We start from the raw sequence: 57,536 nt of genomic DNA on the forward strand, positions 1-57,536 counted from the left end.
GAAGTGAAACGCCGTAGCGCCGATGGTAGTGTGGGGTCTCCCCATGTGAGAGTAGGGAACTGCCAGGCATCAAACAAACAAAGAAACCTCATGCGCAAGCATGGGGTTTTTTTGTTGTCTGCGGTTTAAGGAAAAGCGGCCGGACGCCGCCCGGATCGGGCGATTCGTGCCGCTATCTCTGCTTATTCAGGCGCGAATGGCCCGCAGGACGCCCGCCATCAACGGCCAGGCATCAACTAAACAAAGAAACCTCATGCGCAGGCATGGGGTTTTTTGTTGTCTGCGGTTCAGGAAAAGCGGCCGGATGCCGCCCGGATCGGGCGCTGCGCACCGCGATCCCTGACCCTTCAGCCGCTAAAACGCCGAAAATCCCTCTCTCTTCCGCCCCTGCAGCGGTGAAACGTAGCGTCAAAATGCTGCTCTATCCCACCACATAGCACCCGCTTTTGCCGACTCGTGCGGCGCAGCGCTATATTCATGATGCTTCCTGCCGATTAATCGCTGTATTCTGTCCCGTGCGTGGTTGAAACTTTCTCACCTTCCGCTTGCAGACTCGACATTTTGCTTATTCCTGGTTATTGTTAGCTGTCTGGATGTCTAAACGTTTATACGTATGCTATGAGGTAATAAAGTTATGCCTATTCGGGTGCAGGACGAGCTACCGGCCGTCAATTTCTTGCGTAGTGAGAACGTCTTTGTGATGACCGCAACGCGCGCAACGACCCAGGAAATTCGCCCGCTGAAGGTGCTTATTCTCAACCTGATGCCGAAGAAAATCGAGACCGAAAACCAGTTCCTGCGGCTGCTATCAAACTCTCCGCTCCAGCTTGATATCCAGCTGCTGCGCATCGACGCGCGTGAATCTCGCAACACGCCAACCGAGCATCTGAACAACTTCTACTGCAATTTTGAGGACATCTGCGACCAGAACTTTGATGGCCTGATCGTCACCGGCGCGCCGCTGGGGCTGGTCGAATTCAACGACGTGGCCTACTGGCCGCAGATCAAGCAGGTGCTGGAGTGGGCAAAGGATCACGTCACTTCCACGCTTTTTGTCTGTTGGGCCGTACAGGCCGCGCTCAATATCCTTTATGGCATCCCCAAGCAAACCCGCACTGAAAAAATCTCCGGCGTCTTTGAACACCATATTTTGCATCCGCATGCGCTGCTGACCCGAGGTTTCGACGATACCTTCCTCGCGCCGCACTCGCGCTACGCCGATTTTCCGGCCGCACTGATCCGCGACTATACCGATTTAGAGATCCTGGCAGAAACCGAAGAGGGCGATGCCTATCTGTTTGCCAGCAAAGATAAGCGCATTGCCTTCGTCACCGGACATCCGGAATACGATGCCAATACCCTGGCGGGGGAGTTTTTCCGCGATGTGGAAGCGGGGCTCAGCCCGGAAGTACCGACCAATTATTTCCCGCATGATGACCCACAAAACACACCGCGGGCCAGCTGGAGAAGTCACGGAAACCTGCTGTTTGCCAACTGGCTGAACTACTATGTCTACCAAATCACGCCATACGATCTGCGGCATATGAATCCGACTCTGGATTAATCCTCCAGCCAACGCGATCCTAAAGCGTTTCAGCATTTTGCCTCTGGCACCTTCGGGTGCCTTTTTTGTTTCCGAAATTCAATTCATGTGCGAAATAAACTTTAATTTTAATGTTATCAATATGTTGAATTGATATTAAAATTAAAATGGAAATTGTTTTTGATTTTGGAAAAATAATGCGTAGTCTTAATTGTGTTGAGCGAAAACCAGACAACGATCTTTCACTCGCGCCAACTGGATCAACCAAGAGGAGCTGCACAATGACGCAACAGGCGACAATCACTGACGAACTGGCCTTCGGCCAGCCCTATGGCGAGCAGGAAAAGCAGGTCTTAACGCCCGAGGCGGTGGAGTTCCTGGCGGAACTGGTGAGCCGCTTTACGCCTGAGCGCAATAAACTGCTGGCGGCCCGTATCCAGCAGCAGCAGGATATCGACGACGGGAAGCTACCTGACTTCATTTCGGAAACGGCTTCCATTCGTAATAGTGACTGGACGATTCGCGGTATTCCGGCCGATTTACAGGATCGCCGGGTGGAGATCACCGGCCCCGTTGAACGCAAGATGGTGATTAACGCCCTGAATGCCAACGTGAAAGTATTTATGGCTGACTTTGAGGATTCGCTGGCGCCTGACTGGAACAAAGTTATCGACGGTCAGATTAACCTGCGTGATGCGGTCAACGGCACCATCAGCTATACCAACGAAGCGGGGAAAATCTACCAGCTGAAGCCCGATCCTGCGGTGCTGGTTTGTCGGGTGCGTGGCCTGCATCTGCCGGAAAAACACGTGACCTGGCGCGGGGAGTCGATTCCCGGCAGCCTGTTCGATTTCGCGCTCTACTTCTTCCATAACCACCAGGCCCTGCTGGCGAAAGGAAGCGGCCCCTATTTCTATCTGCCGAAGACCCAGGCCTGGCAGGAAGCGGCCTGGTGGAGCGAAGTCTTCAGCTACACCGAAGATCGCTTTGAACTGCCGCGCGGCACCATCAAGGCGACGCTGCTGATTGAAACGCTGCCGGCGGTGTTCCAGATGGATGAGATTCTCCACGCGCTGCGTGACCATATCGTTGGCCTGAACTGCGGACGTTGGGACTACATTTTCAGCTATATCAAAACGTTAAAAAACCATGCTGACCGTGTTTTACCCGATCGCCAGGTGGTGACGATGGACAAGCCGTTCCTCAACGCCTATTCACGCCTGCTGATTAAAACCTGCCACAAGCGCGGCGCGTTTGCGATGGGCGGCATGGCGGCCTTTATTCCCAGCAAAGACGCTGAACGCAACCGCCAGGTACTCGGCAAAGTTACCGCCGACAAAGAGCTGGAAGCTAAAAACGGCCATGATGGTACCTGGATTGCCCACCCGGGCCTTGCGGATACGGCGATGGAGGTTTTCAACCGCGTGCTGGGCGAAAGGACCAATCAGCTGGGCGTCAGCCGGGACCAGGATGCGCCGATTACCGCCGAACAGCTGCTGGCCCCCTGCGACGGGGAGCGTACCGAAGCCGGGATGCGCGCCAACATTCGCGTGGCGGTGCAGTACATCGAAGCCTGGATCTCCGGCAACGGCTGCGTACCGATTTATGGCCTGATGGAAGATGCGGCGACGGCCGAAATCTCGCGCACCTCTATCTGGCAATGGATCCACCATCAGAAGACGCTGAGCGACGGGACGCCGGTGACCAAAGCGCTGTTCCGCCAGTGGCTTGGCGAAGAGCTGATGGTTATTCAGGAGGAGCTGGGCGAGCACCGTTACAGCAGCGGCCGCTTTGACGATGCCGCGCGGCTGATGGAACAAATCACCACCTCAGACGAACTGATTGATTTCTTAACGTTGCCTGGCTACCGCCTGTTGGCGTAATTCACCCACTCGTGACCCTATGGAGCATCTGCACATGAAAACTCGTACCCAGCAAATCGAAGAATTAAACAAAGAGTGGACACAGCCGCGTTGGGAAGGCATCACCCGCCCGTATAGCGCAGAAGAAGTGGTGAAATTACGCGGTTCGGTCAACCCGGAATGTACCCTGGCGCAGCTTGGCGCGGCCAAAATGTGGCGGCTGCTGCACGGCGGCTCGAAAAAGGGCTATATCAACAGCCTTGGTGCGCTGACCGGCGGGCAGGCGCTGCAGCAGGCGAAGGCGGGGATCGAGGCGATTTATCTCTCCGGCTGGCAGGTCGCGGCGGATGCCAACCTGGCTTCCAGCATGTATCCGGATCAATCGCTGTACCCGGCGAACTCGGTGCCGGCGGTGGTCGATCGGATCAACAACACCTTCCGTCGCGCCGATCAGATCCAGTGGTCTACCGGTATTGAATCCGACGATCCGCGCTATACCGACTATTTCCTGCCGATCGTGGCGGATGCTGAAGCCGGCTTCGGCGGCGTGCTGAATGCGTTTGAGCTGATGAAATCGATGATTGAGGCCGGTGCAGCGGCGGTTCACTTTGAAGATCAGCTCGCATCGGTGAAAAAATGCGGCCATATGGGCGGCAAGGTGCTGGTTCCGACGCAGGAGGCTATCCAGAAACTGGTGGCCGCTCGCCTGGCGGCCGACGTCATGGGCGTACCGACGCTGGTCATCGCCCGTACTGACGCCGATGCTGCGGATCTGATCACCTCTGACTGCGATCCGTACGATCGTGAGTTTATTACTGGCGATCGCACCAATGAAGGTTTTTTCCGCACCCATGCCGGCATTGAGCAGGCGATTAGCCGCGGCCTGGCCTATGCGCCGTACGCTGACCTCGTGTGGTGCGAAACGTCTAAGCCGGATCTTGAGCAGGCTAAGCGCTTTGCGGATGCTATTCACGCCCGCTTCCCGGGCAAGCTGCTGGCCTACAACTGCTCGCCGTCGTTTAACTGGAAGAAAAACCTCGATGACGCGACCATCGCTCGCTTCCAGCAGGCGCTCTCCGACATGGGCTACAAATATCAGTTCATTACCCTGGCGGGTATCCACAGCATGTGGTTCAACATGTTCGACCTCGCCCGCTCCTATGCGCAGGGTGAAGGGATGAAGCACTACGTTGAGAAGGTGCAGCAGCCGGAGTTTGCCGCCGCAGCGGAGGGATACACCTTCGTTTCCCACCAGCAGGAGGTGGGCACTGGCTACTTCGATAAGGTGACCACCATTATCCAGGGCGGCGCTTCCTCAGTCACCGCGCTGACAGGTTCAACGGAAGAAGAGCAGTTCTGACTGTTTTCCCCCTCTCCCTGCCGGGGAGAGGGCTGGGTGAGGGGGAAGGTATGACGCGTGGCCTGGAACTACTGATTGCACAGACTATTTTGCAGGGCTTTGACGCCCAGTATGGCCGTTTTCTTGAAGTGACCTCGGGCGCGCAGCAGCGCTTTGAGCACGCCGACTGGCACGCGGTACAGCAGGCGATGAAGCAGCGTATTCACCTCTACGACCATCACGTCGGTCTGGTGGTTGAGCAGCTGCGCTGCATTACTGACGGCAAAAGTACCGACGCCGATTTTTTACTGCGGGTGAAAGAGCACTACACCCGTTTGCTACCGGACTACCCTCGCTTCGAAATTGCGGAGAGCTTCTTCAATTCCGTCTATTGCCGGTTGTTTGACCACCGCTCGCTGACTCCCGAGCGGCTTTTTATTTTCAGCTCGCAGCCGGAGCGCAGCTTCCGCTCAATTCCCCGTCCGCTGGCGAAAACGTTTTTCCCCGAGCGCGGCTGGGAAACGCTATTAAGCAAGGTACTCTCCGATCTCCCCCTGCGGCTGGCGTGGCAAAACAAGGCGCGGGATATCGGCTATATCACGGCCAGCCTGGTAGAGGCACTCGGCAGCGAGATGCTCTCCCGCTCTCATCTGCAAATAGCCAACGAACTCTTTTATCGCAATAAGGCGGCCTGGCTGGTAGGCAAACTGGTGACGCCGGTGGCAACGCTGCCCTTTTTGCTGCCCGTCCATCGCAGCGATGAAGGCGAGCTGTTTATTGATGCCTGTCTAACCACCCACGCAGAGGCGAGCATCGTCTTTGGCTTTGCGCGCTCCTATTTTATGGTTTACGCCCCGCTGCCCGGTGCGCTGGTCGAGTGGCTGCGCGAGATCCTGCCGGGGAAAACCACCGCCGAGCTGTACATGGCGATTGGCTGCCAGAAGCACGCAAAAACGGAAAGCTACCGTGAATACCTGCACTATATTGCTCGCAGCGACGAGCAGTTTATCGAGGCGCCCGGCATCCGCGGCATGGTGATGCTGGTCTTTACTCTGCCGGGCTTCGACCGGGTATTTAAGATCATCAAGGACCGCTTTGCGCCGCAAAAGGAGATGACCGCCGCCCACGTCCGCGCCTGCTATCAGCTGGTTAAAGAGCACGACCGCGTCGGGCGAATGGCCGATACCCAGGAGTTTGAAAACTTCGTGCTGGATAAGCGGCAAATCGCGCCGCAGCTGATGGCGCTGCTGCAGTCGGAAGCCGGAGCTAAAATTACCGACCTCGGGGATCGGATTGCCATCAGCCATCTCTATATCGAGCGGCGGATGGTGCCGCTGAATATCTGGCTGGAGCAGGTCGACGGTCAGGCGCTGCGCGATGCGGTCGAGGAGTATGGCAACGCCATTCGCCAGCTGGCCGCCGCCAATATTTTCCCCGGCGATATGCTGTTCAAAAACTTCGGCGTGACCCGACATGGCCGGGTGGTGTTCTACGATTACGATGAGATTTGCTACATGACGGAGGTTAATTTCCGCGAGATCCCGCCGCCGCGCTATCCGGAAGATGAGCTGGCGAGCGAGCCGTGGTACAGCGTGTCGCCGGGGGACGTTTTCCCGGAAGAGTTCCGCCACTGGCTCTGCGCGGACCCGCGTATCGGGCCGCTGCTCGAGGAGATGCACGCCGATCTGCTGCGGGCCGACTACTGGCGGGAGCTGCAGACGCGCATCCGCAACGGCCACGTGGAGGATGTCTACGCCTACCGCCGCCGCCAGCGTTTTTGCGTGCGTTACGGCGCGATGCAGCAGGCGGGCTAAGCGAAAAGCAGATACGAGCCGCGGAGTTGCGGTTCAGGACGATAGCGCATCGGCGACGTCGATCAGCGCGAACTCTTCGTAAACCAGCTCCATCTCCGGTGACCAGCTCCCTTCACGCTCGAAGAAGGCCCGGTGAGCCTGCTGCCAGTAGCCCAGGCTCAAATCGCCTTCACCCTCCAGCGCGGCAAGATCCGCGGTCATCTCATTAAAGCGAATAATTCTGAGCGCCAGGGTGCGGATGACGCACGCCGGCTCGCCCGCGCCGTTGAGCACGATGTGCAACGAGCCCGGAGTCACCGGCGGATTTTCCTGCCGATAGCTGGCAAGCGAGCCGCAGGTGCCGCGCTTTTTCCCGGCGATAACCAGCGCCACCAGCTCGTCGGCCAGCGCGGGGGAGTCGCCAAATGACCAGCAGAAGGCGCCGGGATAGCGCTGCTGCCAGAGGGCCTGCAGATCGCTCATCTTAGCGCACCCCACCGTAGGCCAGGGTCACCTCTTTGGCGGCCTTAATTGCCAGCGCGCCGAGCTCGGTGACGCGATCGTCGGTCATCCGCGAGATAGGCCCGGAGATGGAGATCGCGGCAAACGGCTCGCGGTGTTCGTCATAGATGCAGGACGCGACGCAGCGCAGGCCCAGGGCATGCTCTTCGTCGTCGAACGAATAGCCGCGCTTGCGCGTCTGGGCCAGGTCCTCTTTCAGATGCAGCGGCGATACCAGGGTGGCGTGGGTGTAGGCGTGCAGGCCTTTACGGTGCAGAAGGCCGGTGACCTGCTCTTCGCTTAGCTGCGACAGGAAGGCTTTACCCGCTCCGGAGGCGTGCATCGGCAGCTTGCCGCCAATCGGCGCCGACATGCGCATCAGCTGCGTACACTGCACCTGGTCGATAATAATCGCCTGGTGGTCGCCCTGATCCAGCACCGCCAGGTTGACCGTTTCGCCGGAGTCCTCCATCAGCTGGCGCAGAATGGGGTGCACGATGGCCAGCAGGTTACGGCTTTGCAGAAAGCTGCTGCCGACCACAAAGGCGTGGGCGCCGACGGACCAGTGCCCGAGATCGCCCACCTGGCGCACGAAGCCCAGCTGCTGCATGGTTGTCAGCAGGCGGTGGGTTGTCGAGTTCGGCAGGCCGGCCTGCTGCGCCAGCTCGGTTAACGCGACGCTGCCGTGCGATTCAGAAATCCATTCAAGTAATTTCAGCCCACGGGTAAGCGACTGAACTTGCCCGCTGGCCTGAGGGGCGGCGGGAGTCGCGGGTTTTCTGCCGCGCTTTGCGGGAACGGGAGTGGCCATCGCAGATTCCTTTTTTCTGTATCGTGGAAATAGTTTTCGTTTTATTTGCCCATTTTGCAATCACAACCCGACTGATCGGATGAGTGAAGCTGAACATGTCTCATATTGCCCGCCGCTCTCTTTCCCGCCCCTGTGGTTTATGCCAGTATGGACGGACACTTCATCCTTCAAACTGCTTCTGCGTTGGTTGCTCTGACTCATCCCCGGTTACCTGCTTGTCTAAGCGCCTGGGGCTGGCTTGCCGCCCTGACCCAGCTTGAATGATTTGGTGTATTTCTGGGGTCTGGTTGAGCGTTGTCGGGAGCGAGTGTGAGCAGCAAAGTTGAGCAACTGCATCAGCAGTTAAAAAAACGTATTTTGGTTCTGGATGGGGGCATGGGCACCATGATCCAGGGCTATCGTCTGAGTGAAGAAGAGTTCCGCGGCGCGCGCTTTGCCGACTGGCCTTGCGACCTGAAAGGCAATAACGACCTGCTGGTGCTCAGCAAGCCGGACGTGATCCGCGCCATTCACGACGCCTATTTCGAGGCCGGCGCGGACATCATTGAGACCAACACCTTTAACTCGACGACTATCGCGATGGCGGATTACCAGATGGAATCCCTGTCGGCGGAAATCAACTTTGTCGCGGCACAGCTGGCGCGCGCCAGCGCCGACGAGTGGACCGCCCGCACGCCGGAAAAGCCGCGCTACGTCGCGGGGGTCCTCGGGCCGACTAACCGCACCGCCTCCATCTCTCCTGACGTCAACGACCCGGCCTACCGCAACATCACCTTCGACGGGCTGGTGGAAGCCTACCGTGAGTCAACGAAGGCGCTGGTGGAAGGGGGCGTCGACCTGATTATGATTGAGACGGTATTCGACACCCTGAACGCCAAAGCGGCAATCTTTGCGGTCAAAGAGGAGCTTGAGGCGCTGGGCGTCGATCTGCCGATCATGATTTCCGGCACCATCACCGATGCCTCCGGCCGTACGCTCTCCGGGCAGACCACCGAAGCCTTTTACAACTCGCTGCGCCACGCCGATGCGCTCACCTTCGGCCTCAACTGCGCGCTGGGCCCGGACGAGCTGCGCCAGTACGTGCAGGAGCTCTCGCGCATCGCCGAATGCTACGTCACCGCGCACCCCAATGCGGGCCTGCCGAACGCCTTTGGTGAATACGATCTGGATGCCGATACCATGGCCACGCAAATTCGCGAATGGGCTGAATCCGGGTTCCTGAATATCGTCGGCGGCTGCTGTGGCACCACGCCGGAGCATATCGCGGCCATGTCGCGCGCCGTTGCCGGTCTTGCGCCGCGCGCGCTGCCGGAAATCCCGGTGGCCTGCCGCCTTGCCGGCCTCGAGCCGCTGAATATCGGCGACGACAGCCTGTTTGTTAACGTCGGCGAACGGACCAACGTAACCGGCTCTGCGAAGTTCAAGCGGCTGATTAAAGAAGAAAAATATAATGAAGCGCTGGATGTTGCCCGCCAGCAGGTCGAGAGCGGCGCGCAGATTATCGATATCAACATGGATGAGGGGATGCTCGACGCAGAAGCGGCGATGGTGCGTTTCCTCAACCTGATTGCCGGTGAGCCCGATATTGCCCGCGTGCCGATCATGATCGACTCCTCAAAGTGGGAAGTCATCGAAAAAGGCCTGAAGTGCATTCAGGGCAAAGGCATCGTCAACTCTATCTCGATGAAAGAGGGGATCGAGCCGTTTATCCATCACGCTAAAAAAGTGCGCCGCTACGGTGCCGCCGTGGTGGTGATGGCCTTCGACGAGCAGGGCCAGGCCGATACGCGCGCGCGCAAAATCGAGATTTGCCGCCGGGCGTACAAAATTCTGACCGAAGAGGTGGGCTTCCCGCCGGAAGATATTATCTTCGACCCCAATATCTTCGCGGTGGCGACCGGCATTGAAGAGCACAACAACTATGCGCAGGACTTTATCGGCGCCTGTGAAGATATCAAACGCGAGCTGCCGCATGCGCTGATTTCCGGCGGCGTCTCCAACGTCTCGTTCTCCTTCCGCGGCAACGATCCGGTCCGCGAGGCGATTCACGCCGTCTTCCTGTACTACGCCATTCGTAACGGCATGGACATGGGGATTGTGAACGCCGGGCAGCTGGCGATCTATGACGACCTGCCCGCCGAGCTGCGCGATGCCGTCGAAGACGTGATCCTCAACCGTCACGCCGAGGGCACCGATCGCCTGCTGGAGCTGGCGGAAAAATATCGCGGCAGCAAAACGGACGACTCCGCCAACGCCCAGCAGGCGGAATGGCGCAGCTGGGACGTTAAAAAGCGTCTTGAATACTCGCTGGTGAAAGGGATCACCGAATTTATCGAGCTGGACACCGAAGAGGCGCGTCAGCAGTCGACCCGCCCCATCGAGGTGATTGAAGGCCCGCTGATGGACGGCATGAACGTGGTGGGCGACCTGTTCGGCGAGGGCAAAATGTTCCTCCCGCAGGTGGTGAAATCGGCCCGCGTGATGAAGCAGGCGGTGGCCTACCTCGAGCCCTATATTGAGGCCAGTAAAGAGAAGGGTTCCAGCAACGGCAAGATGGTGATCGCCACCGTCAAAGGCGACGTGCACGACATCGGTAAAAACATCGTCGGCGTGGTGCTGCAGTGTAATAACTACGAAATCATCGATCTTGGCGTGATGGTTCCGGCAGAAAAAATCCTCCGAACCGCGCGCGAGGTCAACGCCGACCTGATTGGCCTCTCCGGGCTGATTACCCCGTCGCTGGATGAAATGGTCAACGTCGCAAAAGAGATGGAGCGCCAGGGCTTTACCCTGCCGCTGCTGATTGGCGGCGCGACCACCTCCAAAGCGCATACGGCGGTAAAAATAGAGCAGAACTACAGCGGCCCGACGGTCTACGTGCAGAACGCCTCGCGTACGGTTGGCGTCGTGGCGGCGCTGCTTTCCGATACCCAGCGCGATGACTTCGTTGCCCGCACGCGTAAAGAGTACGAAACCGTGCGTATCCAGCATGCGCGCAAGAAGCCACGCACTCCGCCGGTCACCCTGGAGGCCGCCCGGGATAACGACCTGGCGTTTGACTGGGAGAGCTATACGCCGCCGGTGGCCCATCGCCTCGGCGTGCAGGAGGTCGAAGCCAGCATCGAAACGCTGCGTAACTATATCGACTGGACGCCGTTCTTTATGACCTGGTCGCTGGCCGGGAAATACCCGCGCATCCTCGAGGACGAAGTGGTGGGCGAAGAGGCGCAGCGGCTGTTTAAAGATGCCAACGACCTGCTGGATAAGCTGAGCGCCGAGAAGTCGCTGAACCCGCGCGGGGTGGTGGGATTATTCCCGGCTAACCGCGTTGGCGACGACATCGAAATCTACCGTGACGAGACGCGCACCCATGTTCTGACCGTCAGCCATCACCTGCGCCAGCAGACCGAGAAGGTCGGATTTGCCAACTACTGCCTCGCCGATTTTGTCGCGCCGAAGCTGAGCGGCAAGGCCGACTATCTTGGCGCGTTCGCGGTAACCGGCGGGCTGGAGGAGGACGCGCTGGCCGAGGCCTTTGACGCTCAGCACGATGATTACAATAAAATCATGGTCAAAGCGATCGCCGACCGTCTGGCCGAAGCGTTTGCGGAATATCTGCACGAGCGGGTGCGTAAGGTTTACTGGGGCTATGCCGCGAACGAGAACCTGAGCAACGAGGAGCTGATCCGCGAGAACTATCAGGGGATTCGTCCGGCACCGGGCTATCCGGCCTGCCCGGAGCATACCGAAAAAGCCGTGATCTGGGAGCTGCTGGACGTGGAGGCGCATACCGGCATGAAGCTGACCGAATCGTTCGCCATGTGGCCGGGCGCCTCGGTCTCCGGCTGGTACTTCAGCCATCCGGACAGCAAGTACTACGCGGTGGCGCAGATCCAGCGCGATCAGGTTGAGGATTACGCGCTGCGCAAAGGAATGACCCCTGGCGAAGTTGAGCGCTGGCTGGCACCGAACCTGGGCTACGACGCGGACTAGCCTGCGGCCTGTCGCAAATCGGTTATCTTCACTTACAACTTAGCGGGCGCCCAAAAGGCGCCCTGTCTCTTTATTGCGGCTAAACCCTTATACTGGAGTATTGATTCAGGGCAATCTGCACTGACCGGGATTGCTCTGGGCGATGTAGCCCGGCTAAGCGTAGCGCCGCCGGGGGAATTCCCGACGGGGCTATCCGCATTTATCCGTCGGGTAATAAGGAGAACAAGAATCCGTGTTAACTCTGCTGCACCTGCTTTCTGCCGTTGCCCTGCTGGTTTGGGGCACCCATATCGTTCGTACCGGCGTGATGCGCGTCTATGGCGCACGCCTGCGTTCCGTTCTCAGCAGTAGCGTCGAGAAAAAACCGCTCGCCTTCTGCGCCGGTATTGGCGTTACGGCTCTGGTCCAGAGCAGCAACGCTACCACCATGCTGGTTACCTCGTTTGTCGCCCAGGACCTGGTCGCGCTGGCCCCGGCGCTGGTGATTGTGCTGGGCGCCGACGTGGGGACCGCGCTGATGGCGAGGGTGCTGACCTTCGACCTCTCCTGGCTCTCGCCGCTGCTGATATTTATCGGGGTGATTTTCTTCCTTGGCCGCAAGCAGACTCGCGCGGGCCAGCTGGGGCGGGTCGGTATCGGGCTGGGGCTGATTTTACTGGCGCTGGAGCTGATCGTGCAGGCGGTGCACCCCATCACCCAGGCCAACGGCGTGCAGGTGATATTCGCCTCGCTGACCGGCGATATCATGCTGGATGCGCTGATTGGCGCCATGTTCGCGATAGTGAGCTACTCCAGCCTCGCGGCGGTGCTGCTAACCGCCACGCTCACCTCCACCGGCGTGATTTCGTTCCCGGTCGCGCTGTGCCTGGTTATCGGCGCGAACCTCGGCTCCGGGATCCTGGCGATGATCAACAACAGCGCCGCCAACGCCGCCGCGCGCCGCGTCGCGCTGGGCAGCCTGCTGTTTAAGCTGGTGGGCAGCCTGATTATTCTGCCGTTTGTCCACCTGCTGGCGGATGCGATGCACAAGCTGCCTTTGCCGGAAGCGGAGCTGGTGATTTACTTCCACGTCTTCTACAACCTGATCCGCTGCGTGGCGATGGTGCCGTTCGCCGAGCCGATGGCCCGGCTCTGCAGGCGTCTGATTCAGGAAGAGCCTGAGCAGGACCTGCACCTGAAACCGAAGCATCTGGATACCTCGGCGCTGGATACGCCGGCCCTGGCGCTGGCCAACGCCGCTCGCGAGACGCTGCGCATTGGCGACGCCATGGAGCAGATGCTGGACGGCCTGCGCAAGGTGATGCACGGCGAGCCGCGGGAGGAGAAGGGGCTGCGCAGAATGGCGGACGATATCAACGTGCTTTATACCGCCATCAAGCTCTATCTGGCGCGGATGCCGAAAGATGAGCTCGCCGAAGAGGAGTCTCGCCGCTGGGCGGAGATTATCGAAATGGCGCTCAACCTCGAGCAGGCTTCCGATATCGTCGAGAGAATGGGCAGCGAAATTGCCGATAAATCGCTGGCCGCGCGGCGGGCCTTCTCCGTTGAAGGGTTGAAGGAGCTCGACGGCCTGTACGATCAGCTGCTGAGCAACCTCCAGCTGGCGATGTCGGTCTTCTTCTCCGGCGACGTCCCGAGCGCCCGGCGCCTGCGCCGCAACAAGCACCGTTTCCGCATCATGAACCGCCGCTACGCGCACGCGCACGTCGATCGCCTGCACCAGCAGAACGTGCAGAGCATTGAAACCAGCTCCCTGCATCTGGGGCTGCTGGGCGATATGAAGCGTCTCAACTCGCTATTCTGTTCGGTCGCCTACAGCGTGATGGAGCAGCCGGACGAAGATGACGAGCGGGATGATTATTAAGCGCTAAGGCCGCTGCCGGCCGCAGCGCCTCGGGGAAAACCCGCAGGCGCTGCGTTAACCGGGCCTGCGACTCTCCCCGGCGGGGAGAGGGGGAAGGCTGTTAAAATCGGTGGCCGGCGGCGACAGGAACCGCTTCTTTTCCAGCAGTAAACACCAGCGTTGGGTTCGGGCCGCCGAGGGTGGCGTGTCCCTGCGCGACCTGAATCCAGTTTCCTTCCGGTAAACCGATAATCACCAGCTCCGGCGCCACCACCAGCAGCTCGCGGATCCGCTGCTCGCGGGTTTCGCCTTTATGTCCTTCCGGCAGGGCGTTGGTGAAGTGGGGGTTAATCTGCAGCGGGAACAGCCCCAGGGCGTCAAACCCCTGCGGGTCAACGATCGGCATATCGTTAGTGGTGCGGATGGTCGGGCAGGCGAGATTGGCGCCAGCGCTCCAGCCGATATACAGCGCGCCGCGCCTGACCACGTCAACGATTGGCGGCAGCAGGCCGCGCGTGCGGCACTCTTTGAGCAGCTGGAAGGTATTACCGCCGCCGACGATGACCACGTCGGCGGTCTCAATCGCCGCGACGGGATCCGCGACGCTGTGAATGCCCGTGACGCTCACGCCCAGAGGAGCAAAGACCGCGGCGGTTTTTGCCGTGTAATCATCCCAGGTCTGCGTGACGCCGGCGAAAGGGATAAACACCGCCGTACGGCGGCCGTTCAGCTGCCCGGAAATGACCGGCAGCGCGTGTTCCAGCCATGCCTTGCCGGGCAGGGTCGAGTTACTCAGTAGCAGTAGTTCCATCTTTTCTCCGTGATAACCACCGTCATTCAGGCCGTTTGCGCGGTGGCGGAGCCGCAAAACGCGCCGCTGCGCCTGAACGTCTATGGTCTGGTCATAATGACAAAGTCGGCTGGCGATCCTACCACTGCTTGCCCCTGCGCTCGCTGACGTGGCTCACGATGTTGTCAGGTTGCGGCACGCCACGCTGCCGCAACCTGCGTATTACGAGCCGGGCGTTTAGCCCGCGCGGGCAAACGCCGCCGCTTCGTTAACCAGCGCCTCGTCCGGGCGCACGCCGGTGTACAGCGCAAACTGCTCTACCGCCTGCAGGGCAATCACCTCCGCGCCGCTGATGGTGCGTTTATCCAGCCGCTGCGCCAGGCGGATCAGCGGCGTCTCCGGCGGCAGGGCCACCACGTCGAACACCACGTCGGCACCCTCAACCATGGCCTGGCTGAAGGCCAGCGTCTCGGCGTACTCTCCGCCCGCCATGCCGAGAGGGGTGACGTTGACCAGGATAGCCGCCGCGATCCCCTCAGGCTGCGGCTGCCACTGGAAGCCGTACTGTTTTGCCAGCGCCAGGCCGCTATCGCGATTGCGGGCGGCGATAATGACATCGCGGAAGCCAGCGTCGCGAAACGCGGCGATGACCGCCTTCGCCATGCCGCCGCTGCCCTGAATCATCACCTTCGCCGTGGGCGCCAGACTGTGGCTGTCGATCAGGCTTTTCACCGCGATATAGTCGGTGTTGAGGCCGGTCAGCCTGCCGCTATCGTTGACGATGGTATTGACTGAATCAATCGCCTTTGCCGAAGGGTCGATAGCGTCGAGAAACGGCATGCAGCTCTCTTTGAACGGCATGGATACCGCGCAGCCGCGAATGCCCAACGCCCGAACGCCTTGTACCGCTGCCGCAATATCCTGCGTTGTAAAGGCTTTGTAGATGTAGTTTAGCCCCAGCTTTTCATAGAGATAGTTATGAAAACGGGTGCCGAAGTTGCCCGGGCGGCTGGCCAGCGACATGCAGAGCTGAGTATCGCGATTAATCATGAGTAATCTCCTCCGCGTGGGCCAGCAGATACTGCTCGGCTTCGCCGGACCAGATCCCGTGATGGCGCTCCATAATTGCCGCCAGCGCCGGATCGGCAATGCTGCCCAGCGGCGTCAGCGGGATCGATTTTCCGGTATAAACCAGCTTCTTGCCGCCGCCGACGGCCGGTAAATCGAGGGTGGTTTCGCCCGCAACGTTGAGCCCAAGAATATGGGTTACCACCTTAGCCGCCTGCACCTTTTTCTCCTGCATCAGCGCCACGGCGGCGCGCATATCGTCAGTGTTGCCCCCGGAGGTGCCGACGTAGTGGGTAAAGGCGTAGTGGACGTCGTAAAAGTTAACCGGCGCGCTAAACTGTTTATCCTGCGGACCGGCGAAGAAGTTCAGGCAGCCGTCGGCGGCCAGCAGCGAAGAAGCCAGGGTAATCAGCTCCTCTTTCGGCACGAAAACGAAAATATCGTCAAACCCGTGGCCGCCGGTCAGCGCCATCAGCGTCTCCCGGCTGGCGTCATGGCCGTCGAGGTAGTGGATCAGGGTTTGCGGCTCTGAAGGATAGTGCCGACGGGCGTAGCTCAGCTTGGGCTTATTGGTGTCGGTGACCACCAGCAGAGAGGGGTTGATCGGGCCATGCAGGGCATAGTCAATGGCCAGCAGGCCCATCGGGCCGGTGCCGCCGAGGATCAGCGTGCGCCCCTGCGGCCGGATGCCCATCGTATGGTTATAGGTGCCTTCCTGCAGGTGGTAGTTGGCGTTGAAGGCGCCAATAACGCAGGAGAGCGGCTCGACCAGCGAGCCTTCAAACCAGGTATCGCCCTCCCAGGGGAGCAGGCAGTCCTGGGTCATCACCTCGTCGGGGATCACCACGTGGGTGGCTTCGCCGCCGATCCACGGGAACGAGTAGCCGGGACAATCCGGGCGATCCGGCAGCTGCAGGTTGGCCTGAATCACGTAGCGCTGGCCGGGGTGGAATTTGTGCTGCCACTTTTTGCCGACCGCGAGGATTTCGCCGCAAAACTCATGCCCGATGACGATCGGATTGAGCGCAACGTCGTCCGGGACCTTTTTGTGATCCTCACCCTGATTGGCCTCTTTCCATGAGGAGAGGCACAGGCTGTCGGTGACTACCCGGGCGAGAATTTCATCATCCCCCATCGCCGGGAGTTCGAAAGTTTCCAGGCGCAGATCGCGTTTGCCATACAGACGTAGAGCCGTAGTTTTCATGTTTACCACCTCATCCCCTTACTCTTGCGGGGTTAGTTTATTGAAGCCGCCCCGACTGCAGCGCCGGGGCGAAAGATCAGGACAGGAAGCCCAGCGCGTTACCGATAATCCCGAGGCCGAACAGGGCGAAAATGAGCCAGACCGGGTTCACTTTCTTATTGAGCAGGCGCACCATCAGCAGCGTCAGCCCCAGGGCCAGCAGGCCAGGGCAAAGCTGGTCGAGGATGTTCTGCACGGTCATGGTGACGGTGGCGCCGTCAGCGCCCGGAGTTTGGGAGACCACCAGCGGTACGTTGATGGTGGTCCACTTCGTCACCAGCACGCCCATCACAAACAGGCCGAGGATTGAGGCGCCTTCGGTGAGTTTTTGCAGCAGGTTGCCGCCCATATCGCTGACGATATTGACCCCTTTGCGAAAGCCAAGCTGCAGCCCGTACCACTTCATGGCCAGACGTACTGCGTTGAAAATAAAGAAGAACAGTAGCGGGCCAAGAATATTTCCGGAGAGCGCCAGCGAGGCGCCGAGCGCGGCGGTAATCGGGCGCAGGGTTCCCCACACCAGCGGGTCGCCGACCCCCGCCAGCGGTCCCATCAGCCCGACCTTGATGCCGTTAATCGCGCCGTCGTCAATCGCCGCACCGTTGGCGCGCGCCTCTTCCATCGCGGCGGTGACGCCCAGCACCGGGCCGCAAACTGCGGGGGTGGTATTGAAGAACACCAGGTGGCGCTTGAGGGCCGCAACCTGATCCTCCTTCAGCGGGTAGAGGCGTTTGATCGCCGGGATCATGTCGTAGCAAAATCCCAGGCCATGAATACGTTCGAAGTTAAAAGAGGCCTGCTGCAGGTTGGAGCGCAGAAACATGCTAACCAGGTCGCCTTGCGTGAGTTTTTTCTGTTCCATGGTCGGCTCCATTAGTCGTCAAGTTGGTCAAGGGCGGTGGAAGAGGCGGCGCTCGCCTGGGGTTCAGGTTTACGCCACTGCGGATTGAGCTGGATATAGATCAGCGCGATGATGACCCCCACGCCGCCGAAGGCCAGCAGGCTAAAGTTGAGGTAACCGCCGGCAAGAAAACCAAGGAAAAAGAAGGGCATCAGATACTTCACGCCCATCATGCGCAGGACCATGGCGTAGCCGACCACGACGATGAAACCGCCGGCAATTTGCAGGCCGCGGGTCACGAATTCCGGGATCGCATTCAGCATGCTGCTGACCATATCGGCGCTGACGAACAGCGACACCACCAGCGCCGGGATGGCGACGCGCAGTGCCTGCACGCCGAGCGCCGAGACGTGCAGCAGATCGATGGTGCGAAAGCGGGCCTCTTCGGCGGCTTTATCCGCCGCGTGCTGGAAGACCACCGTGATGGTGCGAGCAAAGACGGTCAGCACCTGTCCGGCTGCAGCAACCGGTAGAGCGATGGCGATACCGGTGGCGATGCTTTGCTGGCCGACGATGACTAAAATGGCCGAAATGATGCTGGCCAGGGCTGAATCCGGAGACTGCGCCGCGCCAACGTTCATCCAGCCGAGAGCAATCAGCTCCAGCGTGCCGCCGAGCATAATTCCGGTTTTTAAATCACCGAGAATCAGACCAATCACCGTACAGGCGATTAACGGGCGGTGGGTCTGGAATTCATCCAGCACGCTGCCCATTCCGGCAATACAGGAAAAAATAAATATGGCTATTATTTGTAGGGTACTAATTTCCATAATTATAACCTTTAAAGTGTAGGGAACCCTGCCTGTTACGGCACATATACCAGTCACGTGGTTATTTATGCTGACGGTGATGTATTTATTTTTCGCCGCAACGCCTGCGCCACGGACGGGTAGTAAACAGGCGTTCTTTATTCTGTAACGGACTGCTGAGCGAGCTTGTCGAGAATATTAATGGATGGATCGGAGGCCACCACGCGTAAATCCAGAATAACGCCGAGCTGGTCCAGTTGGCGAAATGCGTCAATATCCGTTTGATCTAATGAAACGGCTTTGGTGAGCTGTTTCTTCCCCGGTCGCCAGGCCATGCCGCCGATATTTAGCGTGGCTATTTTGACCCCCTGCTGCACCATCGTTAAAACGTCTTGCGGATTGGTAAATAAATAAAAAACGGATTCATTTTGATATTGCGGATTATGATAAACGGCAACCGCTTTTTCGAGATTCACGACGTTGACCTTCATCCCCGGCGGCGCGGCCTGGCGGAGCAGGGTCCGGCGCACCTCGTCGTTATAAACATCGTCGTTGCAGATAATAATGCGCTGAGCGTTGGCCACTTTGGACCAGACGGTGGTCACCTGGCCATGGATCAGCCGGTCATCAATGCGGGCGAGCGTAATGTTCATCAGAAATCCTCCTCAACGGTTTGCGGGAGCCGCCAGACCACGCAGCACTGGCTGGCAATCGCGGTCAAATGGCCGCACAGGGCGTCGGCGGTCATGGCCTGCTGGTTATCCACCAGCTCCAGCGCCAGCGGCAAAGAGAGGCCGCTGATCACCCGCAGCAGCGGATTTTTCATCGCCAGCCCTGCGGCGGCATTCCACGGGCTGCCACACTGTAAATCGACGGCAATCAGCCACTCATCATTGCTGTGAGTGCTTACTAACTCTTCCAGCTTAGCGGCGATGTCGCCGGCATTTTCTCCCGGGACAAACTCCACCGCGCTGACGTTGACGTCGCCATAGACCATACGAACGGAGTCCAGCATGGCGCAGGCAAGCTGGCCGTGAGCGCAAAAAATAGCGTTGACCATAGGATCTCCTTAACCGCGGGTTTTACCGCCAGCGATGTTAGTGGTTACTCCGGTTATATAGCTCGCACGCTCTGACAGCAGGTAGCAAACGTAGTCCGCAACCTCGCTCAGGCGCCCGGAGCGGCCGATGGGAATGGCGTTTTTGCTATAGCCCTCGCGCAGCTGTTCAACGCTGATGCCGCGGGTCCAGGCCAGCGCTTCTTCATACTCCGGCGTGCGCAGCCCGGTTTTTTCCAGAATGCCCGGTGCGACGCCCACCACGCGGATACCGTGTTTGCCCAGCTCCTTCGACCATGAGCGGGTGAAGCTATTCAGCGCCGCCTTGGTGGCCGCATAGCAGCTCTGGCCCTCAGAGCCTTCCAGCCCGCTTTCTGACGAGACGTTAACGATCGCTCCTTCGCGCTGCTTCACCATCTGCCGGGCGACCGCCTGGGACATTAAAAAGACGCCTTTTTGGTTAATGTTGACCATTTTCTCAAAGGCCGCTTCGTTCAGCTCATAGCGGCCGGCGGGCGCCTTTTCATCCACTAACAGGCGGGGGAAATTAACCCCGGCGTTATTTACCAGACCGTCAATACGTCCGCAGCGCTGAATAATTTGCTCGACGCTGTGGTTCACCTCGTCGGCGCGGGAAATATCGGTGGGCCAGAACCTATAGTTCTCACCGTTACGATATTTGTCGCCGCCGTGAATATCCGTCATTTGCACGTTGGCACCTTGCTCAATTAATTCATCGACGATGGCCAGGCCGATTCCGGAGGCGCCGCCGGTGACAATAACTATTTTATCTTTAAGGTTTAGCCATGTTTTCATTATCGTCTTCTCGTTATTTAGATAAAGGGAGTCCGCGCAGCGCGAGCTGCGGGAGTAGATATTCTTATTTTATTTCAGCAATAGCTCAGCCGTTTCCCGGTTAGTCACCAGACAATTAATATATCCGCCGTTCAGGGCACCGAGGATCCCGCTATATTTTTCTTCGCCGATGGCGATGCCCACCGAATAGCGCGCGTGCTTGAGCCTGGCGATATCAATAGAGAGCGTTTTTTCGTTCATATTAGTTTCAACGATGCCGCCGTTAATATCGTAAAAGCGCGAGCAAATATCGCCGGCGACGTGGCGGGCGTTGAGATCGTCGCTCTCTTCGCTGCCGTAAAACGCGTGCCAGTTCGCGCCGTCGCGGATCGCCGGTGAGCCGATCCCGACCAGCGCAACATCCAAATTGTCCCAGTAGGATGAGATGGTCTGAAAGTGCCTGGACTGCATGATGCCGTTACGGATCAGGGTATTTTCCAGCAGCGCCGGGAAGTCGGCGAGGTGCGACTCGGCCTTCAGCTTCGCCGCCGCGCTATAGGTTAGGGTATTGACGTGGTAGCGGCTCTCCAGCTTACCGGAGGGGCCGCCGATAATCGGCACGCAGATCGCCTGGCGCGACTGGCTGGCCTGCGGCAGGGTTTCGACCAGCGCCCGCACCGCGCGTCCCCAGGAAAAGCCGATGATATCGCCGGGCTCCAGCAGCCGATCGACCAACTGAGCGCCGTGCTGCCCGATGGTATTGAGCTGGTCCTCCTCCTGCGTCGAGCTGCAGGAAGCCACCACCGCTTCTTTGAGGGAAAATTTTTGCTTCAGCTGCTGCTCCAGCCACAGGTTTTCGTTGTAGTCATAGTTGATGGCGATAGTGACGATGCCCTGCTCACGGCCGCGTTTTAGCAGACGGCTAATCGTGGTGCGGTAAATACCCAGCTCGCGGGCGATCTGCGCCTGGGTCATGTCCTGCTCATAGTAGAGCTGGGCAATTTTCACGATTAAGCGGATATCGTCGCTATTTTCGGTGGTCATCTGCGGGCTCCTGCACATTTGTGCAAATCACGTTATTGCTGCCTTGATCTGATATAACCCCATCAGCGGCCGACTACAAAGCAATTTTCCCCCCTTTCATTGCGCTATGCCGGGCGTTTATATTGCACATTTGATTTTCAGCCCGCCGGCTGACGGCACCTTTGTGCCAGATTATCTAATCGCTTGATTCTGTTTATTTTCGCCGGACAAAGTTGCAGAGGGGTCCACGGGACACTTTTGTGTCGAAAGACGCGGCAGATCACACTTAGCGCCACGGCGCCGGCGTGCGATTATTTTCGATTGCCCGCCGGCTGAGGTATATTTCTCGTTTTACACATAAAAGCATTCAAGTTTTATCGAGGCGGCAGGAGAGCGAGCGCCGGCAGCATAGCAATCTATGTAGCCGGGATGCGTGAGCGTGGCCAATACGGGGACAACTTGAAGGATGAAGTGTTTTTAGGAGACGTTATGCTGCCCGACTCATCAACCCGACTCAACAAATACATCAGTGAAAGCGGCATTTGCTCGCGTCGCGAGGCGGATCGCTACATTGAACAAGGCAACGTTTTCATCAACGGCAAGCGTGCGACCATTGGCGATCAGGTTGCCCCGGGCGATGTCGTGAAGGTTAACGGCCAACTGATTGAGCCGCGTGAGGCGGAAGATCTGGTGTTTATCGCGCTGAATAAACCGGTGGGGATCGTCAGCACCACCGAGGACAGCGAGCGCGACAACATCGTCGATTTTGTGAACCACAGCAAGCGCGTTTTCCCGATCGGCCGACTGGATAAGGACTCTCAGGGGCTGATCTTCCTGACCAACCATGGCGATCTGGTGAATAAAATCCTGCGCGCCGGTAACGATCACGAAAAAGAGTACCTGGTGACCGTCGATAAGCCGGTCACCGACGAGTTCGTGCGCGGACTGGGGGCGGGCGTACCGATTCTCGGCACGGTGACGAAGAAGTGCAAGGTGAGAAAAGAAGCGCCGTTCGTCTTCCGCATTACCCTGGTTCAGGGGCTTAACCGGCAGATTCGCCGGATGTGCGAACACTTTGGCTACGAGGTCATGAAGCTTGAGCGCACGCGGATTATGAATATCGGCCTGTCGGGATTACCCCTCGGGGAGTGGCGCGACCTGACGGATGATGAGCTGGTTGCGCTGTTTAAGCTGATTGAGAACTCCTCCTCTGAGGCCAAACCGAAGGCCAAAGCGAAGCCGAAAACGGCGGGCATCAAGCGCCCGGTGGTGAACGTGGAAAAGAGCAGCGAGAAAGGACGCCCGGCGGCAAACGGCAAACGTTTTAACCAGCCGGGACGTAAAAAGAAGGGGCGTTAGCGCCTGCCGCGCGTCGGCGTGCTCGCCGACCAGGAGAATGACGCGTCGCTGTCGGGTTTATAGGCCTGCTTTTTCTTTAACTGGCGGGCCTTTTTTGCCTCAGCTTCGCGCAGCACCATCAGCTTATCGATGTACTCTTTTTTTACGGCGTTGGTTTCTGCGTTAGTCAGCAGACGGCCGTGCGCGATTCTCGCCCGGTCAAGCAGCGTTTTCAGCTCGCGCTGCTCGCGCTCGGTCATATCTTGTTGCGTAATGCGGGGAAGTGCCATAGTAGAACCCTCAGTCAGCCGATAATTCAGTGTACGGCAATACCGGGTTGACTGACAGTCTGGATACCGTGAGGACGGGAAAACGCCCGCACAGGCGCGGAGAGCGGCCAGTCCGGGCGGTGAAGGCAGGGCGCTACTTCGCTTTCTTCCCGGTAGGCTTAGCTGACCAGTAGCCGGCCAGCAGCGACCCGGAAAGGTTGTGCCAGACCGAGAACAGCGCGCCGGGCAGGGCGGCAAGAGGACCGAAGTAGATTTTCCCCAGCGCCGCCGCCAGCCCTGAGTTTTGCATCCCCACCTCTATGGCCAGCGTGCGGCAGGTCGACTCATCAAAGCCAAACAGACGCCCGCCCCAGTAGCCGCCGAGCAGCCCGATGGCGTTATGCAGGATCACCGCGACAATCACCACCAGGCCTACGGAGGCGATGTGCGAAGCGGAGCCGGCGACGACGGCGCTGATGATCGCCAGAATGCAGAGCATGGAAAACGCGGGCAGGAACGGCTCGACCGCCTTGACCACCTTCGGCAGCAGGTGGTGAATAATCAGCCCCAGCGCAATCGGGATAACCACGATTTGCAGGATGCTGAGCAGCATACCCGCCACGTCGACCTGAATATGCGCATCGACGTACAGGCGCGTCAGCAGCGGCGTTGCCACCACGCCAACCAGCGTGGAGACGGAAGAGATGGTAACCGAGAGCGCCACATCGCCTTTCGCCAGGTAGATCATCACGTTAGACGCCGTTCCGCTGGCAACGCTGCCCACCAGCACCATCCCGGCTGACAGCTCCGGCGGCATACGGAACAGCAGCGCCAGCGCCCAGGCGGCGAGCGGCATCACCAGGTAGTGCAGAAAAATCCCCGCCGCAACCGGCGCCGGGCGCGACAGCACGCGCTTAAAATCTTCCAGCTTCAGGTGGACGCCCATCCCGAACATGATGAGCATCAGCAGGGTGGTGACCCAGGGGCCGATGGGGGTAAAGGTGGCCGGCGTGTAATAGGCCAGAACGGAGAGCAGCAGCGCCCAGAGCGGGAACAGCCGTGTCAGCATAGCGAGCATGTTGGTTTCCTTGCAATTGGCTCGTCATCTTCCAGGCCGGCTGCGCCCGCTGCCCGAACGATTGCGAGTAGGTTGTGTTGATATAGTTATAAAAAAAGCCGGGTTCGAGCCCGGCTATAGGTAATATTTATCGCGTGGAGGAATATTATTCAAACAAATTATGATGTAGCTTCTGCACGACCTTCTCAGCATCGACGCCCGGCACCAGGAAGCAGAGGTTATGGCTGGATGCGCCGTAGCAGATCATGCGAATGTTGAACGGCTCCAGCACGCCGAAGACCTCTTTGCCGACGCCGCAGGCGCGCGAAAGATCGTTGCCGATCAGGGCGACCAGCGCCAGATCCTGCTCTACCTCTACGCGGCACAGGGAGGAGAGCTCGGTGAGCAGCGCCTGGGTGAGCAGGGTATCGGTGGCGGAGGTTGAGCCGGTGGTATCCATGGTCAGGGCAATGCTGACTTCTGAGGTGGTGATCAGATCCACGGAGATATTATGGCGCGCCAGAATACCGAACACTTCGGCGAGGAAGCCGCGGGAGTGCAGCATATTCAGGCTGTGCAGGGTCAGCAGGGTCTGGCGACGGCGCAGCGCCAGCGCGCGGAACAGCGGCGGGTGTTCGGTTTTATTGCACACCAGGGTGCCGCCGGCTTTCGGCTCTTTGCTGGAGCCAACGAAGACCGGAATATCGCTACGCACCGCGGGAAGCAGCGTCGCCGGATGCAGCACCTTGGCGCCAAACGTCGCCATTTCGGCGGCTTCGGCAAAGGCGATAACGTCGATCCGTTTTGCCGCCGGGGCAACGCGCGGGTCGGTGGTGTAGATGCCCGGGACGTCGGTCCAGATATCGACGCGGCTGGCGTTAAGGGCTTCACCCAGCAGGGCGGCGGTGTAATCACTGCCTCCGCGACCGAGGGTGGTGGTGCGGCCTTTGGCTTCGCTACCAATAAAGCCCTGGGTGACGACCAGACCTTCGGCAAGGCGCGGCGTCAGCTGCAGCTGGGTTAGCTCAGCCAGGGCGGCGATATCGGGCTCGGCGCGGCCAAAGCGATCGCTGGTGCGCATCACTTTGCGTACGTCAAACCACTGGGCGGCAATGCCGCGCTCGCGCAGGATTTCGACAAACAGCAGGGTAGACATCAGTTCGCCGTGGCTAACCAGCTCATCGGTCAGCGCCGTCGAGCTTGCCAGCGCCGCGGCTTCCGCCAGGGTGGTGATATTCTCCAGCAGACGCTCGATCTCTTCGCGGATCACGTTGGGATAGCGCAGGCGTTCGAGAATATTGAACTGAATCTGGCGCAGCGCCTCAAGCTTATCGAAACGCTCGGTGGGTTCCAGCCCGTCGGCTAAGGCAACCAGAAGATTGGTGACACCCGCAGAGGCAGACAGCACCACTACACGAGTGTTTTCATCAATCATCGCAACGTCAACGCTGCGGTTCATGGCATCGAAATCGGCAACGCTGGTGCCGCCGAATTTGGCTACAACTAAATCTGTCATAACAACCTCGTGTCAGGGGGGCCTGACTTATTAAAACGATTCCTGAGTGGGTTTGGGCTGGACACAACCTAACAGTCATAAAATGTCTTAATAAGCCAGGCCAAATTATTCAGCCATGGCACAAGGGAAGAGCGAAAAACAGGGTGGGCGCAGAGGGATAAACAGCTACGATGTCACCCAGAAGTGCTCCACCTTGTAGACCCGTTCCCCGACCTTTGCGTCAGTTCCTGAGTATGAAACGCCCGACTGCGAACGTTTCTGGTGACAACCCAGGGGATTCAGCCCCTGTGGCCGGTGATGAACGTACCAGACGCTCTTTCACCTCGGCGTTGCTCCCCCTCACGTATTTTCCCCGGACTGGTTCCTCCAATACGGTTACCTGGGCAACGCACCTCTTCTGGCAATTACCGACGTCTTTCACTTTGCCTGGGGGCGCTGGTCATGATCCCCCTGCAATACCCTTTCGCTGTAGCGTGAAATGCGCGAGCAATACATACCTCGTTATATGCAGGCAGTGCAGCTATATAAAGGCTTCGGAGGGAGTATGTCAACGCTGCGGTTATGCGGATTTTTCATGCGCGGGCGATTAACAGCAAAAAGCCTTATGATGAGCCCGGCCGCACTCCGGCGGGCCGCCGCCCGGTGGCCGAGAGTCCGCCGCTCTGCCCGGCGCCCGTGAGCGGATCCCCCCGCGCGCTGGTGCGGGACGTTTTGCCCGCGTTTATGTCTATACTGGTAGTGGTTTTTTACCCTGATCTGACCCTGTTCCTGACGCGCGTCAACGGCATAACACAAAAATCATCACAATTTTTTGCCTCCGGCGCTACAATCGACCGCAGTCACAATTCTCAAATCAGAAGAGTATTGCTCATGAAAAACATCAACCCAACGCAGACATCTGCCTGGCAGGCGCTACAGAAACACTTTGATGAAATGAAAGACGTCACTATCAGCGAGCTTTTCGCTAACGATAGCGATCGTTTTACTAAGTTTTCCGCAACGTTCGACGATCTGATGCTGGTGGATTTCTCCAAAAACCGCATTACCGAAGAGACGCTGGCGAAACTGCAGGATCTGGCCAAAGAGACCGATCTGGCAGGCGCCATCAAATCGATGTTCTCCGGCGAGAAAATCAACCGCACCGAAGACCGTGCCGTGCTGCACGTGGCGCTGCGCAACCGGAGCAATACCCCCATCATCGTTGACGGCAAAGATGTGATGCCGGAAGTCAACGCGGTGCTGGAGAAGATGAAAACCTTCTCTGAAGCCATCATCTCCGGCAGCTGGAAAGGCTATACCGGCAAGGCGATTACCGACGTGGTTAACATCGGTATCGGCGGCTCCGACCTCGGTCCGTTTATGGTGACCGAAGCGCTGCGTCCGTACAAAAATCACCTCAATATGCACTTTGTTTCCAACGTCGACGGCACCCACATTGCGGAAGTGCTGAAAGGCGTGAACCCGGAAACGACGCTGTTCCTGGTGGCATCAAAAACCTTTACCACTCAGGAAACGATGACCAACGCCCACAGCGCGCGCGACTGGTTCCTGGCAACGGCTGGCGATGACAAACACGTGGCGAAACACTTCGCGGCGCTCTCCACCAACGGCAAAGCGGTGGGCGAGTTTGGTATCGACACCGCCAACATGTTTGAATTCTGGGATTGGGTTGGCGGCCGCTACTCTCTGTGGTCAGCGATCGGCCTGTCGATCATCCTCTCCGTTGGTTTTGACAACTTCGTTGAGCTGCTGTCCGGCGCGCACGCGATGGATAAACACTTCTCCACCACGCCGGCGGAGCAAAACCTGCCGGTGCTGCTGGCGCTGATCGGGATCTGGTACAACAACTTCTTCGGCGCAGAAACCGAAGCGATTCTGCCGTACGACCAGTATATGCACCGCTTTGCTGCCTACTTCCAGCAGGGCAACATGGAATCTAACGGCAAATACGTTGACCGCAGCGGTAACGCCGTAGACTACCAGACTGGCCCGATTATCTGGGGTGAGCCGGGTACCAACGGCCAGCATGCGTTCTACCAGCTGATCCACCAGGGAACCAAAATGGTGCCGTGCGATTTCATCGCGCCTGCGGTAACGCACAACCCGCTCTCTGACCACCATCCGAAGCTGCTGTCCAACTTCTTCGCGCAGACCGAAGCGCTGGCGTTCGGCAAGGCGCGTGACGTGGTTGAGCAGGAGTATCGCGATCAGGGTAAAGATCCGGCAACGCTGGATCACGTGGTGCCGTTCAAAGTCTTCGAAGGTAACCGCCCGACTAACTCGATCCTGCTGCGTGAAATCACCCCGTTCAGCCTCGGCGCGCTGATTGCGCTGTATGAACATAAGATCTTCACCCAGGGCGCGATCCTCAACATCTTCACCTTCGACCAGTGGGGCGTTGAGCTGGGTAAACAGCTGGCTAACCGCATTCTGCCGGAGCTGAAAGATGGCGCGGATGTCAGCAGCCACGATAGCTCGACCAACGGTCTGATTAACCGCTATAAGTCCTGGCGCGCGTAATCAGCGTTAATCCGCTTCAATGCCGGCCTCTGGGCCGGCATTTTTTATGGCAGACGGCGCAATAATTTCGCCGGATTCCCCGCCCACACGCCTTTCTCGGTTATCGACCGGGTGACCACGCTGCCCGCGCCAATCACCGCGCCATCGCAGATGCTGACCGCCAGAATGGTGGCCCCGCTGCCGATAGAGACGTCGTTGCCCACCACGATTCTTCCCCAGCTCTCGCGATCGGCGTTGGGCTTACCGTCGCGAAACATATCGTTGGCAAACATCACCCCGTGGCCGATAAAACAGCGCTCGCCGAGGGTCACATACTCGCAGATAAAGGTATGGGACTGGATTTTGGTGTCCGCGCCGACCGACGTATTACCCTGAATCTCGACGAAAGGGCCGACGAAGACGTTATCGCCGAGGCGACAGTCGTACAGGTTAGCGGGCTGGTAGATCACCACATTTTCACCGCTTTCGACGTTGCGAACGCCGGTATCACGAAGCGTAGGCATCATTCCTCTCCGATTCGTTTAGCCAGAATATGAATGGTGCTCTGCTGGGTGGCGGAGCGAAAGACGGTGTCTTTAAGATGCCGCATGCCCTGGCGCTCATAGAAGCGCCGGGCGCCGCTATTGGCGGCCAGCACCTCCAGCCACAGCCAGCGCTCGCCCTCGGCTTTGGCCCGCGCTTCAACGGCGCTAAAAAGCCGTTCGCCGTAGCGATGCCCCGTTTCGCCGGGCAGCAGATAGAGCTTATGCAGCAGCGTGCCCTGCGGGCCATCGGGTTCAATCTGCTGACGATGTGTGTATTTGGCGAATCCTACCGGGCGCTGCGCTTCGGCGATCAGCCAGCGGCAGTTTGTCTCGGCCAGGCTGCGCTGCAGGGCTTCGGCGGCATACTCCTGCTGGAGAAAGTGCTCCAGCTCGCTGGCGCTGTGCCAGAGGTGGGTGAAGTGGTGGCGGTAGCTGGCGTTGCCCATTTCACCGAGCAGGGTTGCGTCCTCCCGCTGCGCCGTACGAATTGTCAGCATGGCTGTCTCCTTTTTAACCTGCCAGTGTGGCAAGTGATTGTTACATTTGGCACAACAGGCGCAAAAAGTTAACGAATAATATCGATCTGGATCACGTTTTTGCGTTATACAGATCGCCAGGAACAATGAATATAAGAGGTGTGAATATGCCGTCGGTCTATCGTCCGCTGGTGAGTTTTGTTGCTAAGGCCATGCAGGCCGTTCTGAATCTGGCGCTGCTGTGCCTGGGCGTGATTCTGGTGGTCTTTCTCGGCAAGGAGACCTTCCATCTGGCGCACGTGCTGTTTACCCCGGAGCCGGTGAGCAAGTACAAGCTGGTGGAAGGGCTGGTGGTCTATTTTCTCTATTTCGAGTTTATCGCGCTGATTGTGAAATACTTTGAGTCAGGCTTTCACTTCCCGCTGCGCTATTTCGTCTACATCGGTATTACCGCGATTGTGCGCCTGATTATCGTCGACCACGAGTCGCCGATGGCGGTGCTGATCTACTCTGCGGCGATCTTGCTGCTGGTGATTACGCTGTGGCTGTGTAACTCCAATCGCCTGAAGCGCGAATAAAAAAAAGCGGCCTCCAGGGCCGCTGACCAACAGTCACAAATTTAATTTATGTAGGGTCCAGTTGAGGATAGCAGTGGCATTTGCCTTACTTTTTCAGCTGAGGGCGGTAGTTGCCGTACCCGGTTGGGGTTCGTGTACGGCAACTAAGTCACCGTCCCTCCTCTGAAATTTGGGGCGGGTGTATCAAACTTAACCTTTCACTCCCCCCGCCGTCAGGCCGTTCACCAGCCAGCGCTGCGCCAGCAGGAAGACCACGGTAATCGGGATAGCGGAGAGCACCGCCGCCGCGGCAAAGTCGCCCCACAGGTAGTTCTGCGGATTGAGGTACTGCTGCATGCCAACCGCCAGGGTATAGCTGTTCACATCGCGCAGCAGCAGGGACGCAACCGGGACTTCGGTAATTGCGGCGATAAACGACAGAATAAAGACCACCGCCAGAATCGGCACCGACAGCGGCAGCAGAACCAGACGGAAGGCCTGCCACGGCGTCGCGCCGTCCAGCGCGGCCGCTTCTTCCAGCGAACCGTCGATGGTTTCGAAGTAGCCTTTAATGGTCCAGACGTGCAGCGCGATGCCGCCCATATAGGCGAAGATGACGCCGCCGTGGGTGTTGAGGCCGACAAACGGCAGATACTGGCCGAGGCGGTCAAACAAGGCGTACAGGGCAACCAGCGACAGCACCGCCGGGAACATCTGGAAAATCAGCATCCCTTTCAACAGGGTAGCCTTGCCAGGGAAGCGCATGCGGGCGAAAGCGTAGGCGCAGGTAGTGGAGAGCGCCACGATACCGATGGCGGTGATCCCGGCAACCTTCACCGAGTTCCACAGCCACAGCAGAACCGGGAACGGCGGCGGGGTGACGCGGCCGTCCGCATGCTCAACGCTAAAGCCGAGCGCCAGACGCCAGTGTTCCCAGGAGATCTGATCCGGGATCAGGCTGCCGGTGGCGAAGTTACCTTCGCGCAGGGAGATGGCGATAACCATCAGCAGCGGGAACATAATCGCCGCGATAAAAATGAGCAGCAGGAGGTGCGTGGTGAAGAGACGCAGCTTCTGAGATTTAGGTTGTACCATAGCCATAATATTTTTATTCCCCTTGATACCGCTCCAGGCTATCTCACTTGCCATTTTGAACCCGGGCAGTGCTCATCATCCTCACGTACTACGCGTACGCTCCGGTTCTTGCGCGCTGGCCGGGTCCAAACTGGCTGTGCCAATGACGCCTGGCCATTCCAGTTAGTCGAATTTCATTCGTGTAGCTTTCAGGTTAACAATCGCCAGCACGCCCACCAGCAGGAAGATCAGCGTAGCGATAGCCGCCGCGAGGCCGAAGTCCTGACCGCCGCCGCCTTCGAAGGCGATGCGGTAGGTGTAGCTCACCAGCAGGTCGGTATAGCCGGCCGGCGTAGTGGTGCCGAGGCGATCCGGACCGCCGTTGGTTAACAGCTGAATCAGCACGAAGTTGTTAAAGTTAAAGGCGAAGCTGGCAATCATCAGCGGCGTAAGCGGCTTGATCAGCAGCGGCAGCGTAATTTTAAAGAAGTTCTGGAACGGACCGGCGCCGTCCATTGCCGACGCTTCGTACAGGTCGTCAGGAATGGCTTTCAGCAGGCCCATGCACAGAATCATCATGTACGGGTAGCCCAGCCAGGTGTTGACGATAACGATCATCGAACGCGCGGTGGTCGGGTCGCTAAACCAGGCTGGCTTGATGCCGAACAGCGCGCTGAGCATCATGTTGATCTCACCGAAGCTCTGGTTGAACAGCCCTTTGAAAATCAGAATCGAGATAAACGACGGTACGGCGTAGGGCAGAATCAGCAGGACGCGGTAAATCGCTTTTCCTTTCAGGGACTCCCACTGTACGAGGCAGGCGAGGATCATGCCCACCGCGACGGTCAGAATCACGGTCAGAATTGAGAAGACCACCGTCCAGACGAAGATGGCGAAGAACGGCTTCTGGATCCCTTCATCGGTAAAGACGCGGGTGAAGTTATCCCAGCCAATGCTCACGGTGTAGCCAGGGCTGAGCTTCTCGCTGCTCCAGCTGCCGTCGGCGTTGATGGACTGATAGAAGCCGACTTTGTTGTTCGGCCGGTATTTGATGCCGCTCTGGTTGTTGGTCAGCTCGCCGTCGGCCGCCAGCGTATACAGCGGCTGGGTGCCGGAGAACTGACGCAGCGAGCTCATGATGACCTTGCTGTCGTCAGGCAGCACGGCGGTCAGCTGGTTCAGCGCGGTACGGTTCTGGGTGATCGCGCGCAGGTTGGCGCGCTCGCCTTCCGGCTGCGCATCGGCTTCTTTCAGGGCCAGCTTCTGCTCGCCGCCGAGCTTAAAGGCGTCGGAAACGTAATTTTTGCCGCTGTCACCGTCGGTCAGCGCCAGCTTCCACTCATCTCCCGCCGGGTAGAGCGAGAAGTTGTAGGCTTTGCCGGCCTGGAAGGAGCGGTCCATCAGCACTTCCTGAGCGCGCTCGAAGGTCAGCTGGTTGGTGCTGCTGTAGTTGGTGAAGGCGATAGCAATGGTGCAGATCAGCGGAAACAGGACGAACAGCCCCATCCCGGCGAGACCCGGATAGACATAGCGCCAGGCATAGGCCTTGCGGTTGGAAAAGATATACAGGCCAGCCGAGCTTAAAATCAGCGTCAGGATGGCAAACAGGTACTCCCCCTGGGCGTACATCAAAACAACAAGGTAACCCACCAGCAGGCACAGCAAGCCAATCACAGACCATGTCAGCTGCGGGCTTTGCCACCAGTGTTTCTTTTTAACGACATCCATGGGGATCATCCTCTACAACGTATTTTGTTCTCCCTCTCCCTTCAGGAGAGAGGGCCCGGATCGGGCGGCGGCTGCCGGCCGGGATCCTGACCCGCTCCCGAGAAGGGGGAGGGGACTAGCAGGTTACTTAGTGATACGAGCCTGTGCGTCTTTCAGCGCGGCATCGACGGTCTGACGACCGCTAGCTGCGTTGATAACCGCGGTGCGTACGGCATACCAGAAGGCGGACATCTGCGGAACGTTCGGCATGATTTCGCCTTTCTGGGCGTTCGCCATGGTGGCGGCGATACGCGGATCTTTTTCCAGTTTCTCCTGGAAGGATTTCAGCGCAACGGCGCCCAGCGGTTTGTCCTTGTTCACTTCATCCAGACCCTGATCGGTCAGCAGGTAGTTTTCGAGGAACTCTTTCGCCAGCTCTTTGTTCGGGCTGGCGGCGTTGATACCGGCGCTCAGAACGCCAACGAACGGTTTAGACGCCTGACCTTTGAAGGTTGGCAGCAGCGTTACGCCGTAGTTGATTTTGCTCTTATCGATGTTGGCCCACGCCCACGGACCGTTGATGGTCATCGCGGTATCGCCCTTGTTGAACGCCGCTTCAGCGATGGAGTAATCGGTATCAGCATTCATGTGTTTGTTCTTGATAAGATCGACCAGGAAGGTCAGACCCGCTTTCGCGCCAGCGCTGTCCACGCCGACGTCTTTGACATCATATTTGCCGTTTTCAAGCTTGAACGCGTAGCCACCGTCGGCGGCGATCAGCGGCCAGGTGAAGTACGGTTCCTGCAGGTTGAACATCAGCGCGCTCTTACCTTTCGCCTTCAGCGTTTTATCCAGCGCCGGGATCTCTTCCCAGGTTTTCGGCGGATTCGGAACCAGGTCTTTGTTGTAAATCAGCGACAGCGCTTCAACCGCGATTGGGTAAGCGATCAGCTTGCCGTTATAGCGTACCGCGTCCCAGGTGAACGGATAGAGTTTGTCCTGGAAAGCTTTGTCCGGGGCGATCTCGGCCAGCAGGCCGGACTGCGCGTAGCCGCCGAAGCGGTCGTGTGCCCAGAAGATAATATCCGGGCCGTCACCGGTTGCCGCAACCTGCGGGAATTTCTCTTCCAGCTTATCCGGGTGCTCGATGGAGACCTTAATCCCGGTGTCTTTTTCAAACTTTTTGCCCACTTCAGCGAGGCCGTTATAGCCCTTGTCGCCGTTAATCCAGATTACCAGCTTACCTTCTTCAATTTTGGCGAGGGCAGAGGCGGAAAACATCATCGTGGTCAGTGCTGACAGCGCGAGGATGCGGGCGCCGGTTTTGATTTTCATATACCAGTCCTTTTTGGTGATGTGCTCGTGGATACACTTAGGTGGCTTAACGGTGATGAGTTTCCTTTTTTAACAACCCCTTTCCATCCTCCCCATGTCTACGCCCCACCCGTGGTTTGTGTGATCTGGCTTGCAGAAATGCCGGTATTGGGGCGTGGAGCACATAAAAAGGCGGCTATTTTTGCAACCTGTGTCACGAAATTGACTTTGGCGCGCCATCCCCTGCAGTGAGAGGCAATCTCTCATCCTCCCGTCTCCTCCCCCATAAAAAAGCCGGGGGTGGAGGATTTACCAGGTTAATGAATGCCGCATAGTCAGCCCATCTTGAATGTGTCTTTAAGTGACAGGTTGTAACGAAGGGAGATGGGCATGGCGAGCGTACAGCTGCGAAATATAACGAAAGCCTGGGGAGACGTGGTGGTATCGAAAGATATCAATCTCGACATCCAGGAAGGGGAGTTCGTGGTGTTTGTCGGGCCATCGGGCTGCGGCAAATCTACCCTGCTGCGTATGATCGCCGGGCTGGAAACCATAACCAGCGGTGATTTGTTTATCGGCGAAACCCGGATGAACGACATCCCACCCGCAGAACGCGGCATCGGCATGGTCTTCCAGTCTTACGCGCTCTACCCTCATCTCTCCGTCGCGGAAAATATGTCTTTCGGCCTGAAGCTGGCCGGCGCCAAAAAAGATGTGATCAACCAGCGCGTCACTCAGGTGGCGGAAGTGCTGCAGCTGGCGCACCTGCTTGAACGTAAGCCGAAGGCGCTTTCCGGCGGCCAGCGTCAGCGCGTAGCCATCGGTCGTACCCTGGTGGCGGAGCCTCGCGTCTTCCTGCTGGATGAACCGCTTTCAAACCTCGATGCCGCGCTGCGTGTGCAGATGCGTATCGAAATCTCCCGCCTGCACAAGCGGCTGGGACGCACGATGATTTACGTGACCCACGATCAGGTTGAGGCGATGACTTTGGCCGACAAGATTGTGGTGCTGGATGCAGGTCGCGTAGCGCAGGTAGGGAAACCGCTTGAGCTGTATCACTACCCGGCCGATCGCTTTGTTGCGGGCTTTATTGGCTCGCCAAAGATGAACTTCCTGCCGGTAAAAGTCACCGCAACCGCCATTGAGCAGGTTCAGGTAGAGCTGCCAAACCGCCAGCAAATTTGGCTGCCGGTGGACAGCGCCCGCGTTCAGGTTGGCGCAAACATGTCCTTAGGCATCCGCCCGGAACATCTGCTGCCCAGCGATATCGCCGACGTGACCCTCGAAGGGGAAGTGCAGGTGGTTGAGCAGCTTGGTCACGAAACGCAAATTCATATCCAGATCCCAGCCATCCGTCAGAACCTGGTCTACCGCCAGAACGACGTGGTGTTGGTAAAAGAGGGAGCCACATTCGCTATCGGTTTGCCACCGGAACGTTGCCATTTATTCCGTGAGGATGGCACGGCGTGTCGTCGGTTGCATCAAGAGCCGGGCGTGTAAGGCTTCCCATTAAAATAAAACGCGAACCCCTTAGCGCTGCAGCAGCAGGCAGAACGACGGGCGAAGTGTTCAAAGAAAAGCAATGATCTCAGGAGATAGAATGATGATTACTCTGCGCAAACTTCCACTGGCGGTAGCCGTCGCGGCAGGCGTTATGTCTGCTCAGGCGATGGCCGTCGATTTCCACGGTTATGCTCGTTCCGGCATCGGCTGGACCGGCAGCGGCGGTGAACAGCAGTGCTTCCAGGCAACCGGTGCTCAAAGTAAATACCGTCTTGGTAACGAATGTGAAACCTATGCGGAATTAAAACTGGGCCAGGAAGTATGGAAAGAAGGTGATAAGAGCTTCTACTTCGATACTAACGTCGCGTACTCCGTATCGCAGCAAAATGACTGGGAATCAACCAGCCCGGCATTCCGTGAAGCCAACGTGCAGGGTAAAAACCTGATCGACTGGCTGCCAGGTTCCACCATCTGGGCCGGTAAGCGTTTCTACCAGCGTCATGACGTTCACATGATCGACTTCTACTACTGGGATATTTCAGGTCCTGGTGCGGGTATTGAAAACATCGATCTGGGCTTCGGTAAGCTGTCTATGGCGGCAACCCGTTCTTCTGAGTCCGGCGGTTCTGCCACCTTCGCTGACCGCGATGCGCTGGGCAACCGTATTTATGACAACATCGTGCCGAACGACGTCTTCGACGTGCGTTTAGCGCAGATGGAACTCAACCCAGGCGGTACCCTGGAGCTCGGCGTCGACTACGGTCACACCAACGTTCCGGATAACTACTACCTGCAGCCGGACGCGTCTAAAGACGGCTGGATGCTGACCGCTGAACACACCCAGAGCATGCTGAAGGGCTACAACAAGTTCGTGCTGCAGTACGCAACCGACGCGATGACCTCCAACGGCAAAGGCGTTCCGCAGGGCGGCAGCATTAACAACGACGGTACCATGTGGCGCGTGCTTGACCACGGCGCGATCTCCATGGGCGATAGCTGGGACATGATGTACGTTGCGATGTACCAGGATATCAACCTCGACAACAACAACGGCACCAAATGGTGGACCGTCGGCGTACGTCCAATGTACAAATGGACGCCGATCATGAGCACCCTGCTGGAAGTTGGCTACGACAACGTAGAATCGCAGAAAACCGGCGACAACAACAACCAGTACAAAATCACCCTGGCACAGCAGTGGCAGGCTGGCGACAGCATCTGGTCGCGCCCGGCAATCCGCGTATTCGCAACCTACGCCAAGTGGGATGAGAAATGGGGTTATGCGAACGGCGACTCCGGTACTGGCTACACCTCCGGCGTGGCGTATAACGACACCTCTGCGAAGACCTTCAGCCGTGGCGATAACGACGAGTGGACCTTCGGTGCCCAGATGGAAATCTGGTGGTAATCCTGCCTGACCTGTCATGACCAAAAGAGGGGCGCAAGCCCCTCTCTATCTTAGGCCCTGCGAGCTATTGCCTGGCTACCGCTCGGCCATCGGAATTGAGGTGATAACAATGAAAATGAATAAAAGTCTCGTTGCCCTCTGCCTGTCCGCCGGCCTGTTGGCCAGCGTACCCGCAGTCAGTTTTGCCGATGTGAACTTTGTGCCGCAGAATACCGCTGCCGCACCGACGATCCCCGCCTCCGCGCTACAGCAGTTAACCTGGACGCCGGTCGATCAGTCAAAATCTCAGGTCACCAACCTCGCGACGGCAGGACAGTCGCTGAATATTCCTGGCATCACCGGGCCGGTCGCCGCCTATAGCGTCCCGGCGAACATCGGTGAGCTGACCATTACCCTGACCAGCGAAGTGAATAAGCAGACCAGCGTTTTTGCACCGAACGTGCTGATTCTTGACCAGAATATGACGCCATCTGCGTACTTCCCCAGCAGCTACTTTACCTACCTCGAGCCGGGCGTAATGAGCTCGGATCGCCTCGAAGGGGTGATGCGTCTGACGCCGGCGCTGGGCCAGCAAAAGATTTACGTCCTGGTCTTTACCACGCCGCAGGATCTGCAGCGGACCACCAAATTAATCGATCCGGCGAAGGCCTACGCCAAAGGTACGGGTAACGCGGTACCGGATATTCCGGACCCGATTGCCAAACATACCACCGAAGGTACCCTGGGTCTGAAGGTGAAAACCTCTTCCGGCTCCAGCGTGCTGGTTGGCCCGCTGTTTGGCTCCTCCGGCCCGGGTCCGGTTACCGTCGGCAATACGGCCGCGCCGGTATACAGCGCGCCGGCCGCCGCTCCGGTTGTGGCTCCGGTCGCCGCACCGGCGGCGAAGAGCGAGCCGATGCTGGACGATACGGAAACCTACTTTAACAACGGCATCAAGCAGGCGGTTGCGAAAGGTGATATCGACAAAGCCCTCAAATTGATGAACGAAGCCGAGCGCCTCGGCTCGAAATCTGCCCGTTCCACCTTTATCAGCAGTGTAAAAGGCAAGGGGTGATCGTCTCCCCACAATGCTGATGTTTAGGCACAGCCTTTAGGTGCGTCCGCCTGGACGCACCTTTTTTTCTCGCGCGCGGCTGCTGTTGCATGGCTGTTGCGCGGAAGATCGTATCTTGATGTTTGCCCGCCCCGATCGGCCTATTCTGCGATACAATGCCTTCACGTTATGTATCGGAGAATCAGGCATGTCACATCCTGCGCTTACGCAACTGCGTGCGCTGCGCTATTTTGCCGCTATGCCCCCGCTGGAACCCTCGCTGCGCGACTGGCTGCTGCTGGAAGACTCAATGACCAAACGCTTTGAGCAGCAGGGGAAAAAGGTTAGCGTTATGCTGGTCAACGAAGCGTTCGTTGGACGTGAAGCGCTGGTCGGCGAAGAAGCGCTGCTGCCGGATGAAGCGCGTTACTGGCTGCGGGAAATTATTCTCTGCGCCGATAATGAACCCTGGCTGGCCGGGCGCACTCTCGTTCCGGAATCGACGCTGAGCGGCCCCGAACTGGCGCTGCAGCAGCTTGGACAGACGCCGCTGGGCCGCTATTTGTTCACGTCTTCGACGTTAACCCGTGATTTTATTGAAATTGGGCGCTATGCGGAGCTCTGGGGGCGTCGTTCCCGCCTTCGGCTGAGCGGTAAACCGCTGCTGCTGACAGAGCTGTTTCTGCCGGCATCGCCGCTGTATTAAGAGGAAGAGAAAATGGAGTGGAGTCTGACGCAGAATAAGCTGTTGGCGTTTCATCGCCTGATGCGTACTGACAAACCGATCGGCGCGCTGCTGCTGCTGTGGCCGACGCTGTGGGCGCTATGGGTAGCGACGCCGGGTATTCCGCCGCTGTGGATTCTGGCCGTTTTTGTCGCCGGAGTGTGGCTGATGCGCGCCGCCGGCTGCGTGGTCAACGACTATGCCGACCGTAAGTTTGACGGTCACGTTAAACGCACCGCGCGTCGCCCGCTGCCCAGCGGCGACGTGACGGAGAAAGAGGCCCGGGTGCTGTTTGTCGTGCTGGTGCTGCTCTCGTTCCTGCTGGTGCTGACCCTCAACACCATGACCATTCTGCTGTCGGTGGCGGCGCTGGCGCTGGCGTGGGTCTATCCATTTATGAAGCGCTACACTCACCTGCCGCAGGTGGTGCTCGGCGCGGCGTTTGGCTGGTCGATTCCGATGGCCTTCTCCGCGGTGAGCGAATCGCTGCCGCTGAGCTGCTGGCTGATGTTCCTCGCCAACATTCTGTGGGCGGTGGCCTACGATACCCAGTATGCGATGGTCGACCGGGACGATGACCTTAAAATCGGCATCAAATCAACGGCGATTTTGTTCGGTGAAAACGACCGCCTGATTATCGGCATGCTGCAGATTGCGGTGCTGCTCTTAATGGGGGCGGTAGGCTGGCTGAACGGCCTGGGCTGGGAATATTACTGGTCGCTGTTTATCGCGGCGGGGCTGTTTTTCTGGCAGCAGAAGCTGATTTTCCGTCGTGAACGTGACGACTGCTTCAAAGCGTTTTTAAACAATAACTACGTTGGGCTGGTGCTGTTCCTTGGCCTGGCGATGGGCTACATGGCGTAGTTTCCCCAGTCTTCGTTATGACTCCCCGGCCAGCGATGCGCAGGCCGGGGCAGGTCTCAGGCGCTACGCTTCATCCTGCGCGGCGCTTTCAATCGTCAGACGCACGTCCGAGGTAATCAGGTTCGCCAGCATCTGGTAAACCTTCAGCGTCTCTTCCGGCTCGGCGTCGCCGGTATCGCTAATGTAGCCTTCGTCACGCAGCGTCAGTACTAAAGTACTGAATACCGCCTTATCGAAGAACTCCGGCGCGTTGATCCCGTGCAGAACCGAAAGGCGCTGGGCCATCGTACGACTCTCTTTCTCCAGCGAACTGCGGTTAATCGCAGGATTCGCGCTCAGCAGCCAGAAGGTGATGGCGTAGCGCTGGAGCGTTTCACGCGCGCCGGCGGCCAGCAGCTGCAGCAGGCGGGAGTGCGACGGGTTGATGCTTATCTCATCATCGCTCAGTACCAGCAGGCCCTGGCGCTGCATCTCAGCGGTCAGCGCATCGATAACGCTCGCCAGCTCCTCTTTTTCCCAGCGCAGGAACAGCTCGGCCTTCAGCAGCGGATAGAACATCTCGACGTGACGCAGCACCTCCGCGCGGGTGATCCGCCGATGCTGGGTCACAATCGCCGCCAGCAGCGAAGGCATCATCAGCATATGAGCGATGTTGTTGCGGTAGTAGGTCATCAGCACCGCCTGCTCACGCGGCAGAATAATGATGTCGCCGATGGTGTCCTTCTCGACCTCGAACTTATTCATCTTCAGCGCGTGGTCAATCAGATCGCTGGCGGAAGCCGGCGGCGTGGTCGCGTCCGGAGAGTAGGGCACGTTACGCAGCAGATCGAGGTAGCACTCCAGCTGCTGGGTCAGCTGCTCGCGGGTCAGCGAACGCTGGCGCGATGCCAGCAGCGCGGTACAGCACAGGTTCATGGCGTTTGCCGCGCCGGCGTTGTTGATGCGGACCATCAGATCGGCGGCGATGCTGTTTACCGTCGGCGTCAGCCAGGACGGGCGAATGGCTTCGATAGGATCGATAGATTCGCGCCACTCCGGCACGTGCTGGTTGAGATAGGCCATCAGCGGCAGCGGTTCGCCGAAGTTAACGTATCCCTGGCCGAGGTTACGCAGCTTGCTCAGGCCGCGCAGCATCTGCGGCAGGCTCTCTTTCTCTTTCGTCGCGCCGCGCAGCTCTTTGGCGTAGGTTCCGACTTCCATCACGTGCTCGTAGCCGATGTAGATAGGAACCAGCGTGATTGGTCGGGTGCCGCCGCGCAGCATCGCCTGAATAGTCATCGACAGGGTGCCGGTTTTCGGGTCCAGCAGGCGCCCGGTACGGGAGCGTCCGCCCTCGACGAAGTACTCTACCGAGTAGCCACGGCTGAACAGCTCGCCAAGATATTCGCGGAATACCGTTGAGTAGAGCTTGTTGCCCTTAAACGTACGGCGAATAAAGAACGCGCCGCCGCGGCGGAAAATCGGCCCTGCCGGCCAGAAGTTGAGGTTGATGCCGGCGGCGATATGCGGCGGTACCAGCCCCTGGTGGTAGAGCACGTAGGAGAGCAGCAGGTAGTCCATATGGCTACGGTGGCACGGAACGTAGACGATCTCGTGCCCTTCGTGCGCCAGCTGCCGCACGCGCTCGGCGTTGTGAACGTTAATGCCCTGATACAGACGGTTCCAGGTAAAGCCCAGCACGCGGTCGGTCAGGCGAATCATCTCGTAGGAGAAGTTGGCGGCGATCTCTTCCATCAGCGCGATGGCGTTTTGCTGCGCCTTCTCGTGGGAGATTTTCTTGCTGCGGGCTTCGTCTTCCACCGCGCGGGCGATGGCTTTTGACGCCAGCAGCTTGTTGAACAGATCCTGACGGGCGGGCAGGCGTGGACCGACGGCGGCCAGGCGCTGGCGGGCGAAGTGCATACGCGCCACGCGGGCCAGCTTCTGGGCGATGGTTTTGTCGGTTCCGTGCTCGGACGCCATTCGGCGTAGCGACACCGGCGGCGAGAAGCGCACGAAGCTGTCGCGGCCCAGCCACAGCACGGCGAAGAATTTCTGAATACCATTAAGCATGCGCAGCGGCGGATTGAGCTCGCCTTTTTCGCGCCCGGGCGCACGACCAAACATCACCGACACCGGCACCATTTGCACATCGAGGTCAGGGTGGTTGCGGTGCAGATCCAGGTAGTCGTGGAACAGCTTGATGGACTCTTCTTTCGGCGTGTAGTAGGTAAATACGCGCGGGCCGCCGTGGATAAAGACGTAGCGGGGCAGCAGAGTGCCGTCGATTTCGAGCGGCTCGAGCGGATCGGCTAAATCGTGCTCCAGGCACTGCGCGCGCAGCGTCAGCAGGTCTGCCTTCGAGTTATAGGGCAGAACGTACATAATCGGACGCGAGGTATCCAGTCCTAATTCCTGAGCAGGCTCTGCGGGAATAGACTTGCTTTTTACCAGCAGCCGTAATGGTAAATTAAGTAATTTATAGTAAATTCGTTGCCAGCCGGACATAAACGATGTGAAGCCTCTGGTTAATCATGCAAATGCGCGGCAAGAATAACAGAAAGTGCGCAAAATTTCCGTCGCCACGCGGCAAACGCGTACACTCATTGACGTCATTTACATAAAAAGGTTCTTTTGATGGCCAATAATACCACCGGGTTAACCCGAATCATTAAAGCAGCAGGGTATTCCTGGAAAGGTTTTCGTGCGGCATGGATAAATGAGGCCGCCTTTCGTCAGGAAGGGATCGCCACCGTTATTGCCATTGCGATCGCCTGCTGGTTGGATGTTGACGCCGTGACGCGCGTGCTGCTGATAGGCTCGGTCCTGTTAGTGATGATAGTCGAAATTCTTAATAGCGCGATTGAGGCGGTGGTGGACCGGATTGGCTCCGAGCACCATGAGCTTTCCGGACGGGCGAAGGATATGGGCTCTGCGGCGGTCTTTCTGGCGATCGTCATCGCGCTGATCGTCTGGGTGACGCTGCTGTGGTCGCACTATCGCTAAGCGCCGCTAGCATCAGGCTATCGGGTTTGCCGTCCACCGCCCCGGTTTAGCGTCCACGGGCCGGAGGCGGCGAGCCTCCCTCCACGCGTTTTTTTGTCCCGCGTGGAGCCGCAGCGCCTCACCACCATCCCCTCTGCGTTAACCGGCTCCGGCGGGCATCAAAACAAAAGAATCTCCTGATTTATGTGTGAAATTTGATTCCAAAATCACCGTTAGCTGTATATACTCACAGCATAACTGTATATACACCCAGGGGGCGGAATGAAAGCGTTAACGACCAGGCAGCAAGAGGTGTTTGATCTCATCAGGGATCATATCAGCCAGACGGGCATGCCGCCGACGCGTGCGGAAATTGCTCAGCGCTTGGGGTTCCGTTCCCCAAACGCGGCGGAAGAACATCTGAAAGCGCTGGCGCGTAAAGGCGCAATCGAGATCATTTCCGGTGCCTCCCGCGGTATTCGTCTGCTGACTGAAGAAGAGCCCGGCCTGCCGCTGATTGGCCGCGTCGCTGCCGGCGAGCCGCTGCTGGCGCAGCAGCACATCGAAGGCCACTTCCAGGTCGACCCGGCAATGTTCAAGCCGAGCGCCGACTTCCTGCTGCGCGTCAGCGGTATGTCGATGAAAGACATCGGTATTCTGGACGGCGATCTGCTGGCGGTACACAAAACGCAGGATGTGCGCAACGGGCAGGTTGTGGTCGCACGCATCGATGAAGAAGTGACGGTTAAACGCCTTAAAAAGCAGGGTAACGTCGTCGAACTTCTGCCGGAAAACAGCGAGTTTTCACCGATCGTGGTGAACCTACGCGAGCAAAGCTTTACCATTGAAGGTCTGGCCGTCGGCGTCATCCGCAACGGCGAGTGGCTGTAAGCGCCTTCTCTAACGCAGCATCGTCTGATGCATGATGCTGCGCTATCTCTCCTCGCTCAGGCTTTCCCCCATGCTTTTTAATGCTGCTGATAAGGCCCTGTGGCGCCTGGCGCTACCGATGATTTTCTCCAATATCACCGTCCCGCTGCTGGGCCTGGTGGATACTGCGGTCATCGGCCATCTTGATAGCCCGGTTTACCTCGGCGGCGTGGCGGTCGGCGCGACGGCGACCAGCTTCCTGTTCATGCTGCTGCTCTTTCTGCGAATGAGTACCACCGGCCTGACGGCGCAGGCGTTTGGCGCAAAGGATCCCGTTCGCCTGGCGCGCGCGCTGGTGCAGCCGCTTGGCCTGGCGCTGGCCGCCGGTCTGCTGATCGTTGTGTTTCGTATTCCGCTCATTAACCTCGCGCTGCATATCGTCGGCGGCAGCGAAGCGGTGCTGGAACAGGCCCGGCGTTTCCTGGAGATCCGCTGGCTGAGCGCTCCGGCATCGTTAGCTAACCTGGTGCTGCTGGGCTGGCTGCTGGGCGTCCAGTATGCCCGCGCGCCGGTGATCCTGCTGATTGTCGGCAACCTGCTGAATATTGTCCTCGATCTGTGGCTGGTGATGGGTCTGCACATGAACGTGCAGGGCGCGGCGCTGGCGACGGTGAGCGCCGAATACGCCACCTTTATCATTGGCCTGCTGATGGTGAAACGCGTGCTGACGCTGCGCGGCGTGTCGTTCGCTATGCTCAAGGGCGCCTGGCGCGGCGACATCCGGCGGCTACTGGCCCTCAACCGCGACATCATGCTGCGTTCGCTGCTGCTGCAGCTCTGCTTCGGCGCGGTGACCGTTTTCGGTGCGCGTCTGGGAGGCGATATCGTGGCGGTGAACGCCATTCTGATGACCATGCTGACCTTCACCGCCTATGCGCTGGATGGCTTTGCCTACGCCGTAGAGGCCCACTCCGGGCAGGCCTACGGCGCGCGCGACGGCAGCAAGCTGCTGGAGGTATGGCGGGCGGCCTGTCGACAGGCCGGCATGGTCGCGCTGGCGTTTACGCTGATCTACAGCGTGGCGGGCGAGCAGATTATCGCTCTGCTGACCTCAATACCTTCGCTCCAGCAGCTCGCCGACCGCTATCTGTGGTGGCAGATGATTCTGCCGACGATCGGCGTCTGGTGCTATCTGCTCGACGGGATGTTTATCGGCGCGACGCGCGGCAGCGAAATGCGTAACAGCATGGCGGTGGCCGCCGTGGGCTTTGCCTTAACCCTGCTGACGCTGCCGGTGCTCGGTAACCACGGACTGTGGCTGGCGCTGGCGGTGTTCCTGGCGCTGCGGGGCCTGTCGCTGGCGCTGATCTGGCGGCGGCACTGGCAGCGCGGAACCTGGTTTTCATAACGTGTTTTGTCGTAAAGATGGTTAAAGATTCCGAATAATAAAATTAACCCAGAATTCTCATCTATAGTTAATCATACGTCCGGCACACAGCGGGCTGTTAACTCACCGAACGATGAGGATTGAATTATGAATAAAGACGAAATCGGCGGTAACTGGAAACAGTTAAAAGGTAAGGCCAAAGAGCAATGGGGCAAGCTTACCGACGATGATATGACCGTCATCGAGGGCAAGCGCGACCAGCTGGTCGGTAGAATCCAGGAGCGTTACGGCTACGCTAAAGATCAGGCAGAGAAAGAAGTGTCTGACTGGGAAACCAAAAATGACTATCGCTGGTAGCGATCGGACATAAAGCGTTAACCCTTTGTTTTAACGCATTGTTATTGCCTGCCCGAAGGGTACAAGGATGTACGAAAATCCCCTGATTCCCGCTGCGGCTAACGCCTCAGCGGGCTTTCTTTTTAATCTGGATGGTGTGGTCGTGGTGGCAGTGCCCCGGCGTGTTGCAGGCTTCTACTTCGACGCAGCCCGCGCACAGCCCGTGCGCTTCAATCACGTTATGGCGCAGGGCGAAGCCCATTTTTGCCGCCAGCGTATGCATGATGTCCTCTACGCCTTCCGCGCACTCTTCTTTCACCACGCCGCAGCGATCGCAGATAAACATCGCTGAGCTATGGGTTGGCTGATCGAACAGATGGCACAGCACGTAGCTGTTGGTTGATTCCACCTTGTGCACGAAACCCTGCTCCAGCAGAAACTCCAGCGCCCGGTAAACCGTTGGCGGCTTGGCCTGCGGCTCTTTACCGCGCAGCAGATCGAGCAAATCGTAGGCGCTGATCGCCCCCTGCTGCAGACTCATCAGGCGCAACACTTCCAGGCGCTGCGGAGTCAGGCGCACGCCCCGCTGCGCGCAGAGCTTTTCAGCATGCGCTAACATTTCTTGCGAAGTGGACTTATCCATGAGCATCCTCTGGTTGCGTAACGATGAAGTTGTTACTTTATCACGATCCAGGCAAAACGCCGAGAACCCACGGTTTGTGCTATACCTGATGCATCTCATTTTCGGGAGAAAACGATGAAACGACCTGATTGCATTCGACATTGGCGCGAGCTGGAGGGGCCGGATGATGCCACCTATCCTGACAGCACCGAGCTCTTTTCCATCGGCGCGCCGCTGGCCCGGGGTTTACGGCTAAACCGGCTGGGGATCCATCATGAACGCCTGCTGCCGGGGCGTCGCACCTCTTATCCGCATGCGGAAAGCGATGAGGAAGAGTTTATCTACGTGCTGGAAGGGTATCCGGAAGTGTGGATAAACGGCTATCTGTGGAAGCTGGAGCCCGGGGACAGCGTGGGTTTTCCCGCCGGTACCGGGGTATGCCATACCTTCCTGAACAACACCGAGGAGGAGGTGTGCCTGCTGGTGGTCGGCGAAGCGAATAAAAAATTTAACCGGATCTACTATCCGCTTAACCCCAGCTACGCCGCGACGCGCCAGGATCGCTGGGTTGACCATCCGCCGCAGTTCTTCGGTCCTCACGACGGCAAGCCGCGCAGGAAATAGCGTTTTTTCCACCCCAGGATATGACCATTGGCGCTATGCGCCTGTGGTTTATCTTTGTGCTATAGTAGCGCCCCTTTTTACCCGGATGCCTGTTTATTCGCCATGATGCCAGAATCAACTTCTACCGCTTTTGCTGCCCACCGTTTTTCCATCGCACCGATGCTCGACTGGACCGACAGGCACTGCCGCTACTTCCTGCGCCAGCTGTCGCGCCATACGCTGCTGTACACCGAAATGGTGACCACCGGGGCGATTATTCACGGTAAAGGCGACTATCTGGCCTACAGCGAAGAGGAGCATCCCGTTGCGCTACAGCTGGGCGGTAGCGATCCGGCTGCGCTGGCGCAGTGTGCGAAGCTGGCGCAAGCGCGCGGCTACGATGAGATCAACCTCAACGTCGGCTGCCCGTCTGACCGCGTGCAGAACGGGATGTTCGGCGCCTGCCTGATGGGCAATGCGCAGCTGGTTGCCGACTGCATTAAGGCGATGCGCGACGTGGTCTCGATTCCGGTAACGGTAAAAACGCGCATTGGCATTGATGACCAGGATAGCTATGCGTTCCTGTGTGATTTCATCGATACCGTATCCGGGAAAGGCGAATGCGATATGTTCATCATCCACGCCCGCAAAGCCTGGCTTTCCGGCCTGAGCCCGAAAGAGAACCGCGAGATCCCGCCTCTGGACTACCCGCGCGTCTACCAGCTAAAGCGTGATTTTCCGCATCTGACGATGGCGATCAACGGTGGGATCCGCTCGCTGGAAGAGGCGAAGCTGCACCTTGAGCATATGGACGGTGTGATGGTAGGGCGCGAAGCGTACCAGAATCCAGGCATGCTTACCGCGGTTGACCGGGAGATTTTTGCGGCCAGTGGCGCGGATGCTGACCCGGTTGCCGTGGTGCGCGCCATGTATCCGTATATTGAGCGTGAGCTGAGCAACGGGACCTATCTTGGCCATGTGACCCGCCATATGCTGGGCCTGTTCCAGGGGATCCCCGGCGCTCGCCAGTGGCGTCGCTACCTGAGTGAAAACGCGCATAAGGCCGGGGCGGATATTAACGTCCTGGAACACGCGCTGAAGCTGGTGGCCGATAAGCGTTAACGTTTCGCTAAAATTTAGTCAAATACGCCACGCCCTGAAGTTAACTTCAGGGCGTTTTGCTTTAAATTCAATAAATTATAATTGGCACGCTTCTTGTAATGCCTGAGTACAGAGGGCTATTGCTTTGGAGAGAAGACGATGCTGGAACTGCTATTTATTATTGGTTTTTTTGTGATGCTGCTGGTGACCGGCGTGTCGCTGCTGGGCATTATTGCCGCGATTGTTGCGGCGACGGCGTTGATGTTCGTCGGCGGTCTGTTTGCGATGATGATTAAACTGCTGCCGTGGCTGCTGTTGGCCGTTGCGGTGGTATGGGTGATTCGGGCGATAAATAAGCCAAAAATCACCCGCTACCGTAGCAACAACCGCTGGCGTTATTAAGGTAGTGAGTGGTAGGTCACAACCTGAGGAATTTTGCATAAAACGGCGTAGGTTTTGCTTATTAAATCTGTCACTATTAGCGCGTTAACGAATTCATCGCGCTGTACCCTACATACAGCCGAACTAAAAAAAGTAAGGGCTTCCATTTGGAAGCCCTAAACTTTTCCACTCTCCCGTCTCTCCCGTCATACTTCAGGCTACAGGGGCGTTGGCTGCGTTAGCTCACCCCGGTCACTTACCGGAGTAAGCTCCCGGGGATTCACTATCTTGCCGCCTTTCTGCCGCCCGAATTATTTAGGGAGGACCTCCCGTCATACTTCGAACTACAGGTGCGTTGGCTACGTTAGCTCACCCCGGTCACTTACCGGAGTAAGCTCCCGGGGATTTGCTATCTTGCCGCCTTTCTGCCGCCCGAATTATTTAGGGAGGGCCTCCCGTCATACTTCAGACTACAGGTGCGTTGGCTGCGTTAACTCACCCCGGTCACTTACTGGAGTAAGCTCCCGGGGATTCGCTATCTTGCCGCCTTCCTGTAGCCCGAATTATTTAGGGAGGTTTTCCGTCATACTTCGAACGACAGGGGCGTTTTGCTATTACGGCAGCAGCAGGCTTGAGCCTTCGGTGGCGCGGCTTTCGAGCACCTCGTGCGCGCGTCGTGCGTCGGCCAGCGGATATTTTTGGCTCTCGGCAACGTCGACGTTTATCACCCCGCTGGCGATCAGCGAAAAGAGCTCGTTACTGGCTTCCACCAGCTCTTCGCGGTTGGTGATATAGCCCTGCAGAGAAGGGCGGGTAACGTACAGCGAACCTTTCTGGTTGAGGATCCCCAGATTAACGCCGGTAACCGGGCCGGAGGAGTTGCCGAAGCTGACCATCAACCCTCGACGCTGCAGACAGTCAAGCGAGGCTTCCCAGGTGTCTTTGCCCACGGAATCATAGACCACGTGCACCTTCTTACCCTCGGTAATCTCTTTTAGCCGCTCGGCGATATTCTCTTCACGATAGTTGATCGTCTCCCAGGCTCCGGCCTGCTTCGCACGCTGCGCCTTTTGCGCACTGCCGACGGTGCCGATGAGCCTGGCGCCCAGCGCCTTCGCCCACTGGCAGGCTATCAGCCCGACGCCACCGGCCGCGGCGTGGAACAGGAACGTCTCACCGGCTTTGATTTCGTAGGTTTTACGCAGCAGATAATAGACCGTCAGCCCCTTAAGGAAGGAGGCCGCCGCCTGCTCGAAGGAGATGGCCGCAGGCAAAATCGCGGCCTTATCGGCGGGGACGTTATGCACCGAGCTGTAGGCGCCCAGCGCCGACTGGGCGTAGACGACGCGATCGCCGGCTTTAATATGGCTGACGCCGCGCCCGACCTTTGTCACCACGCCGGCTGCTTCGGTACCTAATCCGCTCGGAAGCGCAGGGGGCGGATAGAGGCCGCTGCGAATATAGGTATCGATGTAGTTGATACCAATAGCTTTGTTTTCTACCTGTATCTCGTGCTCCGCCGGATCCCCTGCCACAAACTCCACCACCTGCAGAACTTCGGGGCCACCGTGCTTGTGAAATTCAATACGTGTTGCCATGCTTCCTCCTGAACTATGTGGTAACCTTTCGAGCCAATTTCTATTCCGGGAATTCCATTCAATATGGCAGGAAATAAACCCTTCAACAAACCCCAGACTGAACCCCGAGTTCGCGATCCGCAGGTCGCCGGGTTGAAAGTACCGCCGCACTCGATTGAAGCGGAACAGTCGGTGTTGGGCGGTTTAATGCTGGACAACGAGCGCTGGGACGACGTCGCCGAGCGCGTTGTTGCAGAAGACTTTTACACGCGTCCGCACCGTCATATCTTTATTGAAATGGCCCGCCTGCAGGAAACCGGCAGCCCGATTGACCTTATCACGCTCGCGGAATCGCTTGAGCGCCAGGGGCAGCTGGACAGCGTAGGCGGTTTCGCCTATCTGGCTGAACTCTCCAAAAATACGCCAAGCGCGGCGAACATCAGCGCTTATGCCGACATCGTGCGCGAACGAGCCGTTGTTCGCGAAATGATCTCGGTGGCGAACGAAATTGCCGAAGCGGGCTTCGACCCCCAGGGTCGCACCAGCGAAGACCTGCTCGATCTGGCGGAGTCCCGGGTCTTTAAGATCGCCGAGAGCCGCGCGAATAAAGACGAAGGCCCGCGAAATATCGCCGAAGTGCTTGATGCGACCGTGGCGCGTATCGAGCAGCTGTTCCAGCAGCCGCACGACGGCGTCACCGGCGTGAATACCGGCTATGACGACCTGAATAAAAAGACCGCAGGTCTGCAGCCGTCGGATTTGATCATCGTCGCGGCGCGTCCGTCGATGGGTAAAACGACGTTTGCGATGAACATCGTCGAAAATGCGGCGATGCTGCAGGATAAGCCGGTCCTGATTTTCAGCCTCGAGATGCCCTCTGAGCAGATTATGATGCGTACCCTGGCCTCGCTGTCGCGCGTCGACCAGACGCGTATTCGTACCGGCCAGCTGGATGACGAAGACTGGGCGCGAATTTCGGGCACCATGGGCATTCTGCTGGAAAAACGCAATATCTATATCGATGACTCCTCCGGCCTGACGCCGACGGAGCTGCGCTCCCGCGCCCGTCGCATCGCCCGCGAGCACGGCGGCATTGGCCTGATTATGATCGACTACCTGCAGCTGATGCGCGTACCGGCGCTCTCCGATAACCGTACCCTGGAGATCGCCGAAATCTCCCGCTCGCTGAAGGCGCTGGCCAAAGAGCTGCAGGTGCCGGTGGTGGCCCTGTCGCAGCTTAACCGCTCCCTTGAGCAGCGCGCCGATAAGCGCCCGGTAAACTCCGATCTCCGTGAATCAGGCTCTATCGAGCAGGATGCCGACTTAATCATGTTTATCTATCGTGATGAGGTTTATCACGAGAACAGCGATCTGAAAGGCATCGCCGAAATTATTATTGGTAAGCAGCGTAACGGCCCCATTGGTACGGTACGTCTGACGTTTAACGGGCAATGGTCGCGCTTCGATAACTATGCCGGCCCTCAGTATGATGATGAGTAAATCTCCGTAGTCCTTCACGCCGCTGGTACGTTGACTCGCCCGCCCGTCTCGGTCACTTAGCCTGTTAAGCTCCCGGGGCGCCCGGGCCGGTCGCCTTCCGGCAGCGCGATGGATACCGGCGACTCTTTTATTAAGGAACTTAAATGCAAGCGGCAACTGTAGTCATTAACCGCCGCGCTCTGCGACACAACCTGCAACGTCTGCGTGAACTGGCGCCTGCCAGCAAGCTGGTTGCAGTCGTGAAAGCGAACGCTTACGGACACGGTCTTATCGAGACCGCGCGAACGCTCCCTGATGCCGACGCCTTCGGCGTCGCCCGGCTTGAAGAAGCTCTACGCCTGCGGGCGGGCGGCATCACGCAGCCGATCCTGCTGCTGGAAGGCTTTTTTGAAGCCAGCGATCTGCCGGTGATTGCCGCCCAGCGCCTGCAAACGGCGGTGCATAGCCCCGAACAGCTGGCCGCGCTGGAAAGCGCAGAGCTGAGCGAACCGGTCAGCGTCTGGATGAAGCTCGATACCGGCATGCATCGGCTGGGCGTGCTGCCGGAAGAGGCGGAGGCTTTCTACCAGCGCCTGAGCCGCTGTAAAAACGTCCGCCAGCCGGTGAACGTCGTCAGCCACTTTGCCCGCGCGGATGAGCCGGAGTGCGGGGCCACCGAGCGGCAGCTGGATATCTTCACCACCTTTACCGATGGCAAGCCTGGCCTGCGCTCTATCGCCGCCTCCGGTGGGATTTTGCTGTGGCCGCAGTCGCATTTTGACTGGGCGCGTCCGGGCATTATTCTCTACGGCGTGTCGCCGTTAGAGAATCAATCCACCGGCGCCGATTTTGGCTGCCAGCCGGTGATGTCGCTGACCTCGAGCCTGATTGCCGTTCGCGAGCATAAAGCGGGCGAGCCGGTGGGCTACGGCGGGACCTGGATTAGCGAACGCCATACCCGTCTCGGGGTGGTGGCGATGGGCTACGGCGATGGTTATCCGCGCGCCGCGCCGTCCGGTACGCCGGTGCTGGTTAACGGTCGGGAAGTGCCGACTGTCGGCCGCGTGGCAATGGATATGATCTGCGTCGACCTCGGCCCCGAGGCGCAGGAGAAGTCCGGCGATCCGGTGGTGCTGTGGGGAGAAGGTTTACCCGTTGAACGGATTGCAGAAATCACGAAAGTAAGTGCTTACGAACTTATCACGCGCCTGACTTCACGCGTTTCGATGAAATACGTCGATTAGCCCCGATTTACCGCAATATTCCCCGGCTGCGTTACGGCTGTCGGGGTCAGGGCGCTACCTGATAGCCCGGCTACGGCGCCAGCGCTGCGGCCGGGAAAAGCCCCGTCGGCGCCCTGGCGGGCGATCGTCATCGGCAATCCGCCAACATCCTCTCGACCTGCCACGGCTTCCGGTTTATTGTGTTATGACCTGCCTTTTGTAAACCTGGAGAAACATCGCGTGTTTCAGAAAGTTGACGCCTACGCTGGCGACCCCATTCTCTCCTTAATGGAGCGTTTCAAAGAAGATCCTCGCAGCGACAAAGTAAACCTCAGCATTGGTTTGTACTACAACGAAGCCGGAATTATTCCGCAGCTGAAGGCGGTGGCGGAAGCGGAAGCGCGCCTTAACGCGCAGCCGCACGGCGCCTCGCTGTATCTGCCGATGGAGGGTCTGAATGCTTACCGTAGCGCCATTGCGCCGCTGCTGTTTGGCGCCGATCACCCGGTACTGCAGCAGCAGCGCGTGGCTTCCATTCAGACGCTGGGCGGTTCCGGCGCGCTGAAGGTGGGGGCGGATTTCCTCAAGCGCTACTTCCCGCAGGCGCGCGTATGGGTCAGCGATCCGACCTGGGAAAACCACATCGCTATCTTTGAAGGGGCTGGCTTCGAAGTAAGTGCTTACCCTTGGTTTGATAATGAGACCAACGGCGTGCGCTTTGAGGCGCTGCTCGAGACGCTGCGCACCCTGCCTGAAGGCGATATCGTGCTGCTGCATCCGTGCTGCCATAACCCAACCGGCGCCGATCTGAGCCATGACCAGTGGGATGAGGTGGCAAAAGTGCTGAAAGCGCGCAGCCTGATCCCTTTCCTCGACATCGCCTACCAGGGTTATGGCGCGGGCATGGAAGATGACGCCTGGGCAATCCGCACGATTGCCAGCGCCGGTATGCCGATGCTGGTCAGCAACTCGTTCTCGAAAATTTTCTCCCTGTACGGCGAGCGCGTAGGCGGCCTGTCGGTGGTTTGCGAAGATAGCGAAACGGCGGGACGCGTGCTTGGCCAGCTGAAGGCAACCGTACGCCGTAACTACTCCAGCCCGCCGAACTTCGGGGCGCAGGTGGTTGCCACCGTGCTGAACGACGCGGAGCTGAAGGCCTCGTGGCTGGCGGAAGTCGAAGAGATGCGCACGCGCATTTTAGCGATGCGTCAGGAGCTGGTGAACGTCCTGAAAGAGGCGGTCCCCGGCGTTAACTTTGACTACCTGCTCAAGCAGCGCGGTATGTTTAGCTACACGGGATTGAGCGCCGCTCAGGTCGATCGCCTGCGGGAAGAGTTTGGCGTCTATCTGATTTCCAGCGGAAGAATGTGCATGGCGGGCCTTAACTCGGGCAACGTTCAGCGCGTCGCGCAGGCATTTTCTGCCGTGCTATAGCCCCGCAGCAGTACCCGGCCCTTTCCGGCGTTAAGGAGAGGGCGGTTTCCCTCCCGAAGTGTGATCATTCTCTTTTTCTATGACATTCGAGCAGAAACCTCTTTTCATCACCGGATGCGGAGGTTAAGGTCATGGTGAATTTATAAGCATGCACATTATTGAAAATTATAATGATTCGGTTATTTACACTCGCCATCATGCAAAGTGCGTCTCAGCTCCAGGGAGCGTTCGGCTAACCGTGGCCGTCAAAGAGGCCGTTTGAATGATGACGGTTTATAGGGATAAATATGCGCAAAATCACCCTGGCCTTCGGGGCCGTCTGCCTGCTGTTCACGCTTAATAGCGCCGTTGTTGCCCGCGCCTCGACGCCGCAGCCCCTCTCGACGGGAACCAACGTCGCTAAGCTCGCTGAACAGGCGCCGATTCACTGGGTCTCGGTGGCGCAGATTGAAAATAGCCTGCTGGGGCGCCAGCCGATTGCGGTGGGCTTTGATATTGACGATACCGTGCTGTTTTCCAGCCCTGGATTCTGGCGCGGCCAGAAAACATTCTCTCCCGGCAGCGATGCTTACCTGAAAAATCCCGAGTTTTGGCAAAAAATGAACAACGGCTGGGATGATTTCAGCATGCCGAAAGAGGTCGCGCGTCAGCTGATTGCGATGCACGTTAAGCGCGGCGATAGCATCTATTTTGTAACCGGCCGCAGTCAGACCAAAACCGAAACGGTCTCTAAAACCCTGCAGGATGATTTCCTGATCCCCGCGTCAAACATGAATCCGGTCATTTTTGCCGGCGATAAGCCGGGACAGAATACGAAAACCCAGTGGCTGCAGGAGAAAAACATCAAGGTCTTCTACGGCGACTCGGATAACGATATTGGCGCCGCCCGTGACGCGGGCGCACGAGGTATTCGCATTCTTCGCGCCTCCAACTCCTCATACAAGCCTTTACCGATGGCCGGGGCCCAGGGAGAAGAGGTGATTGTGAACTCCGATTACTGATTGCCTGCGGGCGAAATAACAGCCAGCAACAGCGGCAGCCGGTGGGCTGCCGTTTTTTTGTACAAAATCCGCTCCGGAAGGTTTTACCTTTTCGCTTATTGCTGCACACTTAGAAAGATTCATTCGCAGCATGAATGGCTTATCTGACATCGACAGTCGGGCCGCGATGCGGCTCGCGGAATATCGCATTCACGGCGGTTCGCGCCATCGCGTCGGGACGCTCATGGGGGAATATTAGATGACAATTTCGGAGTTATTGCTCTACTGCATGGCCAAACCTGGCGCGGAGCAAAGCGAACACAGCGACTGGAAGGCGACGCAGATTAAAGTGTCGGACGTGCTGTTTGCGATGGTCAAAGAGGTGGAGGATAAGCGCCCTGCGGTGTCGCTGAAGGCCAGCCCGGAACTTGCCGAGCTTCTGCGGGAGCAGCACGTTGATGTGCGTCCTAGCCGGCATTTGAACAAGGCCCACTGGAGTACGGTGTTCCTTGATGGTTCGCTGCCCGATTCGCAGATTTACTACCTGGTCGACGCCTCTTATCAGCAGGCGATTAGGCTGCTGTCGGAGCCGACCCGACAGCAGCTTTCGCAGTGATTAGCTCAGCAACGGCTTGAGGAAATGCGCGGTGTGCGAGGCTTCGCACTCGGCAACCGTCTCTGGGGTCCCGGAGACGAGAATTTCCCCGCCGCCGCTGCCGCCTTCCGGCCCAAGGTCCACAATCCAGTCCGCGGTTTTGATGACGTCCAGGTTGTGCTCAATGACCACGATGGTGTTGCCCTGATCGCGCAGCTGATGCAGGACGTCCAGCAGCTGCTGGATATCGGCGAAGTGCAGACCGGTGGTTGGCTCATCGAGAATATACAGCGTCTGGCCGGTTCCGCGCTTCGACAGCTCGCGCGCCAGCTTCACGCGCTGAGCCTCGCCGCCGGAGAGCGTGGTCGCCGACTGGCCAAGGCGGATATAGGTCAGGCCCACGTCCATCAGGGTTTGCAGCTTACGCGCCAGCGCAGGGACGGCGTCGAAGAACTCGCGCGCCTCTTCGATAGTCATATCCAGCACTTCATGGATAGTCTTACCCTTGTACTTAATCTCCAGCGTTTCGCGGTTATAGCGCTTGCCCTTGCACTGGTCGCACGGCACGTAGATATCCGGCAGGAAGTGCATCTCGACCTTGATAACGCCATCGCCCTGGCAGGCTTCGCAGCGGCCGCCGCGAACGTTAAAGCTAAAGCGCCCCGGCGTGTAGCCGCGTGAACGTGATTCCGGCACGCCGGCGAACAGTTCGCGTACCGGCGTAAACACGCCGGTATAGGTTGCCGGGTTAGAGCGCGGCGTACGGCCAATGGGGCTCTGGTCGATATCGATAACCTTATCGAAATGCTCCAGCCCCTGCACGTCGCGATAGGGCGCCGGTTCGGCGATAGTCGCGCCGTTGAGCTGGCGCTGGGCTATCGGGAACAGCGTATCGTTAATCAGCGTTGATTTACCGGAGCCGGAGACGCCGGTAATGCAGGTAAACAGGCCCACCGGTAGCGTCAGCGTAACGTCCTTCAGGTTGTTACCGCGTGCGCCGGTCAGCTTCAGTACCTTTTGCGGATCGGCGGCTACGCGCTGCTCAGGCACCGCAATCTTGCGCTTGCCGCTCATGTACTGCCCGGTCAGGGATTCAGGCACCGCCATAATATCCTGCAGCGTGCCTTCAGCCACCACCTGTCCGCCGTGGACGCCAGCGCCGGGACCGATATCGATCACGTGGTCAGCGGCGCGAATCGCGTCTTCATCATGCTCAACGACAATGACCGTATTACCCAGATTACGCAGATGAACCAGCGTCCCGAGCAGGCGTTCGTTGTCGCGCTGATGCAGGCCGATCGACGGCTCGTCGAGCACGTACATGACGCCGACCAGCCCGGCGCCGATCTGGCTGGCCAGACGAATACGCTGGGCTTCGCCGCCGGACAGCGTCTCCGCCGAACGCGAGAGCGTCAGGTAGTTCAGGCCGACGTTGACGAGGAACTTCAGGCGATCGCCGATCTCCTTCAGCACCTTTTCAGCGATTTGCGCCCGCTGGCCGGAGAGCTTCAGGTTGGTGAAGAAGTCCATCGCATGGCCAATGCTCATATCGGAGATCGTCGGCAGCGGCGTATTTTCGACGAAGACGTGGCGCGCTTCGCGGCGCAGACGGGTGCCATCGCAGCTGGTACAGGAGCGGTTGCTGATAAACTTCGCCAGCTCTTCGCGCACCGCGCTGGATTCGGTCTCTTTGTAGCGGCGTTCCATATTGTGCAAAACGCCTTCGAACGGATGGCGGCGCACGGAGGTGTCGCCGCGATCGTTCATATACTTGAATTCAATGTTCTCTTTGCCGGAGCCGGACAGAATGACTTTCTGCACGTCGGCATTGAGGGTGCCCCAGGGCGCTTCGATATCGAACTGGTAATGCTCGGCCAGCGACTTCAGCATCTGGAAGTAATAGAAGTTACGTCGATCCCAGCCGCGGATCGCCCCGCCCGCCAGCGACAGCTCCGGGTTTTGGATCACGCGTTCGGGATCGAAATACTGCTGCACGCCAAGGCCGTCGCAGGTGGGGCAGGCGCCGGCCGGGTTGTTGAAGGAGAACAGCCGAGGTTCCAGCTCGCGCATGCTGTAGCCGCAAATCGGACAGGCGAAGTTGGCGGAGAACAGCAGCTCTTCCGCTTTCGGGTCGTCCATATTGGCAACAACGGCGGTCCCGCCGGAGAGATCCAGCGCCGTTTCAAACGACTCGGCCAGACGCTGGGCGAGATCGTCACGCACCTTGAAGCGATCGATAACCACTTCAATGGTGTGTTTCTTCTGCAGCTCAAGCTTTGGCGGATCGGAGAGATCGCAAACTTCGCCGTCGATCCTCGCGCGGATATAGCCCTGGCTCGCCAGGTTCTCCAGGGTCTTGGTATGCTCGCCTTTACGCTCTTTGATAATCGGTGCCAGCAGCATCAGGCGCTGGCCTTCCGGCTGGGAAAGCACGTTATCGACCATCTGGCTGACGGTTTGCGCCGCCAGCGGGACGTCGTGGTCCGGGCAGCGCGGTTCGCCGACGCGGGCGTACAGCAGACGCAGATAGTCGTGAATTTCGGTAATGGTGCCTACCGTAGAGCGGGGGTTATGGGACGTTGATTTCTGCTCGATGGAAATCGCCGGCGACAGCCCCTCGATATGGTCGACATCCGGTTTCTCCATCAGCGACAGGAACTGACGCGCGTAGGCAGAGAGCGATTCAACGTAGCGGCGCTGCCCTTCGGCATACAGCGTGTCGAAAGCCAGTGAGGATTTGCCTGACCCTGAAAGCCCGGTGACGACAATCAGCTTGTCGCGGGGGATAA

General features: G+C 58.4%; 49 protein-coding genes and 1 riboswitch (1 of these 50 running past the window's edge). Of the genes, 26 read left to right on the forward strand and 23 right to left on the reverse strand.

The features are described from left to right. The first annotated feature begins 634 nt into the window (after positions 1 to 634). The 4 genes from metA to aceK all read left to right on the forward strand — a co-directional run bounded on the left by metA (position 635) and on the right by aceK (position 6,558). The gene (gene metA / locus M2416_RS13350; protein WP_041143560.1) at positions 635 to 1,564 is read left to right on the forward strand and encodes a homoserine O-acetyltransferase MetA; all 930 of its coding nucleotides are present in this window, start codon (positions 635 to 637) and stop codon (positions 1,562 to 1,564) included. A 260-nt stretch (positions 1,565 to 1,824) separates the two neighbouring features. Then, entirely contained in the window at positions 1,825 to 3,426 is a 1,602-nt protein-coding gene (gene aceB / locus M2416_RS13355; protein WP_259224583.1) for a malate synthase A, read from the forward strand. A gap of 34 nt (positions 3,427 to 3,460) precedes the next feature. After that, a complete protein-coding gene (gene aceA / locus M2416_RS13360; protein ID WP_041143562.1) occupies positions 3,461 to 4,765 on the forward strand; it encodes an isocitrate lyase in 1,305 nt (434 codons plus the stop codon). A 50-nt stretch (positions 4,766 to 4,815) separates the two neighbouring features. Further along, on the forward strand, positions 4,816 to 6,558 hold the full coding sequence (aceK, locus tag M2416_RS13365; protein ID WP_041143563.1) for a bifunctional isocitrate dehydrogenase kinase/phosphatase: 1,743 nt from the start codon (positions 4,816 to 4,818) through the stop codon (positions 6,556 to 6,558). A gap of 33 nt (positions 6,559 to 6,591) precedes the next feature. Here the strand turns inward: aceK and M2416_RS13370 are convergent, their stop codons facing one another. Together M2416_RS13370 and iclR are read right to left on the reverse strand one after the other, a co-directional pair. Further along, a complete protein-coding gene (locus M2416_RS13370; RefSeq protein ID WP_076947883.1) occupies positions 6,592 to 7,020 on the reverse strand; it encodes an ASCH domain-containing protein in 429 nt (142 codons plus the stop codon). A gap of 1 nt (position 7,021) precedes the next feature. Further along, positions 7,022 to 7,849 (reverse strand): glyoxylate bypass operon transcriptional repressor IclR, encoded by an 828-nt coding sequence (gene iclR / locus M2416_RS13375; protein ID WP_041143565.1) that lies wholly within the window; start codon positions 7,847 to 7,849, stop codon positions 7,022 to 7,024. Between the two features lie 309 nt (positions 7,850 to 8,158). Here iclR and metH point away from each other — a divergent pair, with 309 nt between their 5' ends. Beyond that, positions 8,159 to 11,842 (forward strand): methionine synthase, encoded by a 3,684-nt coding sequence (metH, locus tag M2416_RS13380; protein WP_259224648.1) that lies wholly within the window; start codon positions 8,159 to 8,161, stop codon positions 11,840 to 11,842. A gap of 232 nt (positions 11,843 to 12,074) precedes the next feature. Continuing rightward, on the forward strand, positions 12,075 to 13,706 hold the full coding sequence (locus M2416_RS13385) for a Na/Pi cotransporter family protein (protein WP_041143567.1): 1,632 nt from the start codon (positions 12,075 to 12,077) through the stop codon (positions 13,704 to 13,706). Between the two features lie 100 nt (positions 13,707 to 13,806). Here M2416_RS13385 and pepE read toward each other — a convergent pair whose 3' ends face one another. From pepE to M2416_RS13430, 9 genes are all read right to left on the reverse strand, one after another. Next, positions 13,807 to 14,496, reverse strand: coding sequence for a dipeptidase PepE (gene pepE, locus M2416_RS13390; protein WP_259224650.1), 690 nt, complete (start codon positions 14,494 to 14,496; stop codon positions 13,807 to 13,809). Positions 14,497 to 14,712: 216 nt separating this feature from the next. After that, positions 14,713 to 15,525 (reverse strand): shikimate 5-dehydrogenase, encoded by an 813-nt coding sequence (locus M2416_RS13395; protein WP_259224657.1) that lies wholly within the window; start codon positions 15,523 to 15,525, stop codon positions 14,713 to 14,715. Further along, a complete protein-coding gene (gene sorE / locus M2416_RS13400; protein WP_259224658.1) occupies positions 15,518 to 16,747 on the reverse strand; it encodes an L-sorbose 1-phosphate reductase in 1,230 nt (409 codons plus the stop codon). Before sorE ends, M2416_RS13395 begins: the two co-directional genes overlap by 8 nt. A gap of 76 nt (positions 16,748 to 16,823) precedes the next feature. Further along, complete coding sequence (locus M2416_RS13405) at positions 16,824 to 17,648, reverse strand: PTS system mannose/fructose/sorbose family transporter subunit IID (RefSeq protein ID WP_041143571.1); 825 nt, start codon at positions 17,646 to 17,648, stop codon at positions 16,824 to 16,826. A gap of 11 nt (positions 17,649 to 17,659) precedes the next feature. Further along, the gene (locus tag M2416_RS13410) at positions 17,660 to 18,457 is read right to left on the reverse strand and encodes a PTS mannose/fructose/sorbose transporter subunit IIC (protein ID WP_041143572.1); all 798 of its coding nucleotides are present in this window, start codon (positions 18,455 to 18,457) and stop codon (positions 17,660 to 17,662) included. A gap of 137 nt (positions 18,458 to 18,594) precedes the next feature. Then, a complete protein-coding gene (locus tag M2416_RS13415) occupies positions 18,595 to 19,089 on the reverse strand; it encodes a PTS sugar transporter subunit IIB (protein WP_041143573.1) in 495 nt (164 codons plus the stop codon). Continuing rightward, positions 19,089 to 19,496, reverse strand: a complete 408-nt coding sequence (locus tag M2416_RS13420) for a mannose/fructose/sorbose PTS transporter subunit IIA (RefSeq protein WP_076947880.1) — start codon at positions 19,494 to 19,496, stop codon at positions 19,089 to 19,091. Before M2416_RS13420 ends, M2416_RS13415 begins: the two co-directional genes overlap by 1 nt. 9 nt (positions 19,497 to 19,505) lie before the next feature. Then, on the reverse strand, positions 19,506 to 20,309 hold the full coding sequence (locus M2416_RS13425) for an SDR family oxidoreductase (protein ID WP_041143575.1): 804 nt from the start codon (positions 20,307 to 20,309) through the stop codon (positions 19,506 to 19,508). A gap of 69 nt (positions 20,310 to 20,378) precedes the next feature. Further along, a complete protein-coding gene (locus M2416_RS13430) occupies positions 20,379 to 21,332 on the reverse strand; it encodes a sugar-binding transcriptional regulator (protein ID WP_076947878.1) in 954 nt (317 codons plus the stop codon). A gap of 468 nt (positions 21,333 to 21,800) precedes the next feature. On the opposite strand from M2416_RS13430, the gene rluF reads away from it, so the two are divergent. Next, entirely contained in the window at positions 21,801 to 22,670 is an 870-nt protein-coding gene (rluF, locus tag M2416_RS13435) for a 23S rRNA pseudouridine(2604) synthase RluF (protein WP_041143577.1), read from the forward strand. Here the strand turns inward: rluF and M2416_RS13440 are convergent. The 3 genes from M2416_RS13440 to lysC form a co-directional block, all read right to left on the reverse strand. Beyond that, positions 22,667 to 22,939, reverse strand: a complete 273-nt coding sequence (locus M2416_RS13440) for a YjbD family protein (protein WP_041143578.1) — start codon at positions 22,937 to 22,939, stop codon at positions 22,667 to 22,669. The genes rluF and M2416_RS13440 overlap by 4 nt on opposite strands. Before the next feature lie 133 nt (positions 22,940 to 23,072). After that, positions 23,073 to 23,996 (reverse strand): ketopantoate/pantoate/pantothenate transporter PanS, encoded by a 924-nt coding sequence (gene panS / locus M2416_RS13445; protein ID WP_259224696.1) that lies wholly within the window; start codon positions 23,994 to 23,996, stop codon positions 23,073 to 23,075. Between the two features lie 145 nt (positions 23,997 to 24,141). After that, a complete protein-coding gene (lysC, locus tag M2416_RS13450; RefSeq protein WP_041143580.1) occupies positions 24,142 to 25,491 on the reverse strand; it encodes a lysine-sensitive aspartokinase 3 in 1,350 nt (449 codons plus the stop codon). A 173-nt stretch (positions 25,492 to 25,664) separates the two neighbouring features. Next, positions 25,665 to 25,896: riboswitch (Lysine riboswitch) on the reverse strand. 465 nt (positions 25,897 to 26,361) lie between these two features. Between lysC and pgi the strand changes: the two genes are divergently transcribed. After that, entirely contained in the window at positions 26,362 to 28,011 is a 1,650-nt protein-coding gene (gene pgi / locus M2416_RS13455; RefSeq protein WP_041147502.1) for a glucose-6-phosphate isomerase, read from the forward strand. A 44-nt stretch (positions 28,012 to 28,055) separates the two neighbouring features. On the opposite strand, the gene M2416_RS13460 is transcribed toward pgi, so the two are convergent. Together M2416_RS13460 and M2416_RS13465 are read right to left on the reverse strand one after the other, a co-directional pair. Then, positions 28,056 to 28,514 (reverse strand): acyltransferase, encoded by a 459-nt coding sequence (locus M2416_RS13460; RefSeq protein WP_041143581.1) that lies wholly within the window; start codon positions 28,512 to 28,514, stop codon positions 28,056 to 28,058. Next, a complete protein-coding gene (locus tag M2416_RS13465) occupies positions 28,514 to 29,032 on the reverse strand; it encodes a GNAT family N-acetyltransferase (RefSeq protein ID WP_041143582.1) in 519 nt (172 codons plus the stop codon). The genes M2416_RS13460 and M2416_RS13465 overlap by 1 nt, the downstream gene beginning before the upstream one ends. Before the next feature lie 146 nt (positions 29,033 to 29,178). On the opposite strand from M2416_RS13465, the gene psiE reads away from it, so the two are divergent. Beyond that, the gene (psiE, locus tag M2416_RS13470; protein ID WP_041143583.1) at positions 29,179 to 29,589 is read left to right on the forward strand and encodes a phosphate-starvation-inducible protein PsiE; all 411 of its coding nucleotides are present in this window, start codon (positions 29,179 to 29,181) and stop codon (positions 29,587 to 29,589) included. A 189-nt stretch (positions 29,590 to 29,778) separates the two neighbouring features. On the opposite strand, the gene malG is transcribed toward psiE, so the two are convergent. From malG to malE, 3 genes are all read right to left on the reverse strand, one after another. Then, entirely contained in the window at positions 29,779 to 30,669 is an 891-nt protein-coding gene (malG, locus tag M2416_RS13475) for a maltose ABC transporter permease MalG (RefSeq protein WP_041143584.1), read from the reverse strand. Between the two features lie 156 nt (positions 30,670 to 30,825). Beyond that, entirely contained in the window at positions 30,826 to 32,370 is a 1,545-nt protein-coding gene (gene malF, locus M2416_RS13480) for a maltose ABC transporter permease MalF (protein ID WP_041143585.1), read from the reverse strand. 123 nt (positions 32,371 to 32,493) lie between these two features. Further along, entirely contained in the window at positions 32,494 to 33,684 is a 1,191-nt protein-coding gene (gene malE / locus M2416_RS13485; protein ID WP_259224711.1) for a maltose/maltodextrin ABC transporter substrate-binding protein MalE, read from the reverse strand. A 369-nt stretch (positions 33,685 to 34,053) separates the two neighbouring features. Here malE and malK point away from each other — a divergent pair, with 369 nt between their 5' ends. From malK to ubiA, 5 genes are all read left to right on the forward strand, one after another. Next, positions 34,054 to 35,163 carry a maltose/maltodextrin ABC transporter ATP-binding protein MalK gene (malK, locus tag M2416_RS13490; protein WP_041143587.1) on the forward strand — a complete coding sequence of 370 codons (1,110 nt, stop codon included), beginning with the start codon at positions 34,054 to 34,056 and terminating at the stop codon, positions 35,161 to 35,163. A gap of 100 nt (positions 35,164 to 35,263) precedes the next feature. Then, a complete protein-coding gene (locus M2416_RS13495) occupies positions 35,264 to 36,574 on the forward strand; it encodes a maltoporin (protein WP_076947873.1) in 1,311 nt (436 codons plus the stop codon). Positions 36,575 to 36,683: 109 nt separating this feature from the next. Beyond that, positions 36,684 to 37,628, forward strand: coding sequence for a maltose operon protein MalM (malM, locus tag M2416_RS13500; RefSeq protein WP_041143589.1), 945 nt, complete (start codon positions 36,684 to 36,686; stop codon positions 37,626 to 37,628). Between the two features lie 187 nt (positions 37,629 to 37,815). Then, positions 37,816 to 38,313, forward strand: coding sequence for a chorismate lyase (gene ubiC, locus M2416_RS13505; RefSeq protein WP_041143590.1), 498 nt, complete (start codon positions 37,816 to 37,818; stop codon positions 38,311 to 38,313). Between the two features lie 12 nt (positions 38,314 to 38,325). Continuing rightward, positions 38,326 to 39,195, forward strand: coding sequence for a 4-hydroxybenzoate octaprenyltransferase (ubiA, locus tag M2416_RS13510; RefSeq protein ID WP_259224717.1), 870 nt, complete (start codon positions 38,326 to 38,328; stop codon positions 39,193 to 39,195). 63 nt (positions 39,196 to 39,258) lie between these two features. On the opposite strand, the gene plsB is transcribed toward ubiA, so the two are convergent. Further along, the gene (gene plsB / locus M2416_RS13515) at positions 39,259 to 41,682 is read right to left on the reverse strand and encodes a glycerol-3-phosphate 1-O-acyltransferase PlsB (protein WP_076947870.1); all 2,424 of its coding nucleotides are present in this window, start codon (positions 41,680 to 41,682) and stop codon (positions 39,259 to 39,261) included. A 129-nt stretch (positions 41,683 to 41,811) separates the two neighbouring features. Here plsB and M2416_RS13520 point away from each other — a divergent pair, with 129 nt between their 5' ends. From M2416_RS13520 to M2416_RS13535, 4 genes are all read left to right on the forward strand, one after another. Further along, positions 41,812 to 42,180, forward strand: coding sequence for a diacylglycerol kinase (locus tag M2416_RS13520; protein ID WP_041143593.1), 369 nt, complete (start codon positions 41,812 to 41,814; stop codon positions 42,178 to 42,180). A gap of 261 nt (positions 42,181 to 42,441) precedes the next feature. Further along, positions 42,442 to 43,050 (forward strand): transcriptional repressor LexA, encoded by a 609-nt coding sequence (lexA, locus tag M2416_RS13525; protein ID WP_041143594.1) that lies wholly within the window; start codon positions 42,442 to 42,444, stop codon positions 43,048 to 43,050. 70 nt (positions 43,051 to 43,120) lie between these two features. After that, positions 43,121 to 44,437: an MATE family efflux transporter DinF gene (dinF, locus tag M2416_RS13530; RefSeq protein ID WP_259224729.1), complete on the forward strand. Its 1,317-nt coding sequence runs from the start codon at positions 43,121 to 43,123 to the stop codon at positions 44,435 to 44,437. Between the two features lie 126 nt (positions 44,438 to 44,563). Next, complete coding sequence (locus tag M2416_RS13535) at positions 44,564 to 44,773, forward strand: CsbD family protein (RefSeq protein WP_041143596.1); 210 nt, start codon at positions 44,564 to 44,566, stop codon at positions 44,771 to 44,773. 106 nt (positions 44,774 to 44,879) lie between these two features. Here the strand turns inward: M2416_RS13535 and zur are convergent, their stop codons facing one another. Then, the gene (gene zur, locus M2416_RS13540; RefSeq protein ID WP_041143597.1) at positions 44,880 to 45,395 is read right to left on the reverse strand and encodes a zinc uptake transcriptional repressor Zur; all 516 of its coding nucleotides are present in this window, start codon (positions 45,393 to 45,395) and stop codon (positions 44,880 to 44,882) included. Between the two features lie 114 nt (positions 45,396 to 45,509). On the opposite strand from zur, the gene M2416_RS13545 reads away from it, so the two are divergent. The 3 genes from M2416_RS13545 to pspG all read left to right on the forward strand — a co-directional run bounded on the left by M2416_RS13545 (position 45,510) and on the right by pspG (position 47,480). Then, positions 45,510 to 45,998, forward strand: coding sequence for a cupin domain-containing protein (locus tag M2416_RS13545; protein ID WP_041143598.1), 489 nt, complete (start codon positions 45,510 to 45,512; stop codon positions 45,996 to 45,998). 102 nt (positions 45,999 to 46,100) lie between these two features. Then, positions 46,101 to 47,099, forward strand: a complete 999-nt coding sequence (gene dusA, locus M2416_RS13550; RefSeq protein ID WP_115193785.1) for a tRNA dihydrouridine(20/20a) synthase DusA — start codon at positions 46,101 to 46,103, stop codon at positions 47,097 to 47,099. Between the two features lie 138 nt (positions 47,100 to 47,237). Beyond that, positions 47,238 to 47,480, forward strand: a complete 243-nt coding sequence (pspG, locus tag M2416_RS13555; RefSeq protein WP_041143599.1) for an envelope stress response protein PspG — start codon at positions 47,238 to 47,240, stop codon at positions 47,478 to 47,480. A gap of 593 nt (positions 47,481 to 48,073) precedes the next feature. On the opposite strand, the gene M2416_RS13560 is transcribed toward pspG, so the two are convergent. Beyond that, a complete protein-coding gene (locus tag M2416_RS13560) occupies positions 48,074 to 49,057 on the reverse strand; it encodes a quinone oxidoreductase (RefSeq protein WP_259224738.1) in 984 nt (327 codons plus the stop codon). Between the two features lie 63 nt (positions 49,058 to 49,120). Here M2416_RS13560 and dnaB point away from each other — a divergent pair, with 63 nt between their 5' ends. The 5 genes from dnaB (at position 49,121) to M2416_RS13585 (ending at position 54,768) form a co-directional block, all read left to right on the forward strand. After that, positions 49,121 to 50,536, forward strand: coding sequence for a replicative DNA helicase (gene dnaB, locus M2416_RS13565; protein ID WP_041143601.1), 1,416 nt, complete (start codon positions 49,121 to 49,123; stop codon positions 50,534 to 50,536). A 143-nt stretch (positions 50,537 to 50,679) separates the two neighbouring features. Beyond that, on the forward strand, positions 50,680 to 51,759 hold the full coding sequence (alr, locus tag M2416_RS13570; protein WP_259224740.1) for an alanine racemase: 1,080 nt from the start codon (positions 50,680 to 50,682) through the stop codon (positions 51,757 to 51,759). Between the two features lie 219 nt (positions 51,760 to 51,978). After that, the gene (gene tyrB / locus M2416_RS13575) at positions 51,979 to 53,172 is read left to right on the forward strand and encodes an aromatic amino acid transaminase (protein WP_041143603.1); all 1,194 of its coding nucleotides are present in this window, start codon (positions 51,979 to 51,981) and stop codon (positions 53,170 to 53,172) included. A gap of 287 nt (positions 53,173 to 53,459) precedes the next feature. Continuing rightward, entirely contained in the window at positions 53,460 to 54,173 is a 714-nt protein-coding gene (aphA, locus tag M2416_RS13580) for an acid phosphatase AphA (protein WP_076947866.1), read from the forward strand. A 238-nt stretch (positions 54,174 to 54,411) separates the two neighbouring features. Beyond that, positions 54,412 to 54,768 (forward strand): MmcQ/YjbR family DNA-binding protein, encoded by a 357-nt coding sequence (locus M2416_RS13585; RefSeq protein ID WP_076947865.1) that lies wholly within the window; start codon positions 54,412 to 54,414, stop codon positions 54,766 to 54,768. Here M2416_RS13585 and uvrA read toward each other — a convergent pair whose 3' ends face one another. Beyond that, positions 54,769 to 57,536 carry the 3' portion of an excinuclease ABC subunit UvrA gene (gene uvrA, locus M2416_RS13590; RefSeq protein WP_041143606.1) on the reverse strand. 58 nt of this gene lie beyond the right edge of the window, so the window shows 2,768 of its 2,826 coding nt (coding positions 59-2,826); its start codon lies beyond the right edge, outside the window; it ends in the stop codon at positions 54,769 to 54,771.

The organism is Klebsiella sp. BIGb0132 (genome assembly GCF_024810075.1).
GTDB lineage: Bacteria > Pseudomonadota > Gammaproteobacteria > Enterobacterales > Enterobacteriaceae > Klebsiella > Klebsiella terrigena.

What these genes read in the sequence shown, in the direction of transcription:
- metA (WP_041143560.1), top strand. Translation starts at nt 635, where the DNA reads ATGCCTATTCGGGTGCAGGACGAGCTACCGGCCGTCAATTTCTTGCGT.
- aceB (WP_259224583.1), top strand. Translation starts at nt 1,825, where the DNA reads ATGACGCAACAGGCGACAATCACTGACGAACTGGCCTTCGGCCAGCCC.
- aceA (WP_041143562.1), top strand. Translation starts at nt 3,461, where the DNA reads ATGAAAACTCGTACCCAGCAAATCGAAGAATTAAACAAAGAGTGGACA.
- aceK (WP_041143563.1), top strand. Translation starts at nt 4,816, where the DNA reads ATGACGCGTGGCCTGGAACTACTGATTGCACAGACTATTTTGCAGGGC.
- M2416_RS13370 (WP_076947883.1), bottom strand. Translation starts at nt 7,020, where the DNA reads ATGAGCGATCTGCAGGCCCTCTGGCAGCAGCGCTATCCCGGCGCCTTC.
- iclR (WP_041143565.1), bottom strand. Translation starts at nt 7,849, where the DNA reads ATGGCCACTCCCGTTCCCGCAAAGCGCGGCAGAAAACCCGCGACTCCC.
- pepE (WP_259224650.1), bottom strand. Translation starts at nt 14,496, where the DNA reads ATGGAACTACTGCTACTGAGTAACTCGACCCTGCCCGGCAAGGCATGG.
- M2416_RS13395 (WP_259224657.1), bottom strand. Translation starts at nt 15,525, where the DNA reads ATGATTAATCGCGATACTCAGCTCTGCATGTCGCTGGCCAGCCGCCCG.
- sorE (WP_259224658.1), bottom strand. Translation starts at nt 16,747, where the DNA reads ATGAAAACTACGGCTCTACGTCTGTATGGCAAACGCGATCTGCGCCTG.
- M2416_RS13405 (WP_041143571.1), bottom strand. Translation starts at nt 17,648, where the DNA reads ATGGAACAGAAAAAACTCACGCAAGGCGACCTGGTTAGCATGTTTCTG.
- M2416_RS13410 (WP_041143572.1), bottom strand. Translation starts at nt 18,457, where the DNA reads ATGGAAATTAGTACCCTACAAATAATAGCCATATTTATTTTTTCCTGT.
- M2416_RS13415 (WP_041143573.1), bottom strand. Translation starts at nt 19,089, where the DNA reads ATGAACATTACGCTCGCCCGCATTGATGACCGGCTGATCCATGGCCAG.
- M2416_RS13420 (WP_076947880.1), bottom strand. Translation starts at nt 19,496, where the DNA reads ATGGTCAACGCTATTTTTTGCGCTCACGGCCAGCTTGCCTGCGCCATG.
- M2416_RS13425 (WP_041143575.1), bottom strand. Translation starts at nt 20,309, where the DNA reads ATGAAAACATGGCTAAACCTTAAAGATAAAATAGTTATTGTCACCGGC.
- M2416_RS13430 (WP_076947878.1), bottom strand. Translation starts at nt 21,332, where the DNA reads ATGACCACCGAAAATAGCGACGATATCCGCTTAATCGTGAAAATTGCC.
- rluF (WP_041143577.1), top strand. Translation starts at nt 21,801, where the DNA reads ATGCTGCCCGACTCATCAACCCGACTCAACAAATACATCAGTGAAAGC.
- M2416_RS13440 (WP_041143578.1), bottom strand. Translation starts at nt 22,939, where the DNA reads ATGGCACTTCCCCGCATTACGCAACAAGATATGACCGAGCGCGAGCAG.
- panS (WP_259224696.1), bottom strand. Translation starts at nt 23,996, where the DNA reads ATGCTCGCTATGCTGACACGGCTGTTCCCGCTCTGGGCGCTGCTGCTC.
- lysC (WP_041143580.1), bottom strand. Translation starts at nt 25,491, where the DNA reads ATGACAGATTTAGTTGTAGCCAAATTCGGCGGCACCAGCGTTGCCGAT.
- pgi (WP_041147502.1), top strand. Translation starts at nt 26,362, where the DNA reads ATGAAAAACATCAACCCAACGCAGACATCTGCCTGGCAGGCGCTACAG.
- M2416_RS13460 (WP_041143581.1), bottom strand. Translation starts at nt 28,514, where the DNA reads ATGCCTACGCTTCGTGATACCGGCGTTCGCAACGTCGAAAGCGGTGAA.
- M2416_RS13465 (WP_041143582.1), bottom strand. Translation starts at nt 29,032, where the DNA reads ATGCTGACAATTCGTACGGCGCAGCGGGAGGACGCAACCCTGCTCGGT.
- psiE (WP_041143583.1), top strand. Translation starts at nt 29,179, where the DNA reads ATGCCGTCGGTCTATCGTCCGCTGGTGAGTTTTGTTGCTAAGGCCATG.
- malG (WP_041143584.1), bottom strand. Translation starts at nt 30,669, where the DNA reads ATGGCTATGGTACAACCTAAATCTCAGAAGCTGCGTCTCTTCACCACG.
- malF (WP_041143585.1), bottom strand. Translation starts at nt 32,370, where the DNA reads ATGGATGTCGTTAAAAAGAAACACTGGTGGCAAAGCCCGCAGCTGACA.
- malE (WP_259224711.1), bottom strand. Translation starts at nt 33,684, where the DNA reads ATGAAAATCAAAACCGGCGCCCGCATCCTCGCGCTGTCAGCACTGACC.
- malK (WP_041143587.1), top strand. Translation starts at nt 34,054, where the DNA reads ATGGCGAGCGTACAGCTGCGAAATATAACGAAAGCCTGGGGAGACGTG.
- M2416_RS13495 (WP_076947873.1), top strand. Translation starts at nt 35,264, where the DNA reads ATGATGATTACTCTGCGCAAACTTCCACTGGCGGTAGCCGTCGCGGCA.
- malM (WP_041143589.1), top strand. Translation starts at nt 36,684, where the DNA reads ATGAAAATGAATAAAAGTCTCGTTGCCCTCTGCCTGTCCGCCGGCCTG.
- ubiC (WP_041143590.1), top strand. Translation starts at nt 37,816, where the DNA reads ATGTCACATCCTGCGCTTACGCAACTGCGTGCGCTGCGCTATTTTGCC.
- ubiA (WP_259224717.1), top strand. Translation starts at nt 38,326, where the DNA reads ATGGAGTGGAGTCTGACGCAGAATAAGCTGTTGGCGTTTCATCGCCTG.
- plsB (WP_076947870.1), bottom strand. Translation starts at nt 41,682, where the DNA reads ATGTCCGGCTGGCAACGAATTTACTATAAATTACTTAATTTACCATTA.
- M2416_RS13520 (WP_041143593.1), top strand. Translation starts at nt 41,812, where the DNA reads ATGGCCAATAATACCACCGGGTTAACCCGAATCATTAAAGCAGCAGGG.
- lexA (WP_041143594.1), top strand. Translation starts at nt 42,442, where the DNA reads ATGAAAGCGTTAACGACCAGGCAGCAAGAGGTGTTTGATCTCATCAGG.
- dinF (WP_259224729.1), top strand. Translation starts at nt 43,121, where the DNA reads ATGCTTTTTAATGCTGCTGATAAGGCCCTGTGGCGCCTGGCGCTACCG.
- M2416_RS13535 (WP_041143596.1), top strand. Translation starts at nt 44,564, where the DNA reads ATGAATAAAGACGAAATCGGCGGTAACTGGAAACAGTTAAAAGGTAAG.
- zur (WP_041143597.1), bottom strand. Translation starts at nt 45,395, where the DNA reads ATGGATAAGTCCACTTCGCAAGAAATGTTAGCGCATGCTGAAAAGCTC.
- M2416_RS13545 (WP_041143598.1), top strand. Translation starts at nt 45,510, where the DNA reads ATGAAACGACCTGATTGCATTCGACATTGGCGCGAGCTGGAGGGGCCG.
- dusA (WP_115193785.1), top strand. Translation starts at nt 46,101, where the DNA reads ATGATGCCAGAATCAACTTCTACCGCTTTTGCTGCCCACCGTTTTTCC.
- pspG (WP_041143599.1), top strand. Translation starts at nt 47,238, where the DNA reads ATGCTGGAACTGCTATTTATTATTGGTTTTTTTGTGATGCTGCTGGTG.
- M2416_RS13560 (WP_259224738.1), bottom strand. Translation starts at nt 49,057, where the DNA reads ATGGCAACACGTATTGAATTTCACAAGCACGGTGGCCCCGAAGTTCTG.
- dnaB (WP_041143601.1), top strand. Translation starts at nt 49,121, where the DNA reads ATGGCAGGAAATAAACCCTTCAACAAACCCCAGACTGAACCCCGAGTT.
- alr (WP_259224740.1), top strand. Translation starts at nt 50,680, where the DNA reads ATGCAAGCGGCAACTGTAGTCATTAACCGCCGCGCTCTGCGACACAAC.
- aphA (WP_076947866.1), top strand. Translation starts at nt 53,460, where the DNA reads ATGCGCAAAATCACCCTGGCCTTCGGGGCCGTCTGCCTGCTGTTCACG.
- M2416_RS13585 (WP_076947865.1), top strand. Translation starts at nt 54,412, where the DNA reads ATGACAATTTCGGAGTTATTGCTCTACTGCATGGCCAAACCTGGCGCG.